Annotated in this window: 41 protein-coding genes (1 of these 41 running past the window's edge); 19 read left to right on the top strand and 22 right to left on the bottom strand. The window is 56.1% G+C overall.

Annotation, left to right across the window (positions count from 1 at the left end):
* A protein-coding gene (locus tag QD172_RS13940) for a TRAP transporter small permease (protein WP_169477190.1) crosses the window boundary here: on the bottom strand, positions 1-297 show its 5' portion. Its footprint begins 354 nt before the window's first position; 297 of the gene's 651 nt are visible here — the first part of the coding sequence; it begins with the start codon at positions 295-297; the stop codon falls past the left edge of the window.
* 119 nt (positions 298-416) lie between these two features.
* A complete protein-coding gene (locus QD172_RS13935) occupies positions 417-1,460 on the bottom strand; it encodes a TRAP transporter substrate-binding protein (protein WP_279856049.1) in 1,044 nt (347 codons plus the stop codon).
* Between QD172_RS13935 and QD172_RS13930 the strand changes: the two genes are divergently transcribed.
* Positions 1,459-1,614: a hypothetical protein gene (locus QD172_RS13930; protein WP_279856048.1), complete on the top strand. Its 156-nt coding sequence runs from the start codon at positions 1,459-1,461 to the stop codon at positions 1,612-1,614. The two genes, QD172_RS13935 and QD172_RS13930, sit on opposite strands and share 2 nt — an antisense overlap.
* Here the strand turns inward: QD172_RS13930 and QD172_RS13925 are convergent.
* Both QD172_RS13925 and QD172_RS13920 read right to left on the bottom strand, forming a co-directional pair.
* Entirely contained in the window at positions 1,587-2,600 is a 1,014-nt protein-coding gene (locus tag QD172_RS13925; RefSeq protein ID WP_279856047.1) for an amidohydrolase family protein, read from the bottom strand. The two genes, QD172_RS13930 and QD172_RS13925, sit on opposite strands and share 28 nt — an antisense overlap.
* A gap of 38 nt (positions 2,601-2,638) precedes the next feature.
* A complete protein-coding gene (locus tag QD172_RS13920; RefSeq protein ID WP_279856046.1) occupies positions 2,639-3,637 on the bottom strand; it encodes a TRAP transporter substrate-binding protein in 999 nt (332 codons plus the stop codon).
* Between the two features lie 57 nt (positions 3,638-3,694).
* On the opposite strand from QD172_RS13920, the gene QD172_RS13915 reads away from it, so the two are divergent.
* Positions 3,695-3,871: a hypothetical protein gene (locus QD172_RS13915; protein WP_279856045.1), complete on the top strand. Its 177-nt coding sequence runs from the start codon at positions 3,695-3,697 to the stop codon at positions 3,869-3,871.
* On the opposite strand, the gene araD1 is transcribed toward QD172_RS13915, so the two are convergent.
* Genes araD1 through QD172_RS13900 form a run of 3 tightly spaced genes read right to left on the bottom strand, consistent with a single transcriptional unit; the run spans position 3,826 to position 7,104 of the window.
* Entirely contained in the window at positions 3,826-4,833 is a 1,008-nt protein-coding gene (gene araD1, locus QD172_RS13910) for an AraD1 family protein (RefSeq protein ID WP_279856044.1), read from the bottom strand. The two genes, QD172_RS13915 and araD1, sit on opposite strands and share 46 nt — an antisense overlap.
* 10 nt (positions 4,834-4,843) lie before the next feature.
* Entirely contained in the window at positions 4,844-6,016 is a 1,173-nt protein-coding gene (locus QD172_RS13905; RefSeq protein ID WP_077373800.1) for an L-rhamnonate dehydratase, read from the bottom strand.
* Between the two features lie 59 nt (positions 6,017-6,075).
* Positions 6,076-7,104 (bottom strand): 4-hydroxythreonine-4-phosphate dehydrogenase PdxA, encoded by a 1,029-nt coding sequence (locus QD172_RS13900; RefSeq protein ID WP_279856043.1) that lies wholly within the window; start codon positions 7,102-7,104, stop codon positions 6,076-6,078.
* A 319-nt stretch (positions 7,105-7,423) separates the two neighbouring features.
* On the opposite strand from QD172_RS13900, the gene QD172_RS13895 reads away from it, so the two are divergent.
* Positions 7,424-8,152, top strand: coding sequence for a FadR/GntR family transcriptional regulator (locus QD172_RS13895; RefSeq protein WP_084208310.1), 729 nt, complete (start codon positions 7,424-7,426; stop codon positions 8,150-8,152).
* Between the two features lie 24 nt (positions 8,153-8,176).
* On the opposite strand, the gene QD172_RS13890 is transcribed toward QD172_RS13895, so the two are convergent.
* The 5 genes from QD172_RS13890 to QD172_RS13870 form a co-directional block, all read right to left on the bottom strand.
* A complete protein-coding gene (locus QD172_RS13890) occupies positions 8,177-8,803 on the bottom strand; it encodes an XRE family transcriptional regulator (protein WP_279856042.1) in 627 nt (208 codons plus the stop codon).
* A gap of 266 nt (positions 8,804-9,069) precedes the next feature.
* Positions 9,070-9,450 (bottom strand): nuclear transport factor 2 family protein, encoded by a 381-nt coding sequence (locus QD172_RS13885; RefSeq protein WP_279856041.1) that lies wholly within the window; start codon positions 9,448-9,450, stop codon positions 9,070-9,072.
* Between the two features lie 134 nt (positions 9,451-9,584).
* Positions 9,585-10,961, bottom strand: coding sequence for an FAD-binding oxidoreductase (locus QD172_RS13880; protein ID WP_279856040.1), 1,377 nt, complete (start codon positions 10,959-10,961; stop codon positions 9,585-9,587).
* 154 nt (positions 10,962-11,115) lie between these two features.
* The gene (locus QD172_RS13875; RefSeq protein ID WP_279856039.1) at positions 11,116-12,903 is read right to left on the bottom strand and encodes a BCCT family transporter; all 1,788 of its coding nucleotides are present in this window, start codon (positions 12,901-12,903) and stop codon (positions 11,116-11,118) included.
* A 542-nt stretch (positions 12,904-13,445) separates the two neighbouring features.
* Positions 13,446-14,516 (bottom strand): nitronate monooxygenase, encoded by a 1,071-nt coding sequence (locus QD172_RS13870; RefSeq protein ID WP_279856038.1) that lies wholly within the window; start codon positions 14,514-14,516, stop codon positions 13,446-13,448.
* A gap of 334 nt (positions 14,517-14,850) precedes the next feature.
* Here QD172_RS13870 and QD172_RS13865 point away from each other — a divergent pair, with 334 nt between their 5' ends.
* Positions 14,851-16,581, top strand: a complete 1,731-nt coding sequence (locus QD172_RS13865) for a thiamine pyrophosphate-dependent enzyme (protein ID WP_279856037.1) — start codon at positions 14,851-14,853, stop codon at positions 16,579-16,581.
* A gap of 209 nt (positions 16,582-16,790) precedes the next feature.
* On the opposite strand, the gene QD172_RS13860 is transcribed toward QD172_RS13865, so the two are convergent.
* The 4 genes from QD172_RS13860 to QD172_RS13845 all read right to left on the bottom strand — a co-directional run bounded on the left by QD172_RS13860 (position 16,791) and on the right by QD172_RS13845 (position 21,939).
* The gene (locus tag QD172_RS13860) at positions 16,791-19,019 is read right to left on the bottom strand and encodes a YjbH domain-containing protein (RefSeq protein ID WP_258038200.1); all 2,229 of its coding nucleotides are present in this window, start codon (positions 19,017-19,019) and stop codon (positions 16,791-16,793) included.
* Positions 19,020-19,084: 65 nt separating this feature from the next.
* Positions 19,085-20,056 (bottom strand): capsule biosynthesis GfcC family protein, encoded by a 972-nt coding sequence (locus QD172_RS13855; RefSeq protein WP_279856036.1) that lies wholly within the window; start codon positions 20,054-20,056, stop codon positions 19,085-19,087.
* A 127-nt stretch (positions 20,057-20,183) separates the two neighbouring features.
* A complete protein-coding gene (locus tag QD172_RS13850; protein WP_279856035.1) occupies positions 20,184-20,954 on the bottom strand; it encodes a hypothetical protein in 771 nt (256 codons plus the stop codon).
* The gene (locus tag QD172_RS13845) at positions 20,914-21,939 is read right to left on the bottom strand and encodes a hypothetical protein (RefSeq protein WP_279856034.1); all 1,026 of its coding nucleotides are present in this window, start codon (positions 21,937-21,939) and stop codon (positions 20,914-20,916) included. Before QD172_RS13845 ends, QD172_RS13850 begins: the two co-directional genes overlap by 41 nt.
* A 1,525-nt stretch (positions 21,940-23,464) precedes the next feature.
* On the opposite strand from QD172_RS13845, the gene QD172_RS13840 reads away from it, so the two are divergent.
* The 15 genes from QD172_RS13840 (at position 23,465) to QD172_RS13770 (ending at position 42,845) form a co-directional block, all read left to right on the top strand.
* Positions 23,465-24,760: a polysaccharide export protein gene (locus QD172_RS13840; protein WP_279856033.1), complete on the top strand. Its 1,296-nt coding sequence runs from the start codon at positions 23,465-23,467 to the stop codon at positions 24,758-24,760.
* A gap of 81 nt (positions 24,761-24,841) precedes the next feature.
* On the top strand, positions 24,842-27,070 hold the full coding sequence (locus QD172_RS13835) for a polysaccharide biosynthesis tyrosine autokinase (protein ID WP_279856032.1): 2,229 nt from the start codon (positions 24,842-24,844) through the stop codon (positions 27,068-27,070).
* Between the two features lie 49 nt (positions 27,071-27,119).
* The gene (locus QD172_RS13830) at positions 27,120-28,415 is read left to right on the top strand and encodes an exopolysaccharide biosynthesis polyprenyl glycosylphosphotransferase (protein ID WP_279856031.1); all 1,296 of its coding nucleotides are present in this window, start codon (positions 27,120-27,122) and stop codon (positions 28,413-28,415) included.
* 139 nt (positions 28,416-28,554) lie between these two features.
* Positions 28,555-29,793, top strand: coding sequence for an oligosaccharide flippase family protein (locus QD172_RS13825; RefSeq protein ID WP_279856030.1), 1,239 nt, complete (start codon positions 28,555-28,557; stop codon positions 29,791-29,793).
* The gene (locus tag QD172_RS13820) at positions 29,787-30,749 is read left to right on the top strand and encodes a N(5)-(carboxyethyl)ornithine synthase (RefSeq protein WP_279856029.1); all 963 of its coding nucleotides are present in this window, start codon (positions 29,787-29,789) and stop codon (positions 30,747-30,749) included. The genes QD172_RS13825 and QD172_RS13820 overlap by 7 nt, the downstream gene beginning before the upstream one ends.
* Positions 30,746-31,879, top strand: a complete 1,134-nt coding sequence (locus QD172_RS13815; RefSeq protein ID WP_279856027.1) for a hypothetical protein — start codon at positions 30,746-30,748, stop codon at positions 31,877-31,879. The genes QD172_RS13820 and QD172_RS13815 overlap by 4 nt, the downstream gene beginning before the upstream one ends.
* A 959-nt stretch (positions 31,880-32,838) precedes the next feature.
* Positions 32,839-33,888, top strand: coding sequence for an EpsG family protein (locus QD172_RS13810; RefSeq protein WP_279856026.1), 1,050 nt, complete (start codon positions 32,839-32,841; stop codon positions 33,886-33,888).
* A 1-nt stretch (position 33,889) separates the two neighbouring features.
* On the top strand, positions 33,890-35,011 hold the full coding sequence (locus QD172_RS13805) for a glycosyltransferase (RefSeq protein WP_279856025.1): 1,122 nt from the start codon (positions 33,890-33,892) through the stop codon (positions 35,009-35,011).
* On the top strand, positions 35,001-35,876 hold the full coding sequence (locus QD172_RS13800) for an ATP-grasp fold amidoligase family protein (protein WP_279856024.1): 876 nt from the start codon (positions 35,001-35,003) through the stop codon (positions 35,874-35,876). The genes QD172_RS13805 and QD172_RS13800 overlap by 11 nt, the downstream gene beginning before the upstream one ends.
* Positions 35,866-36,984: a glycosyltransferase family 4 protein gene (locus tag QD172_RS13795; protein WP_279856023.1), complete on the top strand. Its 1,119-nt coding sequence runs from the start codon at positions 35,866-35,868 to the stop codon at positions 36,982-36,984. Before QD172_RS13800 ends, QD172_RS13795 begins: the two co-directional genes overlap by 11 nt.
* On the top strand, positions 36,984-37,994 hold the full coding sequence (locus QD172_RS13790; protein WP_279856022.1) for an NAD-dependent epimerase: 1,011 nt from the start codon (positions 36,984-36,986) through the stop codon (positions 37,992-37,994). The genes QD172_RS13795 and QD172_RS13790 overlap by 1 nt, the downstream gene beginning before the upstream one ends.
* Positions 37,995-38,138: 144 nt before the next feature.
* On the top strand, positions 38,139-39,257 hold the full coding sequence (locus QD172_RS13785; RefSeq protein WP_279856021.1) for an acyltransferase family protein: 1,119 nt from the start codon (positions 38,139-38,141) through the stop codon (positions 39,255-39,257).
* 97 nt (positions 39,258-39,354) lie between these two features.
* A complete protein-coding gene (locus tag QD172_RS13780) occupies positions 39,355-40,521 on the top strand; it encodes a nucleotide sugar dehydrogenase (protein WP_279856020.1) in 1,167 nt (388 codons plus the stop codon).
* 329 nt (positions 40,522-40,850) lie between these two features.
* A complete protein-coding gene (locus QD172_RS13775; protein ID WP_279856019.1) occupies positions 40,851-42,080 on the top strand; it encodes an O-antigen ligase family protein in 1,230 nt (409 codons plus the stop codon).
* Between the two features lie 114 nt (positions 42,081-42,194).
* Positions 42,195-42,845: a DsbA family oxidoreductase gene (locus QD172_RS13770; protein ID WP_176494474.1), complete on the top strand. Its 651-nt coding sequence runs from the start codon at positions 42,195-42,197 to the stop codon at positions 42,843-42,845.
* Positions 42,846-43,000: 155 nt separating this feature from the next.
* Here the strand turns inward: QD172_RS13770 and QD172_RS13765 are convergent, their stop codons facing one another.
* From QD172_RS13765 to QD172_RS13740, 6 genes are all read right to left on the bottom strand, one after another.
* Positions 43,001-44,338, bottom strand: coding sequence for an aminotransferase class I/II-fold pyridoxal phosphate-dependent enzyme (locus QD172_RS13765; RefSeq protein ID WP_279856137.1), 1,338 nt, complete (start codon positions 44,336-44,338; stop codon positions 43,001-43,003).
* 299 nt (positions 44,339-44,637) lie between these two features.
* Positions 44,638-44,985, bottom strand: coding sequence for a hypothetical protein (locus tag QD172_RS13760; RefSeq protein WP_191237306.1), 348 nt, complete (start codon positions 44,983-44,985; stop codon positions 44,638-44,640).
* A gap of 153 nt (positions 44,986-45,138) precedes the next feature.
* Entirely contained in the window at positions 45,139-46,326 is a 1,188-nt protein-coding gene (locus tag QD172_RS13755; protein WP_279856018.1) for an HlyD family efflux transporter periplasmic adaptor subunit, read from the bottom strand.
* A complete protein-coding gene (locus QD172_RS13750) occupies positions 46,323-48,584 on the bottom strand; it encodes a type I secretion system permease/ATPase (protein WP_279856017.1) in 2,262 nt (753 codons plus the stop codon). The genes QD172_RS13755 and QD172_RS13750 overlap by 4 nt, the downstream gene beginning before the upstream one ends.
* Positions 48,581-49,828: a TolC family protein gene (locus QD172_RS13745; RefSeq protein ID WP_279856016.1), complete on the bottom strand. Its 1,248-nt coding sequence runs from the start codon at positions 49,826-49,828 to the stop codon at positions 48,581-48,583. Before QD172_RS13745 ends, QD172_RS13750 begins: the two co-directional genes overlap by 4 nt.
* Positions 49,829-50,110: 282 nt before the next feature.
* Positions 50,111-57,601 carry an Ig-like domain-containing protein gene (locus QD172_RS13740; protein ID WP_279856015.1) on the bottom strand — a complete coding sequence of 2,497 codons (7,491 nt, stop codon included), beginning with the start codon at positions 57,599-57,601 and terminating at the stop codon, positions 50,111-50,113.
* Between the last annotated feature and the right edge of the window lie 70 nt (positions 57,602-57,671).

Raw genomic sequence — 57,671 nt, 5'->3', positions numbered from 1 at the left:
GGTGACCCAGACGAACAGGAAGCGGGACAGCTCGACGCTGATCGAGATGCCGCTATTGAAGCCGTAGCGCAGCACGACATTGACGAAGACCAGCGCGATCATCGCCACCAGTGCCAGCACCATCAGCAGGGTGAGGGCCTTCTCCAGTCCCTTGAAGATCGTCGTAATGCCGGTGGCAGTGCGGGTAGGCGCTGCTGATGCCAGCGGGGTGGCGTGGCTTCCCCGTGGCTCGGAGGATGGCGCGATGGGCGGTTTGATCGACATGGATAACGGCATCTCTTGGGTCAGTTTGTTCATGGTGTTATCCCCGAAGGAAGCATCTCGATGACGGCGCGACAGTACGACGCTGTGGCGAGCCGTGGCAGCACTGCCGCGGGTCATTTTCTGAGACTGGTCGCTGGAACTGGTCGTCGGGACTAGCGGGCGTCGGCCAGCGCTGCCTGGAATTGCGTCACCACCGCCGGGTCCAGCGCCTGGGTGTGCTGCTGGATCACCGGTGCCAGTGCCTCACGCATGCGCTGACGTTCACTGTCCGCCACCACGTTGACGGTCATCTTGCCCTGCAGCTCGCTCAGCAGTTCCTCGTTCATGGCGCGGCTCTGCGCACGCTGATACAGCGTGGCCTCACGAGCGGCCTCGCGGACCAGCTGGCGTTGGGCGTCATCGAGTGACTGCATGAAGCCCGCCGAGGCGACCAGCACCTGGGCGTCATAGGCATGCGCGGTACGCGACAGGTACGCCTGGACCTCGAAGAAGCGCTTGGCGTCGATGACGGTGTAGGGATTTTCCTGGCCATCCACCGTGCGGGTTTCCATGGCGGTGAACAGTTCATTGACCGGCATGGGCACGGCGTTGGCATTCAGTCCGTTGAAGAGGTCGATGTAGAGGGCGTTCTGCATGGTGCGAATCTTGAGGCCCTCGATGTCCTCGAGCGTCTCGATGGGACGGCGGCTGTTGGTCATGTGACGGAAGCCGTTCTCCCAGTACTCGAGTGCCACCAGCTTCTTGTCATCGAGGCTTGCGAGCAGGGCACGGCCGGCCTCGCCATCCAGCACCGCATCGGCGTGTTCACTGTCATCGAACTGGAAGGGCAGGCTGACGATGTTGAAGTCAGGGTTGAGGCTGCTCAGCGTGGCGGTGGAGGGCGCGGTGAAGTCCAGGGTGTTGGACTGCAGCATCGAGGTCATGTTGACGTCATTGCCCAGAATGCCGTTGGAGAACACCGTGATGGTGATCTCGCCGTCCGACTTCTCCTCGACGAGCTCCGCAAACTTCTTGGCGCCCAGTGTCTGGGGATGTGCCTCCGGCAGGCTGGTGCCCATGCGCGCGGTGATCTCGGCGTGGGCGGTGGTCGCGAAGGTCAACATCAGCCCCAGGGTGGAGACCGTCTTGAGCAGGACGTTCGTGTGCTGGGCTTTGTTGAGCAGCGTTTTGTTGAGCAGAGCGTGGCGGATGGACATGGCGAATTCCTTGCGAGTTGTTGTTATGGCAATCGTTGCTATGGCAATCGTGGTGATGGCGATCGTTGCTGAGTTGATCGTTGCTGAGTTGATCGCTGCTGAGGTGTTCGCTGCGGTGTCGATCGGTCACTGGGCGCTGGTGTCCAGCGAGTAGCAGCGCACGGCGTTGTCGCAGAACAGCGCGAGTCGCTGCTCGGGACTTAGCGAACGACTGAGTGTCTTGAAGCCCTGAAACAGCTTATCGAGTGAGGTCACCAGCCCATCGACCGGGAAGTTGCTGGCGAACATCACGCGCTGGGCCCCGAAGTGACGCAGCACGGTGTCGAAGACCTCGCGGTTGTCTTCCAGACGCCAGGGCCGACCCGCAATCCCGAGACCCGAGAACTTGATCATCACCTGCGGCCAGACAGCGACCCTGGCGAGGGCGTGTGACCATTCCCGCAGGGTGTCGGGATCACGATCCCCGGGCACGCCGGCGTGATTGATCACCACTGGCATCTCGGGATGGCGCTCCAGCAGCGGCAGCAGTTCCGCCAGGTGCCACCAGGGCACCTGCAGCTCGAAGATCAGCCCGTGGCGGGCGACGTCACTGACGCCGGACTGATAACGCGGGCAGCGCAGCGAGCCGGGCAAGGCATGGATGGCAAGCGCCGGATCGTGACGCTCCAGTGCGGCCGGCTTGTGACGAATCCCCTTGACCCTTCTTGATGTGCAAAGGCTCTCGAGCTGCTCGCCGATGTCATCCTGATCCAGCCAGGCCTGGGCGATCATGGCATCGGGCCAGCCGCTCTCGCGGGCAGTCTCCTCGATCCAGCGCACTTCCTTGAGCGCATCGCCCCGCGCCCATTCCGCCTCCATGTAGACACACCCTAGCAACCGATGCGCCTCGCCCGCCGCCTGGAGATGCTCGGCGGGGAGGTAAGGGCGACGGATCGCGGTATAGTCGCCGTAGCGGAAGGCAATCATCGGCTCATCGCACAGCCAGGGGTGGTAATTGCGCGTCGGGTCCCAGACATGCATGTGGGCATCGATGATCGGCAGGTCTTCATCCTGCTGCGTGGCCAGATAGCGCTCGCGTTGCTCGCCCAGTTCGGCAAGAGACGCAGGCATCACCGGGGATTGGAGTGAGTCAGAGAGCATGGCGAGCCTCCTTGCATGGGCGAGTCAGGCGAGCGTGATCAGTGGGCGAGAGCGGCGTCGATGCGTTCCAGCAGCTCGCTGCCGTGCTTGGCGGTGAACTCGGCGCGCACCGGCTCGGCGACCTTGGCCCGCATGCTGGCGGTATCGGGTTCGCGCACGATCTGCATGCCCTGTTCCTCGAGGAAGGCCAGATCGCCCTGTTCATTGTCATGATTGAGCTGGCGCTGATAGCGGGCCGCTTCGCGAGCTTCTTCCTTGATCAGGGTCTGCAGTTCGGGCGCGAGGCTGTCGAACGTCTGCTTGTTCATGATCAAGGGGGCGGCGGTGTAGGCGTGTGCGGTGAGCGACAGGTGCTCCTGTACGGAATACAGATTGGCGGAGCGGATCAGGCTGACCGGATTCTCCTGGCCATCCACGGTGCGGGTTTCCAGCGCGGTATAGAGCTCCGCGAAGGGCATCGGGGTCGGATTGGCGCCGAGTGCCTGGAAGGCGGCGATATGCGCCGGATTCGGGGTGGTGCGCAGGGTCAGACCGCTGACGTCATCGGCGTTCTCGACCGCACGTCGCGAGTTGGTCAGGTTGCGAAAGCCGATTTCCCAGAAGGCCAGGCCTTCGATCTGTTGCGGCTGCATGGCGGTCAGCAGCTCCTGGCCGATATCGCCATCCAGCACCTGATAGGCCTGCTCACGGGTGTCGAACAGGAAGGGCAGGTCGAGCACGTTCAGCTCGCCGACCAGCCCGCTGAAGTAGGGATTGCCTGAGAGCTCGATATCGATGGTGCCGCTGCGCACGCCCGAGATCATGGCCTGGTCATTGCCCAACTGGCCGTTGGGGAAGATCTTGACGGTCAGTTCACCGTCACTGCGTTCTGCCAGACGTTCGGCGAAGCGTTCGGCGGCCAGGTGCTGCGAGTCGGTAACCGGATGCGCATGCGCAAAGGTCAGCGAGGTGGCGGCGTGTGCGGGGCCTGCCAGTAGCAGACTGGCAAGGGCGGTGGTGATGAATGAGGCGGTGGCGTGGCGGGTCGAGAGTGTCATGGCGAAGCCCTTTTCTCGTTATTGTCGTGATGCTTCTGATGCGTACAGGCGCTATTGATGCCGGTGTTGTCGGTGCTGCTGGTGCTGCTGGTGTTACCGGTGCTGGTGCTGACGGGGTCAGGGCCGGGTGGTGGCGAAACCCTCCAGGCCCTGATCCCTCCTCTATGGCTCGTACTGTTCAAGCATGCTCACAGCACCGCCATGGCGGATGGCTGCTCAGCGTCATTGTCGTGAGACTCGAACGCGACGGGATTGCGCAGTGCACGCCCAAAGGCGGGCAGTTCGATCTCGAAGCGATCGCCTTCCTGCACCTTGATCTGATCGGCGAAGCTCAGGGTGGCGGTGCCGAAGAAGTGCACGTGCAGATCTCCCGGCGCGCGGAACTGGGCGTACTTGAAGTGGTGGTGCTCCAGATTGGCCAGGCTGTGGGCCATGTTGGCCTCACCGGTCAGGAAGGGCTTCTCCCACAGGGTCTGGCCGTCGCGGGTGATGCGGCTGGTGCCTTCCAGGTGCTGGGGCAGCTCGCCGATCAGCAGTTCAGGGCCGTAGCTGCAGTCGCGCAGCTTGGAGTGGGCCAGCCATAGATAGTTGGCGCGCTCGGTGATGTGGTCGGAGAACTCGTTGCCTACCGCGTAGCCGATGCGATGCGGCTGACCGTTGGCATCGTTCAAGTACAGGCCGACCAGCTCGGGCTCTTCGCCGGCGTCTTCGGCGAAGGCCGGCACGCTGATCGCGGTTTCCGGTGCCACCACGATGCTGCCGTCACCCTTGTAGAACCATTCCGGCTGCGCGCCGACCTGCCCCTCGGCGGGCTTGCCGCCCTCGAGCCCCAGGCGGAACATGCGCATCGAGTCGGTAAGACTTGCGTCATCCTGCGCCTGAGCGGCGGCATGCATGGCGTCGCGGGTATCGGCGCTGCCCAGGTGAGTCAGGCCGGTACCGGTGACGGTGCAGCGCGCGCGATCCGGGTGGGTGACCGGCGGCAGCAGTTCCTGGCGATCAATGGCCTGCTTGTAGTCGACCAGGGTGTGCGAGTAGTGCTGCTCGATCAGCGCGCTGAGCCCGATGCCCAGCTCGATGGCGCGAGAGGCCAGCTCATAGGTGCCGCCCGGGAAGTCGAGCAGGCGCAGCTGGTCGCGGCTTTCGACCACGGCGACCCGCGGGCCGTTGGCGGTGCGAAGTTGGACGAGTCTCATGATGGCTTCCTCACTCGATGATGTTGAACTGATCGAAGTAGTCGCTGTTCAGCTCAAGGCCCAGCCCCGGGGTCTCTTCGTCGAGGTCGATGAAGCCGTTCACCGGCTCCGGGTCGCCCTTGAAGATGTAGTAGAAGAGCTCGTTGCCGATCTCGACGTCATGCACCGGGAAGTATTCGCTCATCGGGGAGGCCAGTGAGGCCATGGTCAGGTGGTAGTTGTGCATCTGGCCGGCATGCGGGATGACCGGCACGCTGAAGGATTCGGCCAGGGCGTTGATCTTGCGCGCCGCGGTGATGCCACCGACCCGGTTGGTGTCGTACTGGATGACGGAGACGGCACGCTTTTCCAGCAGCTGGCGGAAGCCGTAGTGGGTGAATTCATGCTCGCCACCGGAGATGGGAATGCTGGTCAGCTGATTGAGTTCGGCGTAGCCATCGATGTCATCGGCGATCACCGGCTCTTCCAGCCAGCGCGGCTGGAAGCGCTCGAGCTTCGGCAACATGCGCTTGGCGTAGTCCAGGTTCCAGCCCATGTAGCACTCGAGCATCAGGTCGACATCCTCGCCGATGACTTCGCGCACGGCGGCGACGCTATCCAGGTTGGCACGTACGCCCTCGACGCCGTCACGCGGACCGTAGCCGAAGCGCATCTTCATGGCGGTGAAGCCTTGATCCAGATAGGACTGGGCCTCTTCCTGCATGCCCTTGAGGTCGGTGCGATAGAGCTTGGAGGCGTAGCAGGGGATCTTGTCCTTGGTGCGTCCACCCAGCAGCTTGAAGACCGGCTTGCCGACCGCCTTGCCCATGATGTCCCAGATGGCGATATCCACGCCGGAAATGGCGGCCATGCCGATGCCCTTGCGGCCCCAGGCGTGGGTGGAGCGGTACATGCGCTGCCACAGGTATTCGTAGTCGAAGGGGTCCTGACCGATGATCAGCGGCGCGAGGTACTGATCGATGATCGCCTTGGCGATGCGCGGGGCGAGTGCCACGTTGCCAAGCCCCACCAGTCCGTTGTCGGTCTCGATTTCCACCACCGTCCAGCCGTGGAAGCGGAAGGTGCCCATCGAGTCGCCCTTGTCCCACAGCTCGTCCATGGCGTTGGAGCAGAAGTGGGCAGTGGGGGGGACGGTGTGGCCTTTCCATTCGAAGACGCGAGTTCTGACCTTGGTGATTTTCATCGGATTATCCTTGTTGTGGATGACGTTGGCGCAGATAGGTGAGCAAGAGTGACAAGGCGTCAGGCCGAGGCGGTCTCGAGGCGCAGCGCGCGCAGGTTGGTGCCCATGCGCTTGGCGATCGCGAAGGCATTGCGGGTCGGGTTCACGTCCGCCTTGCCTTGGCCTGCGATATCGAAGGCGGTGCCGTGGGCCGGCGTGGTGATGGGGATCGGCAGGCCGCCCTGGACGGTGACGCCGGACTTGAAGCCCAGCAGCTTGATCGCGATCTGCCCCTGGTCGTGGTACATGGTCACGATGGCGTCGTACTCGCCGTCGCGTGCCTTGAGGAAGATGGTGTCAGCCGGGAAGGGGCCTTCCACGGGATAGCCCTGGGCGCGGCACTCGGCCACGGCCGGCGCGATGACATCGATCTCCTCACGCCCGCAGGTGCCGCCCTCGCCACCATGGGGATTGAAGGCGGCCACGGCGATGCGCGGCTGCTCGACGCCGGCCAGTGTCAGCGAGTCATGAATCAGCTGGCTGGCGGCGATGATGCGCTCCTGAGTGACGTACTCGGCGGCATCCTTGAGCGGGATATGCGAGGAAATACGTGAGGTCCAAAGCGTCCCCAGGGTGTTGAACTCGCAGAAATAGCCCTCGACGCCCAGTGTCTCGGCGAAGAAGTGCAGTTCGTCCTCATGGCCAAGGCCGCCTTTCTTCATCGACAGCTTGTTGAGGGGCGCGAAGCAGATGGCGTCGACTTCCTCGTTCTGGGCCGCCTCCAGGCAACGAGACAGCACCGCGAGGGTCGAGGCGCCACAGGCGGCGCTTTCCTCGGCCAGCGTCACTTCCTGCTGTGCCGCGCTCTCCACCAGCATCAATGACAGGCCTTCATGTTCACGGGCTTCCGCGAAGCTTGTGACGCGTGGCAGCTCGGTGAAGAGCCCGGCCTGGCGTTGGCCCTGCTCCCAAAGCCACTGATCCCCGACCAGCACGCTGTGGGTCTCGGCGAACTGCTCGGGTTCCGCGATCAGGCGAGCGATCAGCTCCGGGCCGATACCGGCGGGGTCACCGAGGGTCAGGGCAATGACAGGGCGTGTTGCGGACATGGGGTCAGCCTCTTGGTGTTGTCGTCGTTGTTGTCGTTGTCGTCGACCGTTGTCGATCGTGTCGATGTCAGGCGTGCTCAGCAGTCCGGCCTCTGGCGTGAGGGCCTTCTCAAGACAGTTCAGGACGGTTCAGGACTGTGAAATATCACGACTTGATTGGACTGCTGGTTGGTTTACCGGACCAGTTGAGATGAAAACTAGCCGAGCGCACGATGATTGGTCAAGGATTTCTCAAAAATTGCGACCATGGTCGGTTTTCTGGTGCGTCTGATTCGGTTGTCAGTTATTCTGGTATGAAATCTATACCAGTGGGGGCCGCATGAACCAGACGCCTTTCGCCTTCGAGAAAGCGCTGAAGAATCAGACCAAGAAGGAAATTCTCGCCGACAAGCTCATCGAGATGATCCTGACCGGCCTGTTGCGCGATGGAGATGAACTGCCCAGCGAGCGTGAGCTGGCGCAGTTGTTTGAAGTGAGTCGCGAGACCGTGCGCGGGGGGCTGGCGCTGTTGACGGGCTATGGCCTGCTCAATGTCTCGCATGGCAGCAAGTCACGGGTGTGTGCCAGTGAGGCGGTGATCGACAGCTTCCGCAATCATCCTGCACGTCAGCAGGGCGACGAGCTCAACAATCTGGACATCGAGAGCGTCTTCGAGAGCCGTATCGTGGTGGAGTCGGCCATCGCCCGCCGCGCAGCACGGCACATCGATGCCGCGGGCCTCAAGAAGCTGGATGCCTTGCTGGACGCCCAGTCCCAGCACTTCGACTCGCCGGTGAACTTCCAGCTCTCGGATCAGAATTTCCATCAGGTGATCGCGGAGTATTCGCGCAACGAGATCCTGATCCGCTACGCCCACGAGCTCTATACCTATGCGCTCAACATTCGTCGCCAGGTCATGGCCGAGCATGGCTCGATCAAGCGCAGCTATGAAGAGCACGTACGTATCGTCGAAGCGTTGCGCGCCGGCGACCCTGACGCCGCCGAACGTGCCATGCTCTCGCATATCGACAGCGTCTATTACACGACGCGGGACAAGATGCCTCGTTGAAGGTGCCTCATGGAAATGAGGGGCTCAGTACTCCACGCCCGTCATCACCCAGACGATGCGGGTCTCGGTCTCGCCGGGGTTGCGAATCCAGTGGGGTTCCTCCCCGGTCAGCGAGAAGCTGTCGCCCGGGTTGAGCAGGAATACCTGCTCGCCGATGGTCAGCTCCAATTGGCCACTTTCCACATAGCCCGCTTCCTCACCGCGCCGCTCACGAGGCGTCTCACCGCCGCTGCCGCCGGGCTGCAGGCGGGTCATGATCAGGATGAGCTGACCGCTCAGACGGGGGGAGAGCAGTTCTTCCCGTGCACCGATGGCGCTGAGGTTCATGGCGCGGCGTTGATCCGCGCGCACGATAGTTTCCTGCTCGGCCGCCGAGTCACTCCCGCCCGGCTGGAAGAACCAGCTGACGCGCACACCGAGGGCATCACTCAGGGCCTGTAGCACCCCGATGGGGAGGGAGGAGACGCCGCGCTCCACCTGGCTCAGATAGCCGACGGATTTTCCGACGCGCTTCGCCAGCTGGTTGAGTGTCATCTGACGGGACTTGCGCAGGTCGCGCAGCTGTCTGCCGATGCGACGGTCTTCCTGTTCTGCATTGCTGAGTGCGGTGCTGCCGGCTGATGCCTGTGAGGAGTCTGTCTCCGTGGTCATCCGGTTTCCTCTTGGCAATGGGAGCTGGCGGTCAATGCGTGGTGTTTCATGTAGATGAAAAGCGTGAAGTGGTTTTCATCAGCAAGATTATCAGCATGCGGCGTGGAGAGATAAGTCAGTGCCGTTATCAAATCGTCGTGTCGGGACTGGTGTTGGTTCAGGGCTCGAGATAACGGCTTCTGAGATAGCGGCTTTAGAGATAACGCTTGAGACGCAAAAGGCCAGTCATGATGACTGGCCTTTTGCGTGTGCGCCGGGCGTGAAAATCACCTGGCTGGGGTAAAGGCCGGTCGCTGCTTGCGGAAGGCCTGCTTGCGGGTGATCTTGCCCTTCTCGATGGTGAAGAGATCCACGCTATCGGCCTCGACACGCAGGCCATCGGGCTGGGTCGCCATGAAGGTGCATTCGGAGACGACGCGCTGATCGGCGAAGAAGAACTCGCCCTTGGCCCACTGCACATCAGGCATGGTCGTCCAGGTGTTCACGAAGGCATCGCGCACGGCGGCCTTGCCGACGATACGCGTGCCGTGCGCCTCATCACCGGACACGGTGTCGAAGACCACATCATCGGCGAAGTACTCCATGACGTCATCGATGGCGTGGCGATTGAAGGCATCGAACATGGCGGTCATCTGTTCACGGTTCATGGTACGGGTCTCTGGTGCATGCATGCCGCGAGTGGCATGCCAGTGGGAGGTGCCGCGACGTCATTCGGGAGCGCCGCGGCGTGTTGAGCAACATGAAAGACGGTGGTCGGTGAGCGTAGAGAGCGAGTCGTGGCTCAACTCACCTTGTCCAGCACCTGGAAATACTTGTAGAGCAGATGCTGCCCCATGCGCCGGATCGGCCTGAGCGGATGGGCGGGCAGCGGGGAGTTGAAGATCGGCAGGTGGCGCTCGGGCAGTGACTGACCGGCGATCAGCGCGGCGAGTTGTCTGGAGGCATAGGCCGAGAACGACACGCCATTGCCGCTGTAACCCTGGGAATAGAAGATTTTCTGTTTCGGATCAGGCTGCACGATACGCGGCATCATGTCGTGGGAGATATCCATCCAGCCATGCGAGAACCATGGTGTCTCGATGCCGGCCAGCGCCGGGAACTTGCGTGCAATGGCGGCGTGCACCACATCCAGATGACGAGCATTCTGCGCATCCGCGCCGCTGATGGCGCTGCGCGTGCCGATCTGCAGGCGTTTCTCGGGCAGCAGCCGATAGTAATAGCGCAGCTTGCGGGTATCCGTGGTCAGGATGGTCGAACGCAGGCCGCAAGCCTCGATCTCATCGTCGGTCAGTGTGCGCGTCCACACCGAATTGGCCATGATCGGCATGTTGCGATAGGCGGTCAGTGAGTGGAGGTTGGGGCTGGTATAGCCCGCCGTGGCGATGCCTACCGCGCGTGCCTTTACCGTGCCTCCCGGTGTCTGCAGATAGTGGATGCCGTTCTCTGTCGTCCAGTGTTGCACCGGGCTGCTGGTGTGGATTCTGGCACCATGGCGGCGCGCGATACGCGCATAGCTGTAGGCCAGCTTGAGCGGCTGCACGGCGATGCCCTCGGGCTCCAGCATCGCGCCGTGACTTTCCTGATCGCCCATGAAGTCCCGATGGACCGTCGCACGGTCCAGTGTCCGGGTCCGGTAACCGAGGATGTTGTTGCACAGGCGTGATTCGGCCTCGAGATGCTGCATGGCCTGCGGGCTATGGGCGATCAGCAGATTGCCCAGCGGTTGAGGCTCGCAATCCACTTCCGGGTCCTGGGTCAGGGACTTGAAGACCTCGAAACCCTCGAGACTATTGGCGTGCAGCTGGCGCGCCATGTCGACCCCCCATTTCCTGACCCACTGGCTGCGACTCAGGCGTCCCCAGGCCAGATGGCCCTGGCCGCCATTGCGGCTGGTGCAGCCCCAGCCGATCTGATTGGCCTCCAGCACCACCGCCTTGATGCCGTGCTCGCGTGCCAGGAACATCGCCGTGGCAAGGCCGGTAAAGCCGGCGCCGATCAGCACCACGTCTGCCTCCATGTCGTCAGTGACCGGGCCATCATCCTCGGGAGGCGGGCCGGCGTGGTAGCGCCAGTAGCTCGGCGCATAATCCACTCCTTCACCTGGGGAGCTGTCTTTGAGAGGGTCGTAGTGAGGGTTGTAAGGCTGCTTGACAGTCATCGTGGGTCACCATCCGTGTTGTTGTTGGCGATCGTTGTCATTGGTGATCGTTGTTGGTGATCAGTGTCATTGGCGATCAATGGCGGTGTCAGTTCGTGCGCGCTGCGCTCTGGTGGCTTGCCTGCCCGAGTCGACGTGAGGCGCATCATGCCGCTCAGGTCGCACCCGGGATGGGTTGGCTTCCCGATCCCGGGAGGGCGTGAGGCGTTGGCGTGGCAGTGGTGCCCGGCGTGGCTGTCGCACTTGGTGAGTTACTGGACGTGGTAGCTGGCGTGGCGGGTGTGGCAGCGCTCGGGGCTTCAGGCTCAGCGGCTTCGGCAGGCATCGGTCTGGCCTGAGGGGCCGGCTGCATGGCCGTGGCAGGCTGCTCGTGGGTCGCCTTGAGCATGCGATAGACCGAGAACATGTAGGCGATGCTGACGAGGAAGAAGGGCGCACCGACCACGATCGCCAGGCTCTTGATGGCGTTGAAGCCTCCGGCGAGCTGGAAGACGATGCCGGTGACACCGATGATCACGCCCCACAGCAGGCGCATCAGGATCTTCGGATTCTCGTTGCCATTGGAAACCTGCATGGCCGAGAAGAACGAGGCCGAATCCGAGGTGGTGACGGCGAAGACGATGATGTTGAACAGCACCGCGAGGCACAGCCACCAGCCGCCGGGCATGCTCTGCAGCAACAGGTAGATGCCGGATTCCGGATTGCCCTGCACGCTCTCCCATAGCGGCACGATCTGATTGACCTCGGCATAGCCGGCCGAGCCACCCCAGATGCTGAACCATACGATCGACAGCAGCATCGGCACCACCACAACGCCGAACACGAATTCGCGCAGGGTGCGGCCGCGGGAGATGCGCGCGATGAAACCGCCGCAGAAGGGGATGTAGGAGATGTACCAGAGCCAGTAGAAGATCATCCACCAGCCCACCCATTCGCGCTGTTCGAAGCTGCCCGCGTCGGTCCAGAACTGAGTGACGAAGACGGCGCCGAAGTAATCACCGAACTGCTGGGTGATCATGTTCAGCAGGTACTGCGCCGGTGCATGACCGAAGGCCAGCAGCGCCAGCAATATGGCACCGGCCATGATCATGTTGAGCAGGCTGAGGTACTTGATGCCGCGCTCGATGCCGGTCGCCGCCGATGCCACATAGGCGATGATGATCACCAGCATCACCATGGCCTGACCGAAGGCACCGAACTCGAGCCCGAACAGCACCTTCAAGGCATAGCTGATGGAGGTGACGCCCAGCCCGATCATGGTGGCATTGCCGCCGATGGTGCCGATCACTCCCAGCCCGTTGGCAAGCTTGCCCCACAGACTGCTGTTGCAGCGCTCCCCCAGAAGACCGTAGAGGCCGGTGGCGACCGTCAGCGGCTGTCCCAGGCGATAGGCCGGAAAGGCGATGGCCCAGGCGGCCACGGCAAACAGTGCCCAGCCATTCATGCCCCAGTCCATCAAGGTGTCAAGAATCGCGGTCGATACCCCGGCCTGCTGGCCGACTTGATTGAGGTCCTGCACATGCGACGAGGTGTAGAGATGCGTCAATGGCTCGGCGACGCTGAAGAACACGAAGCCGATGCCCAGTCCGCAGCTGAAGATCATCGAGATCCACGCCACATAGCTGAATTCAGGGCGTGAGTCGTCCGGCCCCAGCCGGATGCCGCCAAAGGGGCTGAGCAACAGATAGAAGCTGAAGATCAGTGTCGCGGCGACACCAAGCACGAAGCTCCAGCCGAAGTTGAAGATCAGGAAGTCGCGTATGCCGGACAGCGCCGCGCCGGTCTGCTCCGGTGCCGCCAGGGCGTAGATCATGATCAGGGTGTAGATGCTGAGAACGGGCCAGAACAGCCCCTTGTCGTAGTCGCCAAGCAGACCGGACGAGCGCGGAACGCCGTTGCTGCCAGCGTGCTCAGCCGCTGCGGGATTGCGTGTTGCTGTCACTGGGATGCCTCCAGGAAGGGGCCCTGATGCTCCAGCCAGATCTCGTCAGACACCTGACAAGCCGACAGGAATATCGAGAGCAGATTTTATTGTTGTCATGGGAGCGGGGGCTGGGACCTCGCCATTCATCGAAGCGGCAAGGTCCCCATCCATCGTCAGTGAATGCGCTGCAGCTGATGCAGCACTCGATGAATTTTCTCGCGTCAAAATGAAAATAGACGGCGGTGTAAATCACGCAAGTGAAATTTTCAGGTATTTTTTCATTTATATGTGAATTGGTAGACTTTTAGCGCTAACGCCTTGAAATAAAGAATCAATTGGGTGCACTGCTCAGGTTGGTTCGAGGGTCGAAGGCGGGCGAACAGAGGTAGGGGAGGAACGGGATAGGAAAGAGGAGGTGAGGGGGAGTGTGGAATGTGGAGGGCTGAGTGAGGGGGCTGAGTGTGGAGTGTGGAGTGCTGAGTGAGGAGTGAGGAGTGAGGAGTGAAGCAGCCTGTCAGGAGTGGCACTGCACGGAAGGTGCAGCGCCTTGCTCTGACCCGTTATCTCCGCAACGACATTGCCCTACATGCCATTCGATATTCCTTTCCCAATATTGCCACCAGCTCTCCCGCTGGCATCGCTCTGGCCAGCGGGGCGCCTTGACCCGCCCACTGTGCCCCGAAACCGGTGTCGCCCTGCGATCTGGCGGCAGCGTTGAGCGCCTTGCCGGCGGCGTAGGTGAGAGGGTAGTCCGGTGGTGTGGGGCATGATGGGTCTTCCATCAGGCGGGCAAACCGATTGGCGAGAATGCGTGCGGGGCGGCCCGAGACGATCGAGGTCATGCGGGTGTCATGCGCTGCCGGTCCTGTGAGGGCGTCTCGATAGGCGGCATCGGCGCTGGATTCCGGGCAGGCGATGAAGGCGGTTCCGAGTTGGGCTGCCACGGCGCCATTCGCGAGAGCGGCGGCAATGGCCTCACCGTTCATGATGCCTCCTGCGGCAATGATCGGCAGATGCGTAGCGTCTACCAGCTGCCTGGTCAGGGCGGCAGTGCTCAGCTGGGTATCCGCGGCTTTTGGATCAAACATGCCGCGATGGCCTCCCGCTTCGAATCCTTGCGCCACGATGGCGTCCAGGCCGGCCCGCTCGATGGCGCGGGCTTCCTCCAGGTGGGTCGCCGTCGCCATGAGCCAGATGCCTGCCTCCTTCAAGGCGCGGATGAAATCGCGTGAGGGTAGGCCGAAGTGAAAGCTGACGACGGGTGGGCGAGTCTCCAGCAACATCGCCTGCATGTCGGGGTCATCGGCGACGCTGGTATAGAGCGTGTCGAGTCTGGCGGGGGGCGTTGCCTCGAAGGCCTGGAAGTGCGGCGTCAGCCACTCCCGCCAGGCGCTCTCGCGAGCAGCGTCATGTGTCGGGGCCGGGTGCACGAAGACATTGACGTTGAAGGGCCTGTCGGTCAGCGCTTGCAGTTCCGTGATCATCCTGCGGGCGCCGTCGGCATCCGTGGCACCGACGCCGATCGAGCCCAGCCCGCCTGCCTTCGAGACCTCGGCTGCCAGACGCGGCGTCGAGACGCCTGCCATTGGGGCCTGAATGATCGGCCATTGCACTCCCATCCTCTTCAGCATTTTCGTTCTCCCCAGCATCGTTCTCTCCGGCTTTGCGCGCTCTCCAGCATTGCTCCATCCAGCATCGCGCTGTGCTCTGCATGCACACTCTGCCTGTGCACTCCGCCTGTGCACGCTGCGTGGCGTGATCAGGCGGAGTGGCGTGATCAGGCGGTGTGGCTCGGGTGCCTCAGGCTCATGCTACGCCGCACGCAACGCCGTGTGCCACTTATGCCTTGCGCCCTCACCATTGCATTTCCTCGGGTCATCCCAACGTCTTGTTTACTGTTTATTCGAATGAGTGAATGCATTGCTCATCCTTCACCGCAACTCAACGGAAAAGGAAAGCGCCCCCATGTCCAAGTCCCATTCTTCGGCCCATAGCGTCTCCGAGATCATCACCGAATCCCTGCTCGAGGCAGGTGCCAAGCGCTGTTACGGCATCGTCGGCGATACCATCAACCATTTCACCGACGCCATCCGGCGCTCCGAGATGGAGTGGGTGCATGTGCGGCATGAGGAGGTGGCCGGCTTCGCGGCAGGGGGCGAGTCCTTCATCAGCGGGGAGCTGACCTGCTGTGCCGGCACCTGTGGCCCGGGGAGCACCCACTTTCTCAATGGTCTGATCGAGTCGCATCGCAATGGCGCACCGGTGGTGTTCATCGCCTCGCAGATCGATACCGCCGAGATGGGCGTGGGCTTCCCGCAGGATGTGGACCAGAAGGCGCTTTATTCCCAGTACAGCGTGTTCTGTGAATACCTGACCAATCCCGAGAATGCTCGCCGCATGGTGGCCATCGCGGCGCAGAAGGCGCTGGCGGAAGGTGGGGTCGCGGTGCTGATCGTCCCGGGGGATCTTTTCCCACAGAAGCCGAAGGCCTCGCTGCCCTGGCGTGCCCACCGCTTCTCGCCGGTGATCCGTCCGAGTGAGCAGGAGCTGGCCGCCGTCGCCGAGGCGCTCAATCAGCCGGGCAAGGTGTCGATCTACGCCGGGGTCGGCTGTCAGGATGCGCAGGAAGAAGTGCTGGCATTGGCACGTCGCCTCAAGGCGCCGGTGGCGTGGACGTCGCGTGCCAAGGACTTCATCGAGCCCAACAATGAACTCGAAGTCGGCATGACCGGCGTGTTCGGCCTGCAGGGCGGCTACGAGGCCGTCGCGGAATGTGACATCTTGCTGCTGCTGGGCTGCAGCTTTGCCTGGTCCCAGTTCTATCCGGACAAGGCTACCGTGATTCAGGTGGATCTCGACCCCGGCAAGATCGGTATCCGTCATCCGGTGGATCTCGGTGTCGTCGGTAGCGTCAAGGACACCTGCGACGCGCTGCTGACCCGCGTGGACCCGCGTGATGACAGTGGCTGGCTTGACAGCTGCCGTAAGAAATATCTCGAGGCGCGCGACGAGGCCGCCGTCACCTCCGACGATGAGCATCTGATTCACCCGCAGGAGCTGACTCTGGCGCTGGACCGCCATGCCAGTGAGGACGCCGTCTTCACCGCCGATGGCGGTAGCCCCATGGTGTGGTGTCTGCGTCACATCCGCGCCAACGGCAAGCGCCGCACGCTGCCAAGTCTGATGCATGGCACCATGGCCAATGCCTACCCTCAGGGCATCGGCATCCAGAAGGCCTACCCTGAGCGTCAGGTGATCGCCATGTGCGGTGATGGCGGTCTGTCGATGCTGATGGGGGACCTGCTGACCCTCAAGCAGGAGAAGATCCCGCTCAAGATCGTCATCTTCAACAACAGCACGCTGGGCTTCGTTGAGCTGGAGCAGAAGGTCGAGGGCATCCTGGATACCTACACCGAACTCGAGAATCCCGACTTCTCGCTGGTCGCCCAGTCCATGGGGCTGTGGGGACGGCGTGTCGAGGAGAAGCACGAGCTGGATGAGGCAGTGCAGAGCCTGCTGGCCCAGGACGGCCCCGGAGTGCTCGAGGTCAAGGTCAACCGCATGGAGCTGGTGATGCCGCCGCACATCGAAGCCGGGCAGGTCGCTTCCACCGCGCTCTACTCCGCCAAGGCGGTGCTCAATGGGCGCATGGATGACGTGGTCGATCTGGTGCGCAACAACTTCACCGGGCGGTGAGTATGGTGTGAGAGATTGTGGCCCACTCATGCCTTCGCTCAAGAAGGCATGAGTGAAGGCGCAGACCAGAAGGCGCATACCAGAAGGCGTAGACGACAAGGCCCCGATCCAGAGGATCGGGGCCTTGTCGTTGGCACGGCAGGTGACTGAGGAGAGCTGCAGCACGATCGGCCTTGTCTGCGGGAGCAGAGGTCAGCTCGCGGTCAGGATCACTTCCATACCTGTGAGGCGAAACCGCGCCAGTAGTCGTCCATGTCGCGATAGCTGGTCATGTCATACAGGCTGAACTTGCGATTGAGGCGGGCGCCACCATCACGCGTCAGCGGATTCCAGGCCAGGCCGACATTGTCGCGGGTGGAGTGCATGAAGAAGGCATCCAGCGGCAGCACGATGTAGAGGCCCTTGTCGAAGCTACCCTCACCGAAGTCGTCACCGGCATCGGTGAAGGTGGCCCAGGCCCCCATGCGTGCGCCATTGGCGAAGCCGCGCGAGACATCCAGCGTCACGCCGACATCTTCTGCCAGATAGCGGCCGATACTGGCCTTGGCCAGCACATCCTCGTAGCCGGTATCCCAGTAGACGCTGGCATGGCCGGTGGTGGTGGAGTAGTCGCGCAGCCCGAACTGCTGGTCGAATTCACGCTGCTTGACCCAGTTCACATCGACCCCGTAGGCCAGTGGAGAGCCCAGCGGACGATAGAGCACCTCGGCGCCGACACCGGCATACATCATCTCCAGGATGCCGCCATAGGCCATCCCGTACCAGTCACGCCCGAACTGGTGGGTGCGGGTGTACTGCAGGTTGTCGATACCGACGTCGGTCTCTTCGATATAGCGCCCGATATAGGAGCGAACCCTCGGCAGCTTGGAGTCCGAGATGTAATCGAACTTGTCGAAGTTGTCGAACAGGGTCAGCTGCGCCGAGCCGGAGAGCCAGCCGTGGCGATCGGTACGCCAGGCGGCGGAGCCGCGCAGATAGGCTTGATAGAGATAGCCATCCGGGCCGCCGATGTTCTGGTTGAGGCCGGGGGAGAAGCCGGCGCTCCAGCGATCATCGGGATTCTCGAGCAGTACCTTCTCACCCGGGTAGCGTGCGGCACCTTGTGCCTCGTCACTGTCGGGTTCGGTGGCGGCCAGCGCATAGACGCCATGGGTATAGCGCAGCTGCTGGCGGGCGTCGTGACCGGCATTGACGATATCGGCACGCTGGTGGACATCTTCGCGGGTATCCAGGCCGCCGGAGCGCAGGCGGTAATGGAAGCTCTCGAAATAGTCATCCAGGCGGTTGTGCAATACGCGGTTGGCACGGCCTTCGGCCTGTGCGGTCGAGCGGAAACGCGTACTCTCGCCGCTGACGATCAGCGCCGTGCCTTCGCGGGACAGGCTATCGACACGAATGCCGGATTGCGCCTGGATCTCGCGGGACAGCTCAGGCCAGCTGACCTGGTTGCGTGAGGGGGCTTCTGCCTGCAAGGCCTCCGGCGGGCGGTCCAGCTTGGCCTGGGAGAGCCCGGCGAGATCTACCCCGAAGTTGACGCCCAGCATCGCGGTATTGCCCCGCTCCCAACCGGCCTTGAGGGTCAGGTTGTCGGTCACGCTCAGGCGAGCGCCCAGATTGATCGGGCTGTCCTGCGCTTGATCGTTGTCCTGTGGCTCGCTCTGATAGTCGTTGCCATCCAGCTCCACCATCATCACCAGCGGGTCCCACGGGGTCTGCCATTCCACGCCGCCGAACACGCCCATGTCGCCCTTGAACAGGCTGTTGAGGGAGAACTCGCCACCCTGGTCACCGCCGGTCTCGCCGCGACCGGGGCGGTCGTTGTAGCTGTCGCGTATCCAGCCGATGGGGTTGGAGAGATCCCCGCGAGAGCCCAGATACCCCCAGCCCAGTCCCAGCGTGAAGTCCAGGTCATACCAGCGCTTGCTGGCGACCAGATATTCACTGCCGAACAGGCTGGTACCGCCCATGTCGCGCAGGCCGACCGCGAGCTGCGGCAGATAGCGGCTCTCTTCCCACAGGCGGATCTTGGCATCGACCCCCTTGTCCAGATAATCGCGGTCACCGGCGATGGATTCGCCATACAGGCGGTTGGTGACCTCGGTATAGCGAAAGCCCACTTCCAGCCAGTCAAGCGGCTGCAGGCTGACGTTATAGCGCTGATACGGCTCGACCTGGCTGTAGGAGAAGTGGATGCTGCCCGGCTTCTGCATGCGCGCGGTCGGTGTCTGCATCAGCCCGACGCCGCCGAAATCCGATTGGCCATGCCCCAGGCCGCTCAGGCGGCTCTCGACGGGCTGCGGGCCATCCAGCACGCCGGCGTGGCTCACGGGGGCCAGCATCACGCCCGCGCTGAGCAGCGCCAGCCTGCGGATGATGCGTGGCAGCGGTGCCAGACGCGGCCTGGCCTGCATGGCGGGAGAAGAGGGGAAATGATGCATGCTGTCTGCTGCCATCCTTTGCTTGCCTGAGCGCGAAGCGTGCGGCGGGTTCATGGACGCCTCGCTCATGGGGTCTCACTCTCGACGGATGCGGGCGTCGACGCGTCGGCGGGGGCGTTGTCGGCCGCCACCTTCGCCTCAGCCGTGCCTTCTGGCGCTCTCGCTTCTGCTGCCTCAGGAGAGGCGTCCAGCTCACGCAGCGACAGCAGGTACTCCGGCGTCTGGGGCTGGCCCGTGATGGCATCCAGGCTGCGGCACGCCTTGCCCGGCCATTGCAGGCTCAACCATTCCGGCAGACTGCGATTGACCCAGGCCGCCGAGGGCGAGAGGCGCGGCAGATGGATCACGACACGATCCCCCGGCGCCAGCGTGTAGGGTTGCTCGTTCCAGGCGCTGATGCCGCGCTCGATCACTCGGCCGCTGAGCGTGATGACACTGGCGCTTTCGGCGCTGGTCCGTGCACCCGGCAGGCCGGCAATGGCCTCGCGCAGGGTCAGCTCCGGCCGCCAGTCAAGCTGACGAACGCCCACGGCGCTCCACAGCTGCAGGCGTGTCTCGGGCTGGCATTGCCCGATCCAGTCATGCGTGCTGAGCGGGATATCCAGGCGCGGGAAACGCCACAGCGCGATGGGATCGATACGCCCCACCTGACGGCCGCCGATCGGCGTGCGCTTGACGATCTGCATCCAATGCTTGAGCCCGGCGGCGGGCAGACGCTCATCGAACACCGCCTGTGAACTCAGTTGACGCAATTCGAAGAACAGCCGACGCCCCAGCTGGCGAGAGTGCTCACGTGCCTGCCGGGTCGCCACGAAGGTGTGCGGCCATTCAATGCCGTGCTCACCCCTCAGTTCGGCGAGGTGACGTGACAGTGCCTCGCTGATGGTCAGCGTGGTGGGTGGCTGAGCGCGATCAACCGCGGCATCAGCGGCAAACGCTGGCGCAGGCGTCAGAAAGGCGCCCGATGCGGCCACCAGAGAGCCGAGCAGTGCGGCGGACAGGACGGCCTTCAGACGTGTTGGCAGATAAGGTTTCACGACACCTCGACGAACAGGAGAATGGCCGTCGGCTCCCCCGCGAGGGGCGACGTGATCAAAGCGCTGATGCCGGCGGCTGTCATGCCATGTACCGTCTTGCCAGGCACTTTCCTGCCGGGTACCACGCTTACCACCAGGCACGTGCCACCTCCCAACGCCAATGGGGTGAGTCAGGCCAGGCCTGAACCTCTGCCGCCCAGATTCTGGGAGAGGCAACCGGTGTCATGGCGGGGGCCACCGCGTAGTGATTGATGCTCAACGTGCCGTCGCTCCAGTGAATGCTCTCCTCACAGCGGGAGACGCGTTGCTCGCCAAGCGGGAAGGGCTGCACGCTCGGCGCGGCACACGACCAGTCGGCACTGCCCTGGGCATAGCCCTCGGTGCCATCGGCGCGTTGCCAGCGCGTGCGTACGTGGTAGCCGGGAGCAGGCTCGCCAGCGGCCAACGCGGACATCAGCGTGGTCAGGCGAGTCTCGCGATGCATGTCCAGGAGGTCGCTGTCGAAGCCGGCAGTGCCGGTCAGCCAGCCGTTCTCCAGGCGAACGAAGGCGTGGTCCGCGGTTTCAAAACGGGCCAGTTCTGTCGGAGGCGACGAGGGAGTCGTCACTGTCCCGGCAGAAGTGGCGGAAGATGACGAGGCTGCCGGTGAAGACAGCTCGTGGTCTGCTTGTATCGGACTCGCGTCCGTGGCGCTGGGGGGGCGGGAACTGACAGTCTCAAGTGACGCCAGTACCACCATGCCGGTGTTGCCGTCGTAGCGTAGACGCAGCGACGCGTAGGGCAGGGCGCGCGCGCGCTCGGCATCGAATTGATCGCTGCCGAACACGGCGCTCGCCGTCTGACCCAGCTGCCCCTGCTCAAGCGCGGAACAGCCGCCAAGCAGCAGTGCGCCGGACACGAGCAAAGGGGCCGCCAGGCGACCCCCCATGCTGATGGATATCGAGATCATGATGATCAGAAAGTACCTGTCGTGCCGGTGGTGCCTGTCGTCCCGGTAGAACCGGTGGTGCCGGTCGTGCCCGTGGTACCTGTCGTGCCAGTGGTACCGGTGGTACCTGTCGTGCCGTCACCATCGCCCGGCTCGCCGCCTTCATCCGGGTTACTGCCATCGTCGGGATCAGTCGTGCCGGTCGAGCCGTCGCCATCGCCCGGATCGGTGGTGCCAGTGGAGCCGTCGCCATCGCCCGGATCGGTGGTGCCAGTCGAGCCGTCGCCGTCACCCGGATCAGTGCCGCCATCGCCGCCATCACCCGGATCAGTACCGCCGTCGCCGCCGTCACCCGGATCAGTGCCGTCGCCGCCATCACCCGGATCGGTGCCACCATCACCCGGATCAGTGCCGTCGCCGCCATCACCCGGATCGGTGCCACCATCACCCGGATCGGTGCCACCATCACCCGGATCAGTGCCACCATCACCTGGATCAGTGCCGCCGTCGCCACCATCACCCGGATCAGTGCCGCCATCGCCGCCATCACCTGGATCGGTGCCGCCATCGCCACCATCACCTGGATCAGTACCGCCATCACCACCATCACCTGGATCAGTGCCGCCGTCGCCGCCATCACCTGGATCAGTACCGCCGTCACCACCATCACCTGGATCAGTACCGCCGTCGCCGCCATCACCCGGGTCAGTACCGCCGTCGCCACCATCACCCGGGTCAGTACCGCCGTCGCCACCATCACCCGGATCAGTGCCGCCGTCGCCACCATCACCCGGATCAGTGCCGATATCGCCGCCAGTGCTACCACCACTACTGCCATCGCCACCAGATGCGACAGTCGCCGCGACGCCCACTGCCGCTGCGAGGCCAGCGGCAACGGCGGCGATGCTGCCGGCTGCCATGCCACCGGCTGCGCCGGCGCCTGCGGCAGTGCCACCACCGCTGCTACTGCCGGTACTTGTGGAAGAGCCGGTGGATGTCGTGCCCGTCTGCGCTGGCGCTTCACTTTCCGCGCGCGCGATCCCGGCAACGAGAGGGGATAGCGCCAATCCCGCGATGACCAATGTTGTAGCAGTACGTTTCATGAGAGGGCCTTATCTCCTGCAGAGTACATCTGCACATCTGGTTGTGATCGTGATGTCCTGTCGATTGGTTTCCCATTGGCACCAATTGGCAGGTCATGCACATTTTTATGACAAGACTTGAACAGAGTTGGAACAATGCGCCCGGCATGCGATTGAAAGAAGCAAGCGTACACTCAAGCCATGACATTCTCATCAATGACAGGTGAAATCAGTTGAAGCATGGCGCATCTAGTGATAATGCGAGCCATCTTAGCGTATTCCCATTCTTTAGAGAATCTCAATTCACCCGCTGGCAGAGATATGGGAGCCAATGTGACGTCTTCACCTGCCGAAATCATATCAGGCCTTATATCTGTCAGGGGGCTGAGCTTACTAAATCCGACGAGTGAAAGTCATTATAAGAAGGTGCTTAATTAATCTCTTGGGGATGGTTTGTCTAATGCTTGTCGGGGCTTGTTGTGGTTCTGAATGTATATTTGCGTATCGTTGTGTAACTGTTTGGGGCGTGTGAGTACTGCTGCGTCGCACATAGCAGACGCATGGTGGGTCTTGTCAACTGTGATCAGTACAGTGAAAAGTGGGTCAAATGACAGGAAATTGTTTTTATATCAGTAGCTTACCAGATATTTGGTGCCAGAATCTCACGCCTGGACCTGAATGAAATGTGAAAAACTGGTGGATGAATTGCGTGATTTTACAGTATGATGCTCACCTTATTTGTCACCGCCGTGTTGCGAAAAGGCGACAGGGTTGGCAAGGATGCGAACCAGATTGATAGGAAATCAAGCACCACAGAGGTTGTCGTGTGCTCCTCTGGCAAGTGACACATTCTCCTACCGCTACTGCTGGCAATCTTCTTTCTTGTCAATCACGCCTGCCTCTGACTCGCTGATGACGTGCTTTTTTGCGTAAAAAATTTCTTGTACTGCCAATGTCATGGTTGAGTCACTCAAACGCTATAGCGTCAAGACACAAAGCAACTTCATGAGCTCGACATGCCTGCGTGTGATGGATGAATCCTCACGCCTCAAGGCGATGCTCACTATGTGCTTTCTGTCTTGAGGTGATGCTTTGTGTCTCGCCTGATGAAATCAAGAGAAGGAGTCAAGGCCATCCGGAATTGAACTCGAGAACTTCGTTTCAAGGCGCCACATTGCATTGCCGCTTTCCCTATGACTTCTCGTAACGCCCTTTCCAGGGTGGGGAAACGTTTGTCTTAAAATTCTTGAATTGTTTCCATCGTGGAAGCAATTCTGTCGCGTCATCAGCAGTCTCTGCTGGTGGGCGTGTCCGGGCCTTGGGGTAAGCGCCGTCATATACCTCAGGGCGGTAGCGTGCCTGAACGCTGAATGGCTCAGAGGTGCACCACCTCGGTTCATGGGCACCGAACCAGCGTCTCTTCCTGACGATCCATCGTCTTTCATCGCTTCAGCACTCATGGCGGATGTGCCTTGCCAAGGCGCGCCGGGTGAGCTGCTTACTTCATCTTGCAGGTTTCGGGGGTTTTACATGATCAAGGTCACCATGTTTGGCAAGGGCTGTGCGCTGAAGCCGCGCCCCCGCCTGGCAATGACCACCGCGCTGTTGATTGCCATGTTGTCTACCACCGGCTGTGCCTTTGCCCCCGGTGGCAACATGGATTATCAAGCGGAAACGGCTCCCCTGGATGACGCGCTCGAGGTCCGGCCCATCACCTTTGGCATGGTAGATGCCCTGAAGGACAGTCACGGGAAGGCCCAGCGTGACAACGAGAAGCTGGAACAGCAGCTGGCCGATTACGATTACCGTATCGGCCGAGGGGATGTACTCAACATCATCGTCTATGACCACCCCGAACTGACCATCCCGGCCGGCTCCGAGCGCAGCGCCATCGAATCCGGCAACAGCGTTCACAGTGACGGCACCATCTTTTATCCCTATATCGGGCGCGTGAAAGCGGCGGGGCTCACCGTCAAGGAATTGCGGGCAGTCATCGAGCGTCGTCTGTCCGGCTATATCGCCTCCCCGCAAATCGATGTGCAGGTGGCGGCATTCAAGTCCCAGAAGGTCTATGTCACCGGGCAGGTGGCAACCCCCGGCATTCTGCCGATCACCAATGTGCCGCTGACCATCCTTGATGCCGTCAATCAGGCAGGCGGCCTGTCGCCGCTGGCCAACTGGCACGACGTGGTACTGACACGTGATGACAGTGATGAGCACTTCTCGCTGTATGACCTGCTGCAGAACGGCGCGCTGAGCAACAACCGTCTGCTGCGCGACGGCGATGTACTGCACATCCCGGATGTGGGCAATCAGAAGGTCTACGTGATGGGCGAGGTGCAATTGCCGGGCAGTCTGGCGATGGGCAATTCGCGTATTTCGCTGACGGATGCCATTGCCCAGTCCGGTGGTATCAATGAAGGCCAGGCCGATGCCAAGGGTATCTTCGTCGTGCGCCGTGCTGAAAGCAGCACCGGCAAGTTGGCGACCGTCTATCAGCTGGATGCCCGCGATTCGGCTGCCTTCGTGATCGGCGCCGAGTTCATGCTTCAACCTACAGATGTAGTTTACGTTACTACAACTAGTATAGGGCGCTGGAATCGCCTGTTGAACCAATTGTTGCCGACAGTAACCTCGATATATCAAACAACACGGTCATTAAATGATTTTGATGATCTACGTAATGATGACTGATCAGCGCCAGCATCTTATTTTCTACTTCATTACCACTTGCCACTGGTTCTTACGTGAGCCGCAGCACTCCAAGGGTGTATCATGAATCACTCCCCGCAACATACGGCCACTGAGGCGATGCCGACAGTTGCCACTCGCAATAACGATGACGATGCGATTGACCTGGGTCGCTTGTTTGGCACCTTAATTGATTATAAAAGGTGGATCATTGCGACCACTGGACTGTTTGCCCTTATCGGGGTGCTCTACGCTCTGTTGGCGACACCGATCTACAAGGTAGACGCTCTGATACAGATTGATGATGCTCCTACTAATAACCCGTTGGCAGATGTAAATTCAATATTGGGCAAGCAGCCACCGTCTCAATCCGAGATCGAGATCGTTCGTTCACGGATGGTACTAGGCCGTGCGGTAGACCTGCTTAATCTGGACATTATTGTCACCCCGAAGCGCCTGCCATTGCTGGGAGATTTCCTCGTGCGGCGTGGGGTAAAGCGCCCAGATTTTGCGCAAGGCTGGGCAAGCACTTGGGCAGAAGAGAGCATTGCTGTCAGCGAGATGCCAGTCGTTGATGCAATGCTTGGTAGCACCATCACCCTTCGAGTCATCGATAAAACACACTACGAGCTGTTTAAAGAGGATGAGTCGCTGGGCAAGGGCAGCATCAACCAGCTGGACAGCTTTGCCGACGGCCAGCTCAATCTACGTGTTACCTCCCTGAATGCCCCACAGGGTGCAGAATTCGTACTGACCCATATCAGCCGCATGCAGGCGATTCAAAAGCTTCGCAGTACCTTCTCCGTCTCGGAGCAGGGCAAGGAAACCGGCATTCTCTCATGGGCGATGACAGGGGAGAATCCGCGTGAACTGCAGCGAACCTTGAATACCATCGCGGATATCTATTATTCGCAAAATGTGCAGCGACAGAGTGAAGAAGCACGCAACAGCCTCGAATTCCTCGATAACCAGGTGCCCAAGGTACGTGCCCAGCTAGATGCAGCGGAATCGCGCCTGAATGAATTCAGGACCTCACGTGACAGTGTGGATCTCTCACTGGAGACCCAGTCAGTGCTGGAGCGCATCGTGAATTTGGAAGCTCAGGTCAATCAGCTGGAACTGACCGAAGCAGAGATCGCCAAACGTTACACACCTAGCCACCCGACTTACAAAGCACTGCTCGAGAAGAAAGCACAGCTCAAGCGTGAGATGGACAAGCTGAATGCCCAGGTGAAAAATCTGCCTGAAACGCAGCAGGAAGTGTTACGCCTAACGCGCAGTGTGGAAGTGACACAAGCTATCTATGTGCAGCTGTTGAATAAAGTTCAGGAAATGGAGATTGCCAAGGCCAGTACGGTGGGCAATGTGCGTATTCTTGACGACGCTGGTATCTTGCCGGGCGCCATCAAGCCGAAGAAGGCCATGATCGTGGTCATCATGACACTGCTGGGTGGCATGCTGTCCGTCGGTGTCATTGTGCTACGTGCGGCGTTTAGGCGTGGCGTGGAATCGCCGGACCAGCTGGAAGCGCTGGGCCTGCCGATGTATGCCACCATCCCGCTCTCGGATGAGCAGGGCAAGCTGAGCCGCAAGGTGAAACGCGCGACAGATAAGCACTCACGTGAAATCCCCAATGGCTTGCTGGCCGAACGCAATCCTGCGGATCTCGCGATCGAGGCCTTGCGTGGCCTGCGCACCAGCCTGCACTTCGCCATGCTGGAATCCTCATCCAACACCCTGATGATCACCGGCCCCAGCCCGGGGATCGGCAAGAGTTTCATTGCCGCCAACCTGGCGGCTGTCTGTGCCCAGGCCGGGCAACGCGTGCTGGTAGTGGATGCCGACATGCGCAAGGGCCACATGCACTCCATCTTCGATGAGCGCTCCGAGTGTGGCTTGAGTGACTACCTGGCAGGCAAGAAGTCGCTGGAAGAGGTCATTCGCCCTGTTTCCGCACTTGAGACACTTTCCTACGTCGCACGTGGCATTGCGCCGCCCAATCCCTCGGAACTGCTGATGAGCGCACGTTTCCAGGACTTCCTGGCCGCGGTCAGCGAGCGTTATGACCTGATCATCATCGATTCCCCGCCCATCCTTGCCGTCACCGATGCCGCCGTCATCGGCAAGCATGTGGGCACGACTCTGCTGGTCTCGCGCTTCGGGGTAAATGCCCCTAAGGAAGTGGAAGTCTCTCTCAAGCGCCTGGCAGCTTCTGGGATTGTCGTGAAAGGGGGAATCCTCAACGCCATGGAGCGCAAGGCCGCCGGTGCCTATGGCGAGAATTATGGCTATTACAACTACAGCTATAAATGATCCCGCTGTATTCCGTCATCAGTCATATTGAATTCGAAGGGAACCAGACATGAAAGACATGAGCTCTACCATGGAGCACCAACGGCGCTATTCACGTCACTACGAGCGCCTGCTTGCCAGCAAGCGGCTGCAGACATTCTTTGGTGTTCTGCTGGTCGTGGTACTGCCTGCCATGTACCGCTGGGGATTCGATTTCTGGAATACCTCCACGTTGGCACAATGGAATGCGATTCTGGGTACTGCAGCTGCCTTCACCTTGTCACTGACGCTGATCAACCGCCTTTGCCAACTGCCGGGCACGCGCTCCTTCACGTATGTCATTCCGACAGTTGCGGCTTCCTATACCTTGCTCATCATCATCTGCGGGGTATTGGAAATTGAGGTGTCACGTCTGCAAGTCGGGATTTCCTTCGTGATGGCCATCGTCTTCGGTGGGGCCTTCTACTATGTGGACAGCAAGCTGACCACCAAGCGCATGGCAGTGGTGCCCTTCGGTAAGGCGCCGGCGTTGTGTGATGACCACAGCAAGTCAGTCTATTGGTATCAGTTGGAGGCCCCGTCACTTGCGGGTATGAAGCGAATCGACGCAGTAGTCGCAGATTTACGCGCGGATCTCCCGGAAGAATGGCAACGTTTCCTTGCTGACTGCACTATCCACCGCATTCCGGTGTATCACGCCACCCAGGCACATGAAATGATTACTGGCAAGGTACTGTTGGATCACCTCTATGCCAATGAATTCGGCTCGCTGACGCCACGTGAAGATTATGAAGTCATCAAGCGCGGCATGGACATTCTCGCTGCTTTGATCCTGATTCCGTTGCTGACCCCTGTCATGCTGTTGACGGCACTTGCTATTCGTCTGGATAGCCCGGGCAAGGCACTGTTCTGCCAACCGCGTATGGGATTCCACTGCCGCCCGTTTACGGTCTACAAGTTCCGCAGCATGTATATCGATATGAAGGGGACTGGTTTCACCCAGGAAGGGCATGATCCCCGAATCACACGCGTGGGACGCTTTATTCGCAAGTGCCGTCTTGATGAGCTGCCCCAATTGTTCAATGTCTTGAAGGGTGAAATGAGCATGATTGGACCGCGTCCGGAATCTATGTCTTTGACAGAATGGTACGAGAGAGATGTACCTTTTTTCCATTATCGTCATGTAGTACGCCCGGGAGTTACCGGTTGGGCGCAAGTAGAGCAGGGATATGCAGCTGAAGTCGAGGGGATGATCGAAAAACTTGAGTATGATTTTTATTATATTAAAAACTTTTCTTTATGGCTCGATTTATTGATTATACTACGCACTATACGGATTGTTTTTACTGGCAACGGAAGTCGTTGAGCTAGGAGTTACATAGCGAAAACTTACTAAGATTATATCTATATTTACGGCCAGGGCCCTGTGCTTAATATTTTCATTAGCTCAAAGAGGTCATGATTTAAAGTTAACGAATTAGTTTTTAGTAGGATAAATAGTTGTCATGAAACGTATAACCCTAGATAGAGATGTCCTACGATTGTTTGATAATCTAATATCATTGTCGGTTTTAAAAGTATTTAACCTTGCTCTTCCATTTTTAATGCTCCCTTACTTGATAAAGGTCTTGGGGCTAGAGGTATACGGCCTTATAATAATGTCGTTATCGCTTATCCAGCTATTTCAATCTATAACTGATTATGGGTTCAATTATTTTGCAACTAAACAAGTAGCGCAGCATAGAAGTAGTAAAAAACAGATCAATTACATTTATAGCAAGATTATGGCTACGCAGTTACTATTGATACTAGTGTGTTTGTTGCCGTATACCGTAGCTGTGATTTATATACCGCAACTTGCCTCTCATAAAGTATTCTATTTTGTATCGTTTGTAACGTTAATCTTTCAAACTTTACAACCGGAGTGGTTTTTTCGGGGTGTTGAAAGAATGAGGTACATAACGATACTAAATCTATCAATAAAAGTTATGTTATTGATAGGTGTTTATTTGTTCATAAAAGATAAGGATGATTATATTCTTTATCCTGTAATAAATTCTGTAGCCTGTTTTGTTATAATGTTACTTTCTCACATGGTTTTGCGTAAAAAATTCATAGTTAATCCTGTTGTTATATCTATAAAGCATGTAGTGAAAACCTTAAAAATCGGATTCTCTTATTTCGTAAATCAGTTTGCACCAAATCTCTACAATAGTTTGGCAAATTTATTAGTGGGTATGATACTAGGTAGCAATGCCGCAGGTATATTTGGAGCTATTCGACAAATAGTAAGCCTATTAGGCGTTCTAAATATAGTCGTATCAACCGTTTTTTATCCATATTTAAGTCGAAACAAAGATAAGTTTTTTGTATATTCACTTTGTTATATCCCGCTATTTCTTGGTGCATGCATAGTGCTACTATTACTGCATAATATTATATTCGACTTCTTAGGGATAAATAGTAGCGAAGCTTTTATTGTAATGTTTATATTAGTGGTAGGTGTATTCTTTATCGCATTGCAAAGTGTCTATTCTACTAATTACCTACTAATAAATGCTTATGCTAATTTGGCTATGAAAATCACTCTATATTCATCTATTATAGGGTTTATCTGTATATATCCACTTATTTATAACTTTGGTCTGATTGGAGCGGCGATGGGCATATTTTTGTCGCAATTCTTAATGGGCGCTATGGCGTTCACATCTTACTTTAAAAAGAGGAAGTTAGTATCATGTTGAGAAAAACAGTAGGATTTATTAAAAGTGATAAAGCTAATGAAAAACGTCGGGCGCTCATTCCATTAGATATAAAAACGATTAAAAATAAGTGTAATATCTTTGTTGAAAAGGGGTATGGAGAAGTTTTAGGGTATGCTGATGAAGATTATATAAAAGAAGGAGTGAATGTAGCTACGAAAAGTGAAATACTCGATAAAGATATAATTTGTGATCCTAAGATAGGTGATGCAGGTTATTTGGATGAAATTCGGAATAAAACTATCTTTGGCTGGGTGCATGCTGTACAGAATAAAAATATAACAGATATTCTGGTTAATAATAAGATTACAGCTTTTGCATGGGAAGATATGTTTGATAGAGGAAGACACGTCTTTTGGCGAAATAATGAAATTGCCGGTGAAGCGGCGGTTATACATGCTTATACGATCCACGGATTGTTCCCTTATGATACCAAGGTTGCCGTAATTGGACGTGGTAATATTGCTAGAGGTGCTGTTAAAATTCTGACGTTCATGGGGGCTGATGTTACTGTCTACGATCGTCGGACTGAAACCCTTCTATGTGAAGAAATATTTAAATATGATGTAGTTGTCAACGCCATTCTTTGGGATACAGCGCGTAAAGATCATATTATATATAAGAAAGATTTAATAAATATGAAGACAGGCTCATTAATTATTGATATTAGCTGCGATGCTGGTGGCGCAATAGAAACATCAATACCTACGAGTTTAGAGAAGCCTATATATACGGTTGACGGAGTAGTACACTATGCCGTCGATCATACACCGACATTATTTTATAAAACAATTTCTGAAGTTTTGAGCAAGATTGTATCTAAGCACATAGATTATTTAATTGAAGATGAGATTAACGAGGTCCTTAAGGATTCACTTATAATTAAAAACGGTTTGATTAAGGATAATAGAATTAATGAATTCCAGGGAAGATTATGATCAAAAATATCTTTAGAGATCTGATACTGTCTCAACCTCTATTGAAGGCAGGTTATGTCAAAGCGCGATCCACATATTTAGAAAGAGATCTTATTTCACGTGAATTACTGGATGAGTGGCTAAATGAAGCTGATGTTGTTAGTATAGATCCATCGATTTTGAAGGACAAACTTCATGTAGGATTAGTAAGAACAGACCTGCAATATGATAAATATGTAAAACAAAGAGATTATAGCACCAAATATGAAAGATTCTTAAAAACGAATTCAATTTCGTATTCATATTTTGATCCATTTCAAAGTGACTGGATCGAGAAAGCTAAAAATTTTTCTTTAATAGTGTGGCATACTAGGTCTGATCCATCTTCTCAGGCACATGCACAAGACAAAATTTTTATTCTTAATAATAAATTGGGGATTAAAACATTTCCTACTCTAGCTGGTATTGCCAGCTATGAGAATAAGTTGATGTCTCATTACCTCTATAGTCTATACAATCTTCCTGAAATACCTACATTTGTGACTTATTCTCAGGAAGAAGCACGACGTTATATTGATATATGTAAATTTCCCTTAATAGCTAAAATTGCTACTGGATCTTCCTCACTAGGTGTCAAAAAAATAAAAAATAAAAGAGATGCATTGAAGATTGTAAATAAGGCTTTCTCATACAAAGGACTAAAAACTTATTTTCCGTATCATGCACAAAAAGATTATATCTATTTCCAGGAAATGATAGAAGATGCTGAATACGATCTACGTGTAATAGCTATAGGAAACAAGTTATTCGGTTACTATCGCTACCCTAAAGGGGACGATTTTAGAGCCTCTGGCTCAGGTATATATGAGAAAAAAGAGATACCTGTAGAAGCTCTTGAACTAGCTTACAAGACTAAAGAGTCCTTTGGTGAATACTGTTTAGCTACAGATATGGTATATTCAAAAACTAAAGGCAAATATTTAATAATCGAGTCATCAATCTTCATTGGAGTTGACAGTTGTGTCCAATTGTCGATTGATGGTATTCCTGGCTACTACATGAGAGATTCAGAAAGTAGTTATACTTTTTGTGAGGGTAAGTATTGGATTCAAGAGTTATCGCTCAAGGAGTTTATCGAAAGTAATTTCTAGTTTGTACTCAAAGTTGGCTTGTAGCCAGCAGCGTATGCTAGCTACGCATACCATAGCATAAAGGCTACGAGCCAATTTCTCAAATTCTGGCTCTATACGGCGGAACTTTTTGAGTCAACTGAAAGAGGGCCCTATAATATTTCCGTTGATGGTATAAGGAGGTTATAATCAGCGCGTTAGAGACCTGAATGAGGTTTTTTTAGTGATGATCTCCTTGTTACGAATGTGGTAGCAATAGCTGCGCAACTTTTCACTATCATCGTCTTTACATGCCTCGGGCGGCGCCGTTTACGTCGCTGCCTGAGGCTCTCTTTTAGATGGCTATTTTACAGAGTGGGAATGGAGTACCGCGAATCCGGCTCTTACATCGCCGAAGGTGAAGATACGATAAATCCGGCTCAAGGTGCCGTCATCAAGCCATCGTCAAAACTTGGCGTAGGCAGTAGTACTCCAAGGGCCATAACGTCGTGAAGGGCACACCACTTATGAGCCAGCATAGGCCCCAAAAGACTCCGTTCAGCATCTGTATGTCGTCTTTCCCGAGCCTGCCCATCGATTGAGCTAGTGATACAATATTGTCGATCAACTGCCATTGGCTATCATAGATTTTGTAGCGTGCTGCCATACTGCATCTATTCGGATACAGATGGATCACATTAGCAAAATGGCTTTTCGTACAAACCTATCAGTTCACGGGCAGCGATTGCCAACCAATTTGTTGTAAGTCAGAGTCACTTGGCTATTATGGCGTGTTTGTGAACGATCTTGGGCATTATAATTATACCAGTAAGCACTGATAGTTGAGACAATGTTCCTAAATTGACGAGCAAGACCCTTATCCGTTTTGCTTGCATAGTCTGGATTCATTAGTAGATGAGCAATAAGCTATATGGGTCTAAGTATTAGCTTAGAGTGGATGTTATGTATTTCACTTACGATGTGATAAGAAGGTGATGTAATTGTTGACGTATAACTTATATTTGTTGCTAAATTTTCTTATTGGATATTTCAGTAAGTTAGACCGAACAAAGTTTATACTTTTTTCGGGATTTTTTATATCATCAATTTTTATTGGCTTACGTGAGGGTATTGGTGCTGATTGGAACAACTATCTCAAATTATATCTAAATTCAAATTTTTTCACGTTCGGTGAAAATGTTAGTAGTACAGATGCCCTGTATGGATTAATAACATTTATCGGACATAGTCTTAGTCTTGATATTTACTTTGTGAATCTAGTTTGTGCTATAATTTTTTGTTATGGTATTTTCTTTTCTTTTACTAAGGTTATAAAAAGGTATGAACTTTACTTAATTGCAATTACACCATATTTGTTAGTAGTTGCTGGACCTAATTTTAGTAGACAATCAATGGCTATTGGTTTTTTTTTGATCGCTACTAAATTATTGTTGAAAGATAAAAACAAAACAGCATTGTTTTTTTCATGTGCCGCTTTATTATCTCATTCAAGTGCAGTCTTCTCTGTTCTAATTTGTATTTATATATATATTAAAAAGAATAAAATCTCACCTAGAATATTTGTTTCGTTAACTAGTATAGTTTTTCTATTACTAATAATATTAGCTCCAAGAATTATCGATAAGTTCTTCTTTTATACAGAAGAGGTTTCTAGAAATTCGAATGGTGTTTATTTTAGGCTATTATTGTATTCGATTCCTTATTCTCTCTTTTTAATTAAGTATAAAAGTTTAAAATCGACACCATACTTTTATTTTATGAAAGCAAGCTTTATATTGTATATATTATGTTTTTTGCTTACGCAAATAGATTCAATAATAGGAGATAGAGTTTCTGTTTATATAATTCCCGCACAAGGAGTTATTTTTGCTAGTTTAGCAATGAATATTAAGCTGCACTTCGATAAAATTATAATTTATCTTAGCGCAATTATTTTCTCTGTATTACAGTTAAATATCTGGCTATATTTTTCAGTTTGGGCTGAAAAAGCATGGCTTCCGTATGATAATTTATTATTTGGTTTTTTTTAATATGAAATCAGCTATAATTATTAATTCCTTATCTAGAGGTGGAGCAGAAAAAGTTGTATCTATCCTATGGGATTACAAGTTAAGTAATGATGAAAATTTAGACTTGTATCTTTTAAAAGATGAGGTCAGCTACAGTGCAACAACGAGATATAAGGTATTAAGGTTAGATAAAGATATTTTCTTTCCTTTGAAATTAATAAAAGCAATTAACTCGTTGTTAAAGAGTAAATATAATATTATTCAATCTCATTTAGATGTGCCTAATATTTTGAATTGTATTTCGAAAATAATAGGCGGTAAACATTCATGCCAGATAGTTCATTGTGTAGCCTATTCTAATTCTTCAGCAAACAGTGGCTTTTTAGCTAAAGTTAAAATTAGCTCATTGGATTATATTTTTAAATATGCTGATCTTCATATCTTTAAGTCAGAAGATATGTATAAGGATTACTTAGCGTTTTTCAAAAATAGACCTAAGAAATATAAAATAATACATAATCCATACGATTTTGTTAGTATGGATACGCAAGCTAACGAAACAATAATTACTGCTAAAAAGACTAATAGAATTAAATTCTTAATAGTATGTAGGTTGACAAAACATAAATCAGTGGATGTTGCTTTAAAAGCACTGTCTTTATCAGATATTGATTATGAAGTTAATGTTCTTGGGGAAGGCCCAGAACTGTTACGTTTAAAGAATTTATCTGTAGAACTTGGTATAGCTGATAAAATTAGTTTTTTGGGGTTTAAAAAAAATCCATACGTATATTACAAGGAAGCTGATTATTACTTATCAGCGTCACAAGCAGAAGGCTTCCCTAATACGTTAGTAGAGGCAATGTATTTTGGATGTATCCCAATACATAGTAACTGTATTAGTGGGCCAAGAGAGTTAATTGGCCACAACAGTGATAGTATTGATAGTTTTGTAAATGCGAAATATGGTTACTTATTTAACGTCGGTGACTATAAAGGCATGTATGAGGCTATTAAAGCTAGCTGTAGTAAACAGGACTACCTGTGCGACAAATACCAAGCCTCAATCTCTAATAGTGTTAAGAAATATTCAGTAAGCGAGATATCTACCCAATATTATAAGGTTATTAAGGATGATTTTTAAAAATTTTTCTATAGCAGGTTGGAAATATAATCTCTTTGGAGGGGTAGTAGCACTAATACCTTTTAAATATCGAGTGATAATTTTATATATATTAAAATTAAGATCGTTTCCTAAGTTAAGTAACCCTACTAGCTTTAATGAAAAGATATTATGGAGGAAGCTAAATGATAACAATGACTACTCTTTACTAGCAGATAAAGTGGCGTCCAAAGATTTTGTTAAATCAAGAACAAATAAAGTGATGGTGCCTGATATATTATGGCAGGGTAATAACGCGCACGATATTAATTTCGAAAAACTTCCATCTGATTACGTCATAAAAGCTAATCATGGTAGTCGTATGAATATTATCGTTAGGAACTCTAACCATCCATCAGTAGAAAATTTAAATGAAATTTTTAAACGATGGTATAAGCATGATCAAGCAAGCGTTTTAGGTGAAAAGGCTTACGGTAAAATCACTCCAGTATTTTTTATAGAAGAATTTTTAGATTTTGATGCGTTTGTGCCTGTCGATTATAAATTCTTTGTCTATCATGGGAAAGTAAAATATTTACAAATAGATACTGGTAGATTTACAGAGCATTTTAGGAATATACTTACATCAGACTGGCATGAAACTTTTGTTACTTATAGTCACCCGAGGCTAGATCAATCCGATTTAACAAAGCCGGATAACTATCAGGATATGTTACAAGTTGCTGAATTAATTGCTCATGGTTTTGATTTTTTACGTGTAGACCTTTATTCGGATCATAAGAATGTTTATTTTGGTGAAATAACTATTTATCCCGGCGCTGGCTACGAGCCGTTTAATAATAAAGAAGATGATGAAATGCTGGGAGAGTACTGGCATGTCAAATAAAAAAGTGAATGTTGCATTCGTAGCTAATTCCGCTTGGTATCTGAATAACTTTAGATATAACACATTGGAAAGGTTTTCAGCGACTTACAATGTTACTTGTATTACGGCGCCTGGTACGCTTAATATTAATAATATTCATCATGTAAGTATTCCGCTTACAGCCTCAAGTACTAGGCTAATTAATGAAATACATACACTTGTAAAGCTAATATATACCTTATATAGAAGCAAATCGACTATTGTATTCTCTTTTAATCCTAAAACAAATCTATACGCGTCCATTGCTTGTGTATTACTAAGAAAAAAAATAATCACCAACATTTCTGGTGTTGGGGACGCTTCAAAGATTAATGGTTTTAAGGGAGTGCTGTATAAGTTCGCCGTAAAGTTTTTTTATAAAAAAGTTGATTATAACTTTTTTCAGAACAGCTCAGATATGCAGAAGTTTGAGAGCAAGGATTATATTCATAAAGCTAAAGCAGAGCTTATACCTGGTTCTGGAGTAGATTTAGATAAATTTACCTACAACGAAAGTTTTTCTAGTTGTCGTAGGTTTATTATGGCTGCTAGACTTTTATACACTAAAGGCGTTATAGAGTACTTAGAATCTTCTAAGCATCTATCATATATATATAAAAACTCATGCTACTCACTTGCAGGAGTCCCGGACAGCTCACCTAGGGGAGTGCCTAGTGAAGAAATAACCCCATTTTCACATATACCAAATATAAATATCTTGGGTATGCGTAATGATATGCCAGAAGTGCTTGAGAAAGTAGACTGTGTAGTATTGCCTTCATATTATCCCGAAGGCACTCCACGTAGCCTTCTGGAAGCTGCAGCTGCTGGTAAAATTATTATTACTACAGATACACCAGGCTGCCGCGATGTTGTCATCGAAGGAGTCAATGGCTTCCTAGTGCCGCCACGCGATACAGAAGCTCTGAAAGAGGCCATGGAAAAGGTCATCAATCTGTCTGACGAAAAGCTGGCAGAGATGCAGGCTAACTCCAGAAAGCTGGCTGAAGAGAAATTTGACGAACAATATGTGATTCAGCGTTATCTTGATGTCGCTGAAGAAATTCTTGCCAAGAAGAGTAAAAAATGATGTCAGTATTGGTTACTGGAGCTGCGGGTTTCATTGGGGCTGAAGTCAGCAAGCGTCTACTGGAAGCAGGTCAGAATGTCATTGGCATTGATTCGCTGAATGATTACTACGATGTCTCTTTGAAAGAGGCCCGTCTCGAACTCATTCAGCAGCACGCTGGATTCACTTTCCTCAAGCTTGACCTTGCGGATCGCGAGGCGGTAGAGAAAGTGTTTGCTGACAATGAGATCTCACATGTGGTCCATCTGGCAGCACAGGCGGGAGTACGTTACTCGCTGGAAAATCCGCATGCCTATGCGGATGCCAACATGCTGGGTTTCTTGAACATCCTGGAAGGCTGCCGTCATCACAAGATCGAGCATCTGGTCTATGCCTCCTCCAGCTCCGTGTATGGCCTGAATGCGAAGGTGCCATTCTCTACCAAGGATGGTGTGGATCACCCTGTCAGCCTGTATGCGGCGAGCAAGAAGTCCAATGAGTTGATGGCGCACACCTACTCTCACCTCTATGGTATTCCGACGACTGGCCTGCGCTTCTTTACCGTATATGGCCCTTGGGGTCGCCCAGATATGGCGATGTACAAGTTTACCAAGGCCATCTTCGAAGGCAAGTACATCGATGTGTATAACCACGGCGATCTATCGCGTGACTTTACTTACATTGACGATATCGTTGAGGGGATCATTCGCATCAAGGATGTCGTTCCCCAGGCTGGTCAGAAATCTGCAGCGGAGGGCCTTGCGCCGGATGAAAGCCCTGCACCCTATGCCCTCTACAATATCGGCAATGGTAGCCCGGTTCAGCTGATGGACTTCATCAGTGCCGTCGAGAAAGCGACTGGTATCGAAGCCAAGAAAAACTATATGGACATGCAGCCAGGGGATGTTTCTCAAACTTGGGCGGATACTGAAGATTTTTTTGCCGCGACAGGCTATCGTCCGAAAGTCGGGGTAGAAGAAGGGACTCTTCGATTTATTGATTGGTATAAAAAATTTTATAACCTAAAATGACTTAATACTTTTAAGTAATTTATGAGATTTAATTAAGTCTATTTAGCCGAGGCCAAGCTGAATTGAATTTTGATTTGACTCAGTTTGGCCTTGTGCACTACTGAGATTTTAATTTTTGGATTGATCAAACTTCGTTAATAAGGTATGGAAGTGATTGCCGTGAGATTACATGGGTTAGACTTACTAAGATCTATACTTATGCTAGCTGGGGTTTTATATCATGCCTCATTGGTTATTGGGCCAAATCCTTGGGGATATAATAGCTACGAACATACACTCCCGATATTATATTCTGTTGTGCATTTAACACATTATTTTCGAATGGAAGCTTTCTTTTCATTATCTGGTTTTTTTTCAGCACTCGTCTTGATTAAGAAAGGCAATAATTATTTTTTTATTGGGCGTTTAAAGAAGCTTTTAATCCCTCTTATAATGACGGTGCTATTCATTAACCCGATTCAAGTTATTTTTCTTTATATTAACGGTGAGATAGACTTTTCTGCTTTGTATAATATTAATGGTTACATAGCTCATACTTGGTTCTTGATATCCTTGTTTGTTATTTCTTTTATATTTATTTGTTTGCCAAGAAAAGCTCTTAGCCATCTTAGAGACTTAAAAACAAACAAACTTTCTATAGTCTCAGTTATACTTGTATTTTTAAGTTGCGTTATTTTTTTATATATCCCGCGAGTTATAAATGTTCTAGCTTCGTTAGTTTTAGGCGATGGAAATGGCTTTAAATTATTTTCTTATTTTCTTACTACTCCAATGAAATATATTCCTTACTTTTTGCTTGGGGTCTTATTATTTCTTAACTATGGTTTTCGCGATACAATTTCCAAGTTAAGGATTAAGTTCCTGTTGTTTTTCCTTGTTAGTTCTTTAATCGGAATATATTGTATTGAGTTTTATAATGGTTTTGATAAAGTAGTTCCTCTCATGTTTAAGGTGGCGATCGTCCCTTTGCAATTTATATCAAGTCTTTCGTTCTCCCTTTTGGTTTTTAAGGTATTTAGTTCTGAAAGATTCAAAAAGTCTGAATTAGTCAATTTCCTAGTCAGATCTTCACTTGTTGTTTTTTTATTTCATCAGCCCGTATTAATAATTTCTTCCTACTATTTGGACTTATTTGTCAGTAATTCATTTATTTATTATGTCTCTATTGTATTGGTGACTTACGCTATATCCTTTATTATTTTTATAATGATTGAAAGAAATAAGGTTTTAAATAACTTATTCGGAGGTTGGAAAGTGAGTTAGTGTGGCTATATTTTTCTGTTTCGTGTAAAACTCTGTATAATTGCATCCTTAACGAGTTATTTGTACTGTGACCATTAGTAATAGGAATAAGGTTAATATGAAAATTGCCATCGCAGGCACGGGTTATGTCGGTCTCTCCAACGCCATGCTGCTGTCTCAGCATCATGAAGTCGTCGCGTTGGATATCGTGCCGGAGAAGGTGGAGGGCCTGAACCGTGGTATCTCACCTATCGTCGATAATGAGATTCATGAGTTTCTGGCGCGTGGAGATCTGAGTTTCCGCGCTACCCTCGACAAGGAAGAGGCCTATCGCGGTGCCGATTTCGTGATCATCGCGACGCCGACGGATTACGACACCACTACCAACTACTTCAATACTTCCAGTGTTGAAGCGGTGATTCAGGATGTGCGCGACATCAATCCTGATGCGGTGATGGTCATCAAGTCCACCGTGCCGGTGGGCTATACGGCTGAGGCGCGTGAGCGTTTCCAGACTCAGAATCTGATGTTCTCGCCGGAATTCCTGCGCGAAGGCAAGGCGCTGTACGACAACCTGCATCCATCCCGCATCATCGTCGGTGAGCGCTCCGAGCGAGCTGAAGTGTTCGCTGGGCTGCTCAAGGAAGGTGCCATCAAGCAGGGTGTCGATGTGCTCTTCACTGACAGCACCGAGGCAGAGGCCATCAAGCTGTTCGCCAATACCTATCTGGCAATGCGCGTCGCCTACTTCAATGAGCTGGATACCTACGCCGAATCACATGGCCTGGATGCCAGGCAGATCATCGAAGGGGTGGGGCTGGACCCGCGCATCGGTCAGCACTACCACAACCCGTCCTTCGGGTATGGGGGATACTGCCTGCCGAAGGATACCAAGCAGTTGTTGGCCAATTATCAGGAAGTGCCCAACAACATGATCCAGGCCATCGTCGATGCCAACACCACGCGCAAGGACTTCATCGCGGAATCCGTGCTCAAGCGCAATCCGCAGGTAGTGGGGGTGTATCGCTTGGTGATGAAGTCCGGCTCTGACAACTTCCGCGCCAGTGCCATGCAGGGCGTGATGAAGCGCATCAAGGCCAAGGGTGTGGAAGTGGTGGTGTACGAGCCGGTACTGGAAGAGGACACCTTCTTCGGGTCACGCGTCATGCGGGATCTCGAGGCGTTCAAGCAGGAAGCTGACGTCATTCTGAGCAATCGCATGGCGGAAGAGCTCGCCGATGTGGTCGACAAGGTCTACACCCGCGATCTGTTCGGCAACGATTGATTCTGAGCGCTGGTTCTTGATCGTAAATACAACGCCGCATCCTCGTGATGCGGCGTTTTCATATGGGTTCACAGGGCACCGGGTAGAGAGGGCATAGGTGAAGACTTTCATGCTGCGTGCCTGATGCCAAGAAGGAGGGCAGTTGTGTCAGGCTATCTCTCCCATGGAGTCCTCAATAGCCCTCTGCAGCGTGCGCTTGAGTGGCTCGTGCCATCCTTCATAGAGTCATCACTGGGTCAGGAAGGCCAGGTATGCCGTCATACGATTCCCTCGCTCGATCAGCTTCATCCCCCGTTGACGCCGATGTTTCCTCGGTGACGTCGCGTCCCGTGTCCTGCGGCGTTTTCCTGTTCGGTCTGCTCAGTCTGGTCCTGCCCTCTGGCTATAGCATCGGGCCGGCACTGCTGGTGTTGCTCAGTGGCTATGGGTTGCTGCGCGAGCCGCGCACGCTGCTGCGCGCGCCTGGCAAGGAGGACATGACCGTCATCGGCGTGATGGCGGGCCTCGCAGCCTTGTTGCTGGTGAGCATCCTGCTGCAGGGGGATGCGTGGCAGACGGCAGGCGTGCCTATCCGCCTGTTGCTGGCTGTGCCGGTGCTGTTGCTCGTGTTGTCGTGTCCTCCGTCGCTGGGGGCGATGTGGGGTGGGTTGATCCTCGGCAGTGTGCTGACCGGTAGCTGGGCGATGTGGCAGAAGCTGGTGTGGGGTGTGCACCGCGCCGGCGGCTTTACCAACACCATCAATTTCGGCGATATCTGCATGTTGATGGGGCTGATGTGTCTCGCGGGACTTGGCTGGGCCATGAGTCAGGCAGGTGCCCGGCGGCGCTATTGGATACTGGCGCTGCTGATCGGCGGGGCGTTCGGCATCATCGGCTCGTTGATGTCGGGGACACGCGGCGGCTGGATCGGCTTTCCCTTCGCGGCCTGGGTGCTGTATCGCAGTTATGGGGAGGTGATTTCACGCCGTGTGCTCAGGCTGGGCGTCTTCATGTGTGCCGGGGTGATCGCCTTGATGGTGATGACGCCGGCGACCGGTATCCAGCAACGTGTCGAAGCCGGTGTCTCGGATGTCACGAAGTACGTGGAGGACCGCAATGCCGGCACCTCCGCGGGGGCGCGTCTCGAGATGTGGCGGGGGGCTCTGCTGATGATCGCCGAGCAGCCGTGGCTGGGCAGGGGCGAGACGGGGTATGCCGAGGCGCGTGATGCGATGATCGAGCGGGGAGAGCTGAGTCGCCACGTCCAACCTTATGAGCATCCCCACAACGAGTTTCTCGATGCCTGGGTCAAGCGTGGAGTGTTGGGCTTGCTGGCGTTGCTGGCACTCTATCTGGTGCCGCTGCGACTCTTCTATCGTCGCCTGGACAGCGACGACCTGACATTGCGCTCACTGGCTGTCGCCGGCGTGCTGCTGCCGCTGACCTTCCTCGACTTCGGGATGACCTGGGTGATGTTCTCCCAGGCCAGCGGCGTGATGGTCTACGCCTTCTGGCTGGCGATCGTGTGGGGCACGCTGCGCGCCCACGAGCGACGCCTCGAGACACTGCAGGCACCCTGAGAGTATTTTGACCTGCGAAGGTGACGGGTCTAAAGTACGCGCAAAATTTGAGCAATCGCTCACGACTATTCACGTGGGGTGAAGGAGGCTGCTTCACCGCTCAGGAGAACTGACATGCAAGACAAGCTCAAGATCGACATCGTCTCCGACGTGATGTGCCCGTGGTGCGTGATCGGCTACAAGCGCCTCGAGAGCGCCATTCAGTCACTCGGCCTGGAAGATAGCGTCGAGATCGAATGGCAGCCCTTCGAGCTGAATCCGGACATGCCGGCACACGGCGAGAATCTGCGCGCCCATATCGAGCGAAAGTACGACACCACGCCCAAGGCCAGTGCCGAGGCACGTCGCAATCTGACCGCACTGGCAGCCGAGGAAGGCCTGGTCTTCAATTTCTTCGACGACATGCGCATGGTGAATACCCTCGAGCTCCACGTCCTGCTCGAGTACGCCGCCGAACAGGGCATGCAGCATGACCTGATGATGCAGTTCTACGCTGACTACTTCACCTTGCAGAAGGACATGTCGGACCGCGCCGTGATGGCGGACTCTCTGGCTGCGGTCGGGCTGGATGCCACTGAAGGGCTGGCACAGCTGGACGACCCGGAAGCCCTCCAGCAGGTAAGGGCGCGCGAAGCCCATTGGCAGCAGATGGGCATCTCCAGCGTGCCGACCTTCGTCTTCAATCGTCGCAGCGCCTTGAACGGTGCCCAGCCTAAAGAGGTGTTCGAGCAGGTGTTGAGCGAGCTTTCGGGAGATCAGGCTTGAGCCTCACCGAATGAGGTGTCACTGAGGCACTGATTTTCGGTAATGACGATCCCGTGACAAAAACGCGGCCCCGCTGAAGAGCAGGGCCGCGTTTTTCGTTCTGGGGTGTGAACTGGCAGAACTGATCCGATCCGTCACGTGTGGACTGACGACCCTCAGAGCCCTGCCTTGATGTCGCTCAGCTGCTGGATGAGGGTCTCGAGGACGGCGTCCACCTGGGTTTCGGTGTGCTCGCAGGAGAGGAAGAAGCGCAGACGGGCGCTCTTCTCCGGCACGGCGGGGTGCAGGATGGGCTGGACGTTGAAGCCGGCCTCGAACAGCTGGTTGGAGAGGCGCGCGGCCACCAGGGAGCTGCCGAGGATGACAGGCACCACCGCGACGCCCAGGCTGTCCCCGACATCCAGCCCCAGCGCACGGGCGCGCGTGAGGAAGTAGCCGGAGACGGCATGCAGGCGAGCGATGCGCTGTCTGGCATCGTCGCCCTGGAGCAGTTCGAGGATCTTCAGCGACGGGGCGGCGACCTGTGCCGGCATGCCCACCGAGTAGAGGAAGCCCGGCGCGAAGTAGCGCAGCATGCTGACCAGTTCCTTGCAGCCGGCGATGTAGCCACCGCAGCCGGACAGCGTCTTGCTCATCGTGCCCATCCAGATATCGACGTCACGCGCAGCGATGTCGAAGTGCTCCCTCAGGCCGAGCCCACGCTCCCCGAGCACGCCGAAGGAGTGGGCTTCATCGACCATCAGCCAGCAGCGGTACTGTTGCTTGAGGGCGATCAGGCGCGGCAGGTCCGGCACGTCGCCGTCCATGCTGTAGAGGCCTTCGGTGACGATCAGCACGCGCTCGAACTTGCCGCGCTGACTGCTGAGCAGGGCTTCCAGCGCGTCCGGGTCGTTGTGCGCGAAGGGCATGCGACGAGCGCCGGAGAGCTGGGCGCCGACCAGCGAGCTGTTGTGGATCCACTCGTCATGCAGGATGAGGTCCTTCGGGCCGAGCAGATAGCCCAGCGTGGACACGTTGGTGGCATGACCGCTGACGAACACCACCGCATCCTCGACCTCGTAGGTGCGCGCCACCGCCGCTTCCAGCTCGCGATGGATCGGACGCTCACCGGAGACGGCGCGTGAGGCCGACACCGAGGTACCGTAATGGGCCGCCGCCTCGGCCGCGGCCTTGATCACCTCGGGATGACGGGAATAGTCGAGGTAGTTGTAGCTGGCGAAGTTGACCAGCTCGCGCCCATCGATGCGCGTGGTGGCGCCAGCGCAGCCTTCATGCACGCGGAAGAAGGGCTCCGGCACGCCGAAGGCGGCACCGGCCTGCTGCATCATGCTCAGCTGCTGATAACCGGGCTGGCGATCGAAACGCACGAAGTCATCGCTGATCACCAGCGGTGTTGGCTTGCTGGCAAACATATCGTCGCCTGCGTCGTCCGCCACGCGAGCGGTGGTCTGGGTACGACGGGCACGCGCCTTGTCCAGCAGCTGTTGTTTCATGTCGCGGGGAGAGAGGCCGGAGGAGTGACGTGTTGCCAAAGAGGAAGTCCTTGAAGTTGAAGCGGTCTTTCCCTTGATGATGATGGGGTGTCGGCAAGAGGGCAAGCCTTTGCGCGCGTGGAAACGAATCTCGATGGGACTTGCTGAGGACCCGCCACATGCGGTTGCGCGCGAGCGGTCGGCGAGTCACCCGTCAGGGCCGCTCAAGCGCCACCTTCAATAATGCCGATTATGCGAGGTAATTCGCCATATCAAGGGGTTGGCCAACTGGCAGTGTGCAGGGCAGGCGGCTGAGAGGATCAGGCGGTGGGGCCCAGGAAATCGTCGGGCAAGGGCGTGCGCGGAAGATGGTCTCTGGCCTTGAGCAGGATATGCGTATTGAGCTCGTCGCCTTGAATGCCCGGGTGCTGGCGAATGTGATCATCAATCAGCTGAATGACAAATTCCGCGTAACGCACGCACGTGAGCTCTATCGTGGAGACGGTGCGCCCCATGTGCTGGGCGATCACCAGATACGTGGCGCTTCGCGTTTTGGCCAGTAGCAGGGTGAAGCCTTCAGCACTCGTCATGATCGCCAGGGGGGAGTGATCCTTGAGATCTTGGTGGGCATTGACAGACAGGATGGTCATTTCGTCCATGATGGTCATTCTCATGTCATGACGGCCAACGAGCATTGGCGATCGTAAGTCGAAGATTCACCGGACGCTCCGGGTTGTCCGGTGAATGCTTCGTGCATGATATCTCAGGTAAGGATAAGGCTCATCCTGTTGAGATGAGTTATTTAGCACTTTCGCAAGATGTCAGCGCAGCTCCAGACGTGTGAAGGGCCTCAGAAGATACGAGAGCACGCTGCGCTCGCCGGTCTCGATGTCCACCGTGGCGACCATGCCCGGCTTGATCGGCAGCGTCTGGCCATTGTGCTCAAGCGCCGCGGTCTCGCTGCTGACCAGCACGCGATAGTAGCTTTCCTCACCCCGCGGCGTTTCCTCTTCCAGGGTGTCAGAGCTGATGCGCTCCACCTTGCCTTCCAGCGTGCCGTAGACCGCATAGTCGTAGGCGCTGATGCGAATCGTGGCCGGCATGCCCGGGGCGATGAAGGCCACATCCTGCGGGCGGATGCGCGTCTCGAACACCAGGGTGTCCTCCAGCGGGGTGATCTGCATGATCTCCTCGCCGGGCGGGATGACGCCGCCACGCGTGGTGATGGCGATGTTGTTGACCACGCCACGCACCGGCGAGAGCAGCCGGGTGCGATCCAGCTGATCACGCCGCTGCACGGTGGTCTCTTCCAGTGTCGCCAGTTCGGACTTCTTGTCGGCAAGCTCGGCGTAGGCATCCTGCAGATAGGTATTGCGGATCTCGGCCTGACGGCCCTTGAGTTCGGCGATCTCGCGATCCAGCTTGAGCATCTCCATCTCGCCCACGGCACGTCGCTTGACCAGCGGGCGGATCACCGCGAGCTGACGCTGGGCCGCAGTGATCTCCTTGCTGACCGCATTCAAGGCGCTGTCACGCTTCTTGCGCCGCGCCGTGAACAGCTCACGCTCGGTGGCCGTCAGCGCCTCGTTGTCACGCACCTCCTCCGGAAACTCGATGTTGGCCTTGTCCAGTACCTCGGCTTCCAGACGTCCGATGGTCGCCCTCAGCGCCTGGGCCTGGCTCAGCGACTCCATGTAGGCCGAGCGGAAGCGGGTTTCATCGATGGCGGCCAGCAGCTGACCGGCCTCGACGATTTCCCCCTCCCGAACCATGATCTCGTCGAGAATGCCGCCCTCCAGGCTCTGGATGGTCTGCTGGCGCGAGGAGGGGACTACCTTGGCTTCACCGCGGGCCACTTCGTTGACTTCGGCCCAGCTGGACCACGCCACGAAGAGCGCTATCACCAGCAGGCTGGCCCACAGCAGCGGACGTGACCAGTGGCTTTCCAGTCTCTGGTCCGGGGCGCCCAGCTCACGTTTGATGAGTTCGGGGTCAAAACGCTGGCTCATGAGGCCTCCTGGCGCTGGCGAGATGAGGAGGTGGCCGGTGTCTTGCCGGCGGATTGTCTGGCCATGATCTGATCCAGCGGGCCATCCATGACGCGCTTGCCATGGCGCAGTACCAGCGCGCGCTCGACCCAGCTGAGCAGCGACTTGCGGTGGGTGGCGAGTATCAGGGTGCGGCCGGCAAGCCACGGGCCAAGTGTCTTGATGACGTGCTGCTCGGTGGCCTGATCCAGCGAGGCCGTGGGTTCATCCAGCAGCACCACGACCGGGTCCTGCAGGATCAGGCGGGCAAGACCGAGGCTCTGACGTTGGCCGCCGGACAGGCTGTGGCGATCATGCAGCATCATGTCCAGCCCTAGCGGATGACGACGCACGAAGTCGCCCAGACCGGTCATCTCGAGGACCTCCAGCAGACGCATGTCGCTGACATCCCGTCCGTCGATGCACAGATTGTCGCGCAGGGTGCCGCTGAACAGACTGATGTCCTGTGGCAGGTAGCCGATGGCGCGCTGGCGGTCGGCAGGGTCGATCTGACTCAGGGCGAGGTGATCGAGGGTCAGTTCACCGCTGGTAGGCGTGAAATAGCCGGCCAGCAGTCGCAGCAGGGTGCTCTTGCCGGCGCCATTGCCCCCCAGCAGCGCGATGTGTTCACCGGGCGCGATGCTCAGGCGATCCAGTGCCAGAGCCTCCGGCGCTTCCTCGTCATAGCGCCAATGCAGATTTTCGGCATGATAGTGACCGCGAGCCTGGGCGAGCCGCGCGAAGCGGCGATCACCGGGTCGCTCGATATCGGTCTCCATCAGCGCATCCAGGCCTTCCTTGGCCACCTTGACGTGCTGCCAGCGACTCAGCAGCGCGCTGATCTGCAGGGTCGGGCCGATGGCGCGCGACGACAGGATCGAGCAGGCGATCAGGGCGCCGACGCTCAACTCGCCGGCCATGATCAGATAGACACCGGCAATGATGACGCCGACGTAGGCCACCTGCTGCATGCCGGTGCCCCAGCTGGTCAGCCAGGCGACGGCATGGCGGAAGGTGACGCCACGGTGGGTCTGCTCGGAGGTCAGGCGCTGCCATTGACGACTGGCATGACCTTCGGCGCGACAGGCCTTGAGGTTCTCGAGGTTGTCGAGGGTCTCGAGCAATACGCCATTCTTGACCGCGGATTCGCGCATGCCCTCACGGGACAGGCGTGACAGCCAGGGTTGCGCCAGCAGCACGGGAATCAGCATCAACACGATGGCGGCCACCGGTACCCAGACCACCGGACCGCCCAGCAGGGCGATCAGGCCCAGGAACAGCAGGGCGAAGGGCAGATCACCACAGGCGCCGAGGGTCGAGGCGGTGAAGAATTCGCGGATCGCATCGAAGTCTCGAATCTGGCTGGTCATCGCGCCGGTGGAGCGCGGCTTCGAGGCCAGGCGCATCTGCACGGCGTGGCGGAAGATGTGATCGTTGAGCTCGAGATCGATCTTCTTGCCCGAGTTCTCGATCAATTGCGCCCGCAGTGCGCGCAACAGCGCTTCCAGCGCGATGGCGAGAATCACGCCGATACCCAGCGCCCACAGCGTATCGACGGCACCGGTCGGCACCACACGGTCATAGACCTGCATCGCGAACAGGGCCGTGGCCACGGCCAGCAGTGCAGCGAGCGACGAGGACAGTGCGACTTCGGCGAAGACTCGCCAATGGGACTTGAGGCGTGATGTCAGCCAATGACCCTGGCGGGTCTGGCTGTAACCTTCTGCGCGATCCAGCGAGATCTCGCCATGTGCGAACAGCGCGATGCCGGCGTATGTGGCGTTCAGCTCGGCCTGTGGCTGCCAGTACTCTCCCCCGGACAGCGGGTCGAGCAACTGATAGGCGGGGCCGCTGGGGGCTGCTTCCGTATCATCGTCTGCCGGGGTGTCGCTCGTGTCGGCACTCGAGTCGGTGCTCGACGTTTCAGGCCACTGATGCGACGCCTCATGGGCCAGCAGGACGCGGCTGCTGCCGTCTTCCAGCAGCACGACGCAGGGCATCAGGCTGGCAGGAATCTCGTCGAGGGGAGCCTGACTCAGACGTGCGGCAATGCCCTGGCGTGACAGGGCCTGCTCCAGATCCTGTGGCGCGAGCTGCCCCTTGGTCAGTGGCATGCCATGGCGCAGGCGTTCGAGGTCGATGCCGTGGCCCTGCAGGCGCAGCAACTGGCGAACGCTCTCCAGCAGCGGGTCGGGTCGGGAGGCCACCGGGGTATCGGCGGCAGACTGTACGGAGCTCATTGGCTGACTCCCTGGCTGACAGGCTGATGGGAATGAGACAGGTGAGTACTCGTCATCTCAGTTGTCGCGGCAGTGGTGGATGGCGCGCGAAGGGGGGAGGTGACCAGTGGCAGAGCGCCCAGCTGGGTCGCGAGGTCATATTGGTCGGTGAGCAGCTGGGTGTTGAGCTCGATCATCTGACGACGCGCCGCGAAGATCTCGCTTTCGATGGTCAGCAGATCCTCGATATTGCGTGAGCCGGTGATGAACTGGTCCCGATAGCTGCTGCGCAGACGCTCCCCGCTGCGTGCCTGCTGATCCAGCGCCTTGATGCGTGCTTCGACCGCTGGCTGACTGGCAGACAGTCGCTGGATCTGGCGGCGCAGCTCACGGGCCGTGGAGGCGGTCTCGAACTGGGCGGCGGTCAGGCGTGCGCGATCCGCTTCGGGCTGACGGAGGGGTGTCAGGCCCTGAAAGACCGGTGCCTCGATGCGCAGGCCGATACTGGAGTCGCTGACCATGTCATCGTTCGACTCATAACGTGAGCTGGTCGCCTCCAGTCGCAATTCCGGCCAGCGCTCGGCCTCGCTCAGGCTCAAGGCGTGGCGCGCGGCATTCTGCTGGCTGACATGACTGCGATAGGCCGGCGCGTTGGTGATGGCGGCATCGGTAGTGGCAGGGTCGCGGGCCAGGTCCGCCACGATCGGCAGTGGCTTCGGGGCGCTCAAGGTCACGCCCTGGAAGGGGCGTCCACTGAGAATCTCGAGTTCCTGTCGGGCGGTATCAGCATCGCCCTGAAGGCGTGCCAGCCATTCACGCGCACTGGCAAGGTCGACGGCGGCTCGGTCCAGCTCGACCCGGTCACCATAGCCCGAGAAGGTGCGATCATTGGCCAGCGTCTCGAGGCTTTCGAGCTTCTCGATGTAATCACGTACGCGGCGCATCATGGCGCGGTTGGCCCCGAGATCGATATAGGCGGTGATCGCCTCCTGGGCGATCTCCATGCGGGTCTGATCCAGGGTGTCACGCTCGACATCACGCTCGGCCTGGCGTTGTTCGACCTCGGCTTCCACCTGACCCCAGTCATAGAGCATCTGGCTCAGGGTGATGCGATACCCGCCTTCCGTGAAGTTGTCCTCGGTGCCGACGCTGCTTTCCAGACGTGGCCAGTAGCCATCCTCGGCAATCTCGATCTCCGTCCCTGCGGCACGCACATTGGCCCGGGCGGCCTCGATGCGAGGGTCATGCCTGAGCACATCGCTCAAAACTTCGGCGAGATCGCGACTCGTTTGGGCAGTGGCCGGTAGTGATAGCGTCAAACCGATCAGAGCGGCAGGAGCCAACCTCGGGGAATGAGGAGGTTGGCGCAGTCGCTTCCACTCACACAAGAGTGGAAAGCGGAATAATGGGGACATCATGCCTCCTGGTCCCGTTGACTTGTTGCTGTCATCCCGTCGTCCTGACGTGATGAATTATGTTCAACGTCTTGTGTACAGACATACAAAACAGCCACCCGTTATCGGGTGGCTGTTTTGTTCTTTTCCTGCTTAGGCGTTGTTGGTGGTGACCGCTACATCCTGATCGATGTATAGGGTCGCGGAGCCTAGTGAGTAGGTGTCATAGGTGGCACCATTGATCACTTCCTGCCCCGTCATTTCCGCCCCATCTGCTTGGACGGAATCATTGCTGTCACCTTCGATACGCAAGGTGTCATTGTCATCGGTAAGGTTCAGCACGACATCAGTATCCAGTGTCAGGGTCGAACCCGTTTCACTGCTGTCACTGATATCCAGCACTTCGATATTCAGCATCTCACTGGTACCCGTATTCGTGGCCAGCAGGCTACTCAGGTCGATACTTTCACCGGTACCGTCGAACTGCACCGTATCCTCGCCAAGGCCACCATCGATGGAGAAATCAAGCGTGGAGGTCACGATGGTGTCGTCGCCCAGCCCGCCATCAAAGGTATTGTCGCCAGCTTCGCCGAATAGCAAGTCATTGCCCGCGCCACCGGTCAGGGTATCGTTACCCTCGCCCCCGCGGAGGAGATCATTGCCAGAGCCGCCGGTCAGAGTGTCATCTCCCTCCAGGCCGTAGAGGCTGACATTGATATTCGCTGCGCTGGCATCCAGAACATCAGCGCCAGTCTCATCGATGAAGACGGAGCTTCCTTCTCCACTATCCAGGACATTCGCGTCCAGAAGCGAACTAAGTGACAGGGATGTGGTGGCACCATCATCATCCGTGGCGCTGACTGTCAGATAGTCAAGGAGGCTCAGGCTGAGAAGATCGCTTTGGTTGAAGTCGAGTGTGCTCAACAGCTCATTGATCTGCAGGTTGTCGATCGTCTCACCTTCAACTGCTGAAATGGTGACAGATGCCGAAGGTGCCAGAAGTCCCAGCAATCCCGCACTGCTGGTGGTCTCCACCGATAGACCGAATTCCTCTGCAAGTGCAGTGTTCACTGTCAACTCCGGCGCACCAAGCAGACTGCTGAGGTCCACATTCAGCAAGGGGGAGAAGGCAATGGTGACACTTTGCAGATTGCCATCGGCGTCAGCCACGAAGAGGGCATTCTGTGAGAGGTCAACAAGGCCAAGCGCATCGAGGCCGACCAAGCCTAGAAGTTGTTGGCTTGCCCCGACGATGGTCGGAGCTGAATTGGAATCGTCCGTAATCGATGGCGCATCACCAGAGAATTCCAGCTTGCCTTGAACGGAATCGCCATCACCGTCCGTGAAGGTCAGGTCAACTTCGCGAGTGATGTCCTCCAGAACCGTGGTAGAGGTCGCTTCATCAACCAGCAGCTTACCTTCCGAGATCAAGCGCGCGATCAAGTCGTCACTATCTTCACTCCCTTGTAAGAGAGACGTTCCTTCAAAGATGATGACCTGGTCAGCCAAATCATTGTCGGTTGCTTCACCCTCGAACTGACCGGTCGTGCTGATGGACAGCACCGTGTCGCCCCCTTGCTGAGCAAAACTCAGGTAGCGGGACAGGTTGCTTATTTCGGCCGTCACATAGCCCTCGCCTTGCAGCAGAGTCCGCAGGTCAATGATATCCCCCGGAGAGGCAGCAGTGAGTCCGCTGGGGTCAAAGTCAGTGATGATGTCTGTAGCCGGAGCGCCAGCCGTCCCCGCATGACCTTCCTCCCAGCGGAAGATATCGATGCCGGCTCCCCCGGTCATGGTGTCGTTGCCGGTGCCACCGATCATCAGATCGCTGCCGGCGCCACCATTCATTGAGTCGTTGTCAGCTCCCCCGCGCAGAATGTCGGCTTGATTACTACCCGTGATGGTGTCATCGCCATCGTACCCATACAGACGAGTGCTGGTATCAGCCGGTGCTACCAGAGTGGATAGGTCAGCACTGTCGGTACCTGTCAATACATTGGCACCTGAACCACCAGAAGTCAGGAGTGACAGATCCAGTAGCTCAGTTGTACTAGTATCGACAGTGCCTTCACTATCCGTGGCGGACAATGTCACGGTCGGTATCACATTCAGCCCTAGCACGGAGTTCGGCAGGAATACGGTTGCCAAAAGCTCATTGACTGCTTGAGCATCCATGGTACTGCCTGCCTCAATCGGTGTGATAGTAAGAGTGGCAGAACTAGCAAGTCCCAAGAAGCCTGGTTCAAAGGTTGGCGTGATTTGGAGCCCCAGTTCGGTGGCAAGTTCATCATTGTAAGCCCACTCAAAACCAGTAAGGCTTAGTAGTACGGAGTACTCAAGAGAAACTGATGTCAGGTCGTTATCGGGGTCTGAGACCGTGAAGACCTGTTGCTCGGAAATATCGATCAAGCCAAGCGCATCAAGGTTGATGATACCCAGCAGTCCGCCGGACTGATTGATAGCGGGGGTTGGCAAAGTGTTGCCATCACCAACAATGGCGAGCTCACCGTCATAATCATAGGTATAGGCACCCGTCACCAGGTCTAGGGTAAAGGTTTCCCCCAGCAGAGTTGTCAGGGTCATCCCACCATTTGTGACCGAAGCGGGCGTCGAAAGATCGAGAAGCTCTGATGCGCCGGAAGTGGTGACATTGAAGTCTTGAGTCAGGGCATCTTGCTCGATGGAGAATGTCACTCCATCGAAAGTGATGCTGCTGATATAGCCACCATCGGCCCCAAAACCAGCCGATCCAAGCAAGTTGTCTCCAACAGCGCCGCCAGCGGCAGTGACTTCATGATGGAGGAAGGACTTCGATAGCTCCGGAGTGTCGTCGATAACTTTGACGCTGATACTGCTGTCAATCACTTCTTCGCCATCGGTCAATACCACACCAACGGAGAAGTTCAGGCTATCGGCTCCCTGAAGAGTGTGGTCCAGCTCGGAGAATAGCTCTGTTGTGTAACTACCCCTATCATCGATGCTGATCTGCAAGACAGTATCGGCGATATCACCAGCATTGTTCACGGCCTGGAGCGTCTTGCCATCCTCGCTCAAGATCCAGTCAAGCTCGACACCGTCTTGAATCAGGGTTGTATCAGTCGGTACTTCGAGAGCAAAGGAGGCGGTATCTGACACATTCGTATAGGTCAGCTGGCCCGTGGAGACAGTGTCGTCAACCGCAGCATCATTGTCAGAGGCAGGGAGTGCAGCGAAGCTTGCAAAGCTGAAGGCCATCAAGGCTGGCGTGGCTGCAGGGGCGCTAGCGCCGAGCGCATCCTCCGTAACAGCGGTGCTGCCCGTGCTGAGTGTTGCAACGGTGTCCTTGGTGGTGGTGTCAATGAAGTCGGTGCTGTTGCCGGCTGCATCAGTGACATTCATGGTCACGGTCAGCTCCCCTTCGGCCAGACCGGAAAGGTCTTGCCCAGAGGTGCTGAGGATGCCATCCGTGATCGTGATATCCGCCACATCGACGGTAATGGAGCGACTCTCGCTATCGGTGATGGTAATCACGACATCGTTGCTATCGATGCCATTTTCCACTGCCCCTGTCAGTTGAACGCTGGTGATCTCATCAAGACTCAGCGTTTCGTCTCCACCATCCACAAAATCGATGGAGTTATCCGCTGCTGACGGCGCGGTCGCATCGATCACGATATCCTGCGAGGTCGCTGGACCTGTGTTGCCGGCGGCATCCTGCACACGGAACTGTACAGTCGCGGACTCGGTGAGGCCGCTGTCGTAGCTGACCGCAATGCCGGTCACGCTGGCTTCGGGGATATCGATCCAGGTGGTGCCATCGGCGCTGTACTGCAGGGTCTCGCCTTGGGCCAGCGGCGCATCCAGTGTGGCAGAGATCGTCAGGCCATCATCGTCACTGGTGATGAAGTCACCCGCGGTACCGGTGTCTTCACTGATGGCATCGATGGTGACGGTGGTGGTCGGCGCAGCGGTGTCTTTGACGCTATCCGCTGTGAAGCTGTTGTCGTTGCCGGCGTCGTCAGTGACCGTCAGAGTGGCGGTCAGCTCGCCCTCGGCGAGGCCAGACAGATTCTGGCCAGCGACAGTCAGAGTGGTGCCCACGACGGTGATATCGGCGGGGTCGACGGTGACGGAGCCACCTTCGCCGTCGGTGATGACCAGCTGAACGTTGCTGCTGTCCAGGCCGTCTTCGATGGAGCCAGTCAGCGTCACGTTGCCGATCTCGTCGGCATTCAGGAAGCCATCGCCACCATCGTCGAAGGCGATGCTGTTGTCATCGGCGCTCGGTGAGGTCGCATCGATCACGACATCCTGCGAGGTCGCTGGACCTGTGTTGCCGGCGGCATCCTGCACACGGAACTGTACGGTCGCGGACTCGGTGAGGCCGCTGTCGTAGCTGACCGCAATGCCGGTCACGCTGGCTTCGGGGATATCGATCCAGGTGGTGCCATCGGCGCTGTACTGCAGGGTCTCGCCCTCGGCCAGCGGCGCATCCAGTGTGGCAGAGATCGTCAGGCCATCATCGTCACTGGTGATGAAGTCGCCCGCGATACCGGTGTCCTCACTGATGCCAGTGATGCTGATGGTGGTGGTCGGCGCAGCGGTGTCTTTGACGCTATCCGCTGTGAAGCTGTTGTCGTTGCCGGCGTCGTCAGTGACCGTCAGAGTGGCGGTCAGCTCGCCCTCGGCGAGGCCAGACAGATTCTGGCCAGCGACAGTCAGAGTGGTGCCCACGACGGTGATATCGGCGGGGTCGACGGTGACGGAGCCACCTTCGCCGTCGGTGATGACCAGCTGAACGTTGCTGCTGTCCAGGCCGTCTTCGATGGAGCCAGTCAGCGTCACGTTGCCGATCTCGTCGGCATTCAGGAAGCCATCGCCACCATCGTCGAAGGCGATGCTGTTGTCATCGGCGCTCGGTGAGGTCGCATCGATCACGACATCCTGCGAGGTCGCTGGACCTGTGTTGCCGGCGGCATCCTGCACACGGAGCTGCACGGTGGCGGACTCGGTGAGGCCGCTGTCGTAGCTGACCGCAGTGCCGGTCACGCTGGCTTCGGGGATATCGATCCAGGTGGTGCCATCGGTGCTGTACTGCAGGGTCTCATCTGCGGCCAGCGGCGCAGTCAGGGAGGCCGTGATGGTCAGGCCATCATCGTCACTGGTGATGAAGTCGCCCGCGATACCGGTGTCCTCACTGATGCCAGTGATGCTGATGGTGGTGGTCGGCGCAGCGGTGTCTTTGACGCTATCCGCTGTGAAGCTGTTGTCGTTGCCGGCGTCGTCAGTGACCGTCAGAGTGGCGGTCAGCTCGCCCTCGGCGAGGCCAGACAGATTCTGGCCAGCGACAGTCAGAGTGGTGCCCACGACGGTGATATCGGCGGGGTCGACGGTGACGGAGCCACCTTCGCCGTCGGTGATGACCAGCTGAACGTTGCTGCTGTCCAGGCCGTCTTCGATGGAGCCAGTCAGCGTCACGTTGCCGATCTCGTCGGCATTCAGGAAGCCATCGCCACCATCGTCGAAGGCGATGCTGTTGTCATCGGCGCTCGGTGAGGTCGCATCGATCACGACATCCTGCGAGGCCGCCGGGCCAGTGTTGCCGGCAGTATCCTGCACACGGAGCTGCACGGTGGCGGACTCGGTGAGGCCGCTGTCGTAGCTGACCGCAGTGCCGGTCACGCTGCCCTCGGGGATATCGATCCAGGTGGTGCCATCGCTGCTGTACTGCAGGGTCTCGCCCTCGGCCAGCGGCGCATCCAGCGTGGCGGTGATCGTCAGGCCATCATTGTCGCTGGTGATGAAGTCGCCCGCGGTGCCGGTGTCTTCACTGATGGCGTCGATGGTGACGGTGGTGGTCGGTGCGAGGACATCGACTTCAACATTCAAAGCCACGATATCGCTCGTATTTCCCGCCAGGTCGCTCTGGCGGACTTGAACGGAATCATCATTGTAGATGCCTTGATCCAGATCGAACGTCGCGCCTATGCCGATTTCCCAAGTATTGCCACCATCGATTGAGTACTCCCATGTGGCGGCGTCTTCAAGACCATCGACGGTAACCTCTCCGATGCTCGTGATGTTGTCGCCATCAATATTGGTATCAGTGGTCAGGCTGATGGTGGGAGTTACTGGAGGAGTGGTGTCAACCGTAAGGCCTTCCAAATCTCCTGTCTCACTGGTGTTTCCGGCGACATCACTTTGGCGAGCCTGAACGTCGCCGGTGGTGTAAACAGCTTCGTCAAGGATAAAGCTGTTTCCAGTGCCTTCTTGCCAATCTACCCCACCGTTGACGCTGTATTCCCAGGTAGCGCCGTCTTCCAGGCCAGACACCAGGACCTCACCCTCGTTGGTGACACGATCTCCATCTACGTTCGAGTCGTTGACGAGCTCAAGAGAGGGAGCGTCTGGAGTAGTCGCATCGACATCCACGGCAATCGTGTTGGACTCGGCCGAGCTGTTGCCGGCATCATCCGTGATCACTGCAGTGGCGGTGTAATTGCCATCGGCAATGGCGTCGGTGACCTCGACGGCAATGCTGCCAGCGGTGAGGTCATCGGCATTGACCGTGGCTTCGCCAGTAATGGTGCCGCCGTTACCATCATCCAGGGTTACGGTGACGGTATCGCCGGCCTGGGTGTCGTCGGTCAGCGTGACGCTGGTCTGCAGGCCATCTGCCAGCTCATCAGCATTCACGCCATCAGCGGCTTCCGCGATGGTAAGGACTGGCGCATCAGTGCCGGTCTCGCCGCCCGGGGAAGTGGTATCAACCACGACCGCGATCGGATCTGAGGCAGCCGAGCTGTTGCCGGCATCATCCGTGATCACTGCAGTGGCGGTGTAATTGCCATCGGCAATGGCATCGGTGACCTCGACGACAATGCTGCCAGCGGTGAGGTCATCGGCAGTGACCGTGGCTTCGCCGGTAATAGTGCCGCCGTTACCATCATCCAGGGTTACGGTGACGGTATCGCCGGCCTGGGTGTCGTCGGTCAGCGTGACGCTGGTCTGCAGGCCATCTGCCAGCTCATCAGCATTCACGCCATCAGCGGCTTCCGCGATGGTGAGCGTCGGCGCATCAGTGCCGGTCTCGCCGCCCGGGGAAGTGGTATCAACCACGACCGCGATCGGATCTGAGGCAGCCGAGCTGTTGCCGGCATCATCCGTGATCACTGCAGTGGCGGTGTAGCTGCCATCTGCAATGGCGTCGGTGACCTCGACGGCAATGCTGCCAGCGGTGAGGTCATCGGCAGTGACCGTGGCTTCGCCGGTAATGGTGCCGCCGTTACCATCATCCAGGGTTACGGTGACGGTATCGCCGGCCTGGGTGTCGTCGGTCAGCGTGACGCTGGTCTGCAGGCCATCTGCCAGCTCATCAGCATTCACGCCATCAGCGGCTTCCGCAATGGTGAGGGCCGGTGCATCGGTGCCGGTCTCGCCGCCCGGGGAAGTGGTGTCTTTTGTTGTGGCATCCGTGAACTCGGCCGCATTACCGGCCTCATCAGTGACGGTCAGCGTCGCGGTGAGTTCGCCCTCGGAGAGGTCAGACAGATTCTGGCCAGCGACAGTCAGAGTAGTGCCATCGACAGTGATATCGGCGGGGTCGACGGTGACGGAGCCACCTTCGCCGTCGGTGATCACCAGCTGAACGTTGCCGCTGTCCAAGCCGTCTTCGATGGAGCCGGTCAGGGTGACGTTGCCGATTTCATCGGCATTCAGGAAGCCATCGCCACCA

It is taken from the genome of Cobetia sp. 10Alg 146 (assembly GCF_029846385.1).
GTDB lineage: Bacteria > Pseudomonadota > Gammaproteobacteria > Pseudomonadales > Halomonadaceae > Cobetia > Cobetia marina.
This window is presented reverse-complemented; position numbering and strand designations above follow the sequence as displayed.

Bases quoted from the DNA above. Each gene is read 5' to 3' on its own strand.
- QD172_RS13820 (WP_279856029.1), top strand. From the start codon at position 29,787: ATGTTGAGAAAAACAGTAGGATTTATTAAAAGTGATAAAGCTAATGAA.
- QD172_RS13900 (WP_279856043.1), bottom strand. From the start codon at position 7,104: ATGTCCGCAACACGCCCTGTCATTGCCCTGACCCTCGGTGACCCCGCC.
- QD172_RS13905 (WP_077373800.1), bottom strand. From the start codon at position 6,016: ATGAAAATCACCAAGGTCAGAACTCGCGTCTTCGAATGGAAAGGCCAC.
- QD172_RS13760 (WP_191237306.1), bottom strand. From the start codon at position 44,985: ATGACCATCATGGACGAAATGACCATCCTGTCTGTCAATGCCCACCAA.
- QD172_RS13895 (WP_084208310.1), top strand. From the start codon at position 7,424: ATGAACCAGACGCCTTTCGCCTTCGAGAAAGCGCTGAAGAATCAGACC.
- QD172_RS13915 (WP_279856045.1), top strand. From the start codon at position 3,695: ATGCCGGTGTTGTCGGTGCTGCTGGTGCTGCTGGTGTTACCGGTGCTG.
- QD172_RS13765 (WP_279856137.1), bottom strand. From the start codon at position 44,338: ATGAAACAACAGCTGCTGGACAAGGCGCGTGCCCGTCGTACCCAGACC.
- QD172_RS13755 (WP_279856018.1), bottom strand. From the start codon at position 46,326: ATGAGCCAGCGTTTTGACCCCGAACTCATCAAACGTGAGCTGGGCGCC.
- QD172_RS13800 (WP_279856024.1), top strand. From the start codon at position 35,001: ATGATTTTTAAAAATTTTTCTATAGCAGGTTGGAAATATAATCTCTTT.
- QD172_RS13840 (WP_279856033.1), top strand. From the start codon at position 23,465: ATGGGCACCGAACCAGCGTCTCTTCCTGACGATCCATCGTCTTTCATC.
- QD172_RS13865 (WP_279856037.1), top strand. From the start codon at position 14,851: ATGTCCAAGTCCCATTCTTCGGCCCATAGCGTCTCCGAGATCATCACC.
- QD172_RS13805 (WP_279856025.1), top strand. From the start codon at position 33,890: ATGAAATCAGCTATAATTATTAATTCCTTATCTAGAGGTGGAGCAGAA.
- QD172_RS13770 (WP_176494474.1), top strand. From the start codon at position 42,195: ATGCAAGACAAGCTCAAGATCGACATCGTCTCCGACGTGATGTGCCCG.
- QD172_RS13880 (WP_279856040.1), bottom strand. From the start codon at position 10,961: ATGACTGTCAAGCAGCCTTACAACCCTCACTACGACCCTCTCAAAGAC.
- QD172_RS13830 (WP_279856031.1), top strand. From the start codon at position 27,120: ATGAAAGACATGAGCTCTACCATGGAGCACCAACGGCGCTATTCACGT.
- QD172_RS13835 (WP_279856032.1), top strand. From the start codon at position 24,842: ATGAATCACTCCCCGCAACATACGGCCACTGAGGCGATGCCGACAGTT.
- QD172_RS13930 (WP_279856048.1), top strand. From the start codon at position 1,459: ATGGCGAATTCCTTGCGAGTTGTTGTTATGGCAATCGTTGCTATGGCA.
- QD172_RS13925 (WP_279856047.1), bottom strand. From the start codon at position 2,600: ATGCTCTCTGACTCACTCCAATCCCCGGTGATGCCTGCGTCTCTTGCC.
- QD172_RS13815 (WP_279856027.1), top strand. From the start codon at position 30,746: ATGATCAAAAATATCTTTAGAGATCTGATACTGTCTCAACCTCTATTG.
- QD172_RS13795 (WP_279856023.1), top strand. From the start codon at position 35,866: ATGTCAAATAAAAAAGTGAATGTTGCATTCGTAGCTAATTCCGCTTGG.
- QD172_RS13825 (WP_279856030.1), top strand. From the start codon at position 28,555: ATGAAACGTATAACCCTAGATAGAGATGTCCTACGATTGTTTGATAAT.
- QD172_RS13890 (WP_279856042.1), bottom strand. From the start codon at position 8,803: ATGACCACGGAGACAGACTCCTCACAGGCATCAGCCGGCAGCACCGCA.
- QD172_RS13790 (WP_279856022.1), top strand. From the start codon at position 36,984: ATGTCAGTATTGGTTACTGGAGCTGCGGGTTTCATTGGGGCTGAAGTC.
- QD172_RS13920 (WP_279856046.1), bottom strand. From the start codon at position 3,637: ATGACACTCTCGACCCGCCACGCCACCGCCTCATTCATCACCACCGCC.
- QD172_RS13860 (WP_258038200.1), bottom strand. From the start codon at position 19,019: ATGCATCATTTCCCCTCTTCTCCCGCCATGCAGGCCAGGCCGCGTCTG.
- QD172_RS13885 (WP_279856041.1), bottom strand. From the start codon at position 9,450: ATGAACCGTGAACAGATGACCGCCATGTTCGATGCCTTCAATCGCCAC.
- QD172_RS13935 (WP_279856049.1), bottom strand. From the start codon at position 1,460: ATGTCCATCCGCCACGCTCTGCTCAACAAAACGCTGCTCAACAAAGCC.
- QD172_RS13785 (WP_279856021.1), top strand. From the start codon at position 38,139: ATGGAAGTGATTGCCGTGAGATTACATGGGTTAGACTTACTAAGATCT.
- araD1 (WP_279856044.1), bottom strand. From the start codon at position 4,833: ATGAGACTCGTCCAACTTCGCACCGCCAACGGCCCGCGGGTCGCCGTG.
- QD172_RS13750 (WP_279856017.1), bottom strand. From the start codon at position 48,584: ATGAGCTCCGTACAGTCTGCCGCCGATACCCCGGTGGCCTCCCGACCC.
- QD172_RS13870 (WP_279856038.1), bottom strand. From the start codon at position 14,516: ATGCTGAAGAGGATGGGAGTGCAATGGCCGATCATTCAGGCCCCAATG.
- QD172_RS13780 (WP_279856020.1), top strand. From the start codon at position 39,355: ATGAAAATTGCCATCGCAGGCACGGGTTATGTCGGTCTCTCCAACGCC.